This is a genomic window from Niabella sp. CPT15-335-S11 (assembly GCF_058792415.1).
In genome coordinates, this window is record NZ_JBYTEI010000002.1 from 659786 (window position 1) to 717456 (window position 57671).

A 57671-nucleotide genomic window follows, 5' to 3' on the forward strand; every position below is an offset into this window, starting at 1 on the left:
GAGCCTGTACCAGCCCGGTTGTAAGTGACCACCGGCGCCTTACGGGTCATTTTTTCACCGGTAAGTGCTTTGCGGATGGATTCGATGGTGTCTTTTTGCACGGGGTCGGCAGTCTCCCAACGGTCCGGAAAGCTGTTACACATTTTCGAATGGATAGAAGCGCAGCCGAGAACGCGGGACAAATGAGCGTGCAGGACAGTAATATCACTGAATCCAATGATCCATTTAGGCTTTTTTTTGAAACTGTCCCAGTTCAGCCCATCCACAATCCTGACCGAACCATAACCTCCCCGCGCGCACATGATCGCTTTGATCTGCGGATCGTCCAGCATCATCTGAAAATCCTGCAGTCGCTCCGAATCAGTGCCTCCGAATGTGAAATCTTTTTTCCCAATAGTATATCCCACCCGGATCCTGAAACCCCATTGCTGCATCAGCGTGGCCGCCGGTATGATTTCCTCACGCAAAATGTACCCGGCGGGAGCAGTTATGCCGATCATATCACCCGTCTTCAGGTAGGGTGGTATAATGGAACCGGGTTCTGTCTCTTCTCCGGCTGCCATACCCCAAAATGGCCTGAGTAAACCAGCCGAAAAAACACCCGCCGCTGCTATAAATTTCTTACGATCCATGTGCTGAATTAATTGCTTTTGCCAATGACCTCCTTCTGCCCGGTAAGTTTCTATTCTTCAATTTCCCGTTCCGATAATCAAACCAATGCCGGGTCGGTGGAAATTCAGTCAGTGAAAACCGGTTCAGGTTGCCCAAGATAAAAATCTATCGCGTTTTAAACGCTAATTTCATTAAAATATTCAGTTTTTCAACTGATTTTCAGGTGACAGCTTTCTGCCGGGCAGGGTGACCCTGATAATTGCATACACCATAATGACCGCGCTGATCCATTGTATAGAAGATAGCACCCGGTGGTTGACAAGGTAATCGAAAATGACCGCAGAAATAGGATAGAGCAACTCGAGCAGGGAGGAAATCATCGCAGGCACACGCCCGAGACCATAGTAATAGAGGAAGATGGCTCCGGACCCTGTGGTAAAAATGATGATCGTAATGATCAGCCAGTTGTTAGAAGTGATGAGGCCAAAGGAAAAAAAAGTACCCGTGATGAGTGTAATGATCAGCATCATAAAAGTGGTCATGCCATACCGGAAAAAAGTTGCGGCGTGAAATGGTAATTGTTTGGCAATACCCCGACTGAACACCGTGGATCCGCCAAAGGCAACCGCAGCCAAAATGGAAAAGACGGCTGCCAGACCCGTATTACTTCCCGTGTCCAGGTTGGGTTTGTTCCAGCCAAACGTAAGAAAATAACCCGCCACAATAGCCAGAATCGCCCATGGCAGGAAACCTTTTTTCACTTTTTCTTTGAGGATGACCGCAGCCAGGGAGATGGTAAACACCGGTTGCAGCTTCTGCAACAGCACCACAATTGAGAGACTTTGAAAATTAACCAGGAACAGGGCTTTCACAATGGCCAGAGTGCCGAGGACTCCACCAAGGAGAGAAGACATAAACATAAAAAACAGGTCGCGCCTGCTCAGGGTCCGCAGGAGTCTATAATCTCTAGAAAAAACAAAATTCATCAACACAAAAGGAAACAAATGCAAAACAAAAACCACGAACGGCACCGGTAAGTTAAATAAGCGGGGAGTCAGCACTACGCCATCCAAACCCCAAAGTATGGCAGCAATGCTGATGGCCAGGGTTCCGGAAATGAGCAGGGACTTGTTTTCAGTCATGTCCACAAAAATATAGCTTGTTTGTGTTTCTCCGGGGAAAATTGATTGGTTCCGATATGCCCAAAACTTTGACTACTTACCATCTAATCGGAAAAAATCATTACTTTTTCGAAATCAGATTCCTAGATAGTCACATTAAATATGCACAAATCAAAACTTTTTCGGAATTCCAATCCCAAATGGCATCATCGTATATGCAGGAAATGAAACTTACAACTTTAGTGATGGCAGGAAGATCATAACGCCAAAGCAATTGTTCGACCAGTTTTCACATTCAGCATGACTGAGGCTGCTGCCACTGGCTACATGATCCCCGCGGCAACCAAGTCTTTCACGTACTGCTTTGAGCGGTTCCTCCGAATTGGCTAACTTTGCACCTCTCAAATTTAATTATGAAGGACTTTAAAAGAACTCTAATTACAGCAGCACTACCTTACGCGAATGGTCCGCTTCATATCGGCCACCTGGCCGGTTGCTATATACCCGCAGATATTTTCGCCCGTTTCCTGCGGGCAAAGAAGCAGGACGTTAAATTTGTGGGGGGTAGCGATGAACACGGTGTGCCGATTACCATCAGGGCCATGAAAGAGGGCGTGTCTCCCCAGCAAATTGTAGATAAATACCACACACTAATCAAGGATACATTCCGGAAAATAGGCATCTCGTTTGATATCTATTCCCGCACTTCGAATAAGATACACCACGAAACGGCAGCTGGTTTTTTTAAAGAAATGTACGACAAGGGTCTCTTTGAAGAAAAGGTGACTGAGCAGTACTACGATGAAAAAACACGGACTTTCCTGGCCGACCGCTATATCACCGGGGAGTGCCCGTTTTGTCATAACCCAAATGCATTCGGCGATCAGTGCGAACGCTGCGGGAGCTCCCTGTCACCCGAACAACTTATCAACCCCAGAAGCACGCTGAGTGATGCCATTCCGATAAAGAAAAAAACTAAACACTGGTATTTCCCCCTTCAAAACTATGAGCCCTGGCTGAAGCAATGGATTCTGGAAGATCACAGGAACTGGAAGAATAATGTTTATGGCCAATGTAAAAGCTGGCTCGACAATGGCCTTCAACCCAGGGCCATGACACGCGACAGCAACTGGGGCGTAAAAGTTCCCCTGCCGGATGCTGAAGGAAAAGTCCTGTATGTATGGTTTGACGCTCCCATTGGCTATATTTCAGCAACCAAAGAACTGACCGAAAACTGGGCTGATTACTGGTGCCGGGAAGACACCAGGCTGATCCATTTTATTGGAAAGGATAATATTGTATTCCATTGTATCATATTCCCGGCGATGTTGAAAGCACACGGCGGGTTTGTCTTGCCGGACAACGTGCCCGCCAACGAATTTTTGAATATTGAAGGCGAAAAGGTATCCACCAGCCGTAACTGGGCAGTGTGGGTACACGAATATTTGAAGGATTTCGAAGGCTGCGAAGATGTGATGCGTTACGTGCTTTGCGCCAACGCTCCCGAGACCAAAGACAATGATTTCACCTGGAAGGATTTCCAGGAGCGGAACAACAGCGAACTCGTATCTATTTTTGGAAATTTTGTGAACCGCACCTGGGTGCTGATGCATAAGCTCTGTGGCGGGAAAGTTCCGCAACTGCATACCGACTTGCTGGACCAGACAGATCATTCAATCATCGAAGAAATCCGGCTGGCCGCAGAAAAAACAGGCGCCGCACTCGAGAATTTCCGCTTTAGAGACGCACTTTACGAAGTGATGGATCTGGCCAGAAAGGGTAATAAGTACATGCAGGAAAAAGAACCCTGGATCCTCGCACGCAACTTGGAATCTAATCCCGAAAATCAGAAAATAATTGACAACTGCCTGCACCTGTGCCTGCAACTCACGGCCAACCTCGCCATTCTCGCTAACCCCTTCATCCCTGGCACTTCGCGTAAAATGCTGCACATGATGAAAGTGGTGGAACGGATGCTTGAATGGGAAAATGCGGGTAAGATTCACCTCCTGCGCGTTGGCTATACCATGCGTGCTCCGGAATTGCTGTTCCGGAAAATTGAAGACAGTGAAATTGAAGCACAGTTGGAGAAACTAAGAAAAGGCAGCGAAACCGCTACCAGCCAACACATCAACGCCCCTGCTGAGCCGACCGCTGCAGAGCAGGAAAACAAAACCATAACAGCAGCTTCCGAACCGCTGAAGGACCAGATCACTTATGATGATTTTGCAAAGCTTGATCTTCGTACAGGTGTCATCCTGGAAGCTTCTAAAGTTGAAAAAGCTGATAAATTACTGAAACTCCTGATCGACATCGGATTTGAAAAAAGGACCATCGTCTCCGGGATTTCCCAGCACTTTGAACCTGAAGACATCATCGGGAGAAAAGTGGTGGTGGTAGCAAACCTTGCACCCCGGAAGATGAGGGGCATCGAAAGCAACGGAATGATCCTCATGGCCGAAGACAGTCAGGAAAGGCTCCTGTTTATCCAGACGGATGGCGAGACCGAAAACGGCTCCACAGTCAGATGATACTTTAACTATACCCAAATCGCAAAGGCCGGAATCCAGTGAGTTCGGCCTTTTTTGATATCTTTAATGATAAATTCAACCGGTTAAGGTACCGGCATAAAGAACCGGTTGATCAACGACCCATTCCTTGGAAAAGAAAATTCTAACAAAAAGACTTCAGCAAACAACAAGCTGGCTGAAACAGCGGCGGTACCGCAGGGCGCTGATCATTTCCGGCGTGTCGATCGCTGTCTTGTTAGGTTTGAATTTCTGGCTGATTGAACATACAGAGGAAGCATTTGAAAAACTAGTCAGCATACAATCCCAGGGCAAGGTAAAACTAACGGTCAAAAAACTCAAATTCAACTGGTTCAAAAACCGGATAGAATTAAACCGTGCAGTTTTTACATCCGCGGATCAAATGCACGATGCAAACACCATTTATGAACTCCGGTCAGAAAAAATCTCAATTGAACCCAGAAATTTCTTCCCCTTTCTTTTTGGTAACCAGTTTTTGATTGATTCTATTCACCTCCAGACTCCGGCTGTCCTGTTTACTCGCATTAGAAAGAAGTCGAAACCGGAATCCGGCAACCCGAAAACTGACAGCACAGGAGTCAGTTCTGAACCTGAATTTTCAGTAGCCAGGGAAATGGGGCGCATGTCTAAATCGATCATTGATGCGATCTCCGTGCTTAAAATTGACCGGCTTGTCGTTAACAACGGAAGTTTTGCGCTGGTGGATTATACCCGGCCACATGAAACGCCATTCAGGGTCAGTAGGATCAACATTAAGCTGGACAACCTGCAGGTAGACAGTCTGTCCGCCCGAAGATCCAGGAAAAAGATTCCTTTTGCCGATAATATTGCCGTTCAGACCTCAGACCAGCAGATTACATTTCCGGGAGGCCGGCATTTTCTCAGTTTCAAGAATTTTACAGTCAACCTACTGAAAAAACGCGTGGAATTTGACAGTTGCATGCTCCAAAGTGTCAAAGGCGACAGCTCAAAAACAGCGTTTAGGATCTTTTTCGATAAGCTTCGTTTTACCGATATTGATTTTAATACCCTCTACCAGTCAGAGATGATCAACGCGGATTCGGTTTATTGCACCAATCCAAAAATCCACTTTGATATTGATGCTGACCGCGAATCGGAAACGGGAAATAAGACCGGAACACAACGCATTGACAATTTGATCCAGCAAATGATGGGAGATATCATGCTGAAGAATGTGGTAGTCCATAACGCAGATGTACAAATCACAACGCTCAGAAAAGGCAGGCAGAACCGCTTTTCGGCGGATCACACCAATTTCGAGCTGCAAAACCTGGTTGTGCGCCAGCACCACGAGCGCCCGGTTAGTATTGAGAAGTTCTACATGACCCTGCATAATTATGAGACCACCCTGCAGAACGGAAAATATATGCTGGCGTTTGACAGTATCCATTTTCTGGATAATGCACTAAATCTTAGCAATTTTACTTTTGGAAAATTCAATGGCCGGACGCCGGTCGCCTCACTGAAAATGAAGGGGTTTCAGGTCAGGGGCTTATCCTGGGAGGGATTGTTGTATGACAACGTGTTCCAGGCGCGGGAAGCCCTATTCCGGCAACCTGTTATCCATTACAATCTGGAGAAAAGCAGTTCGGGCAGGTACAAAAGTATTTTTTGGTATCTGGGCGAGCTGGGGAGCGTCATGGATATCGACAAGCTGACCATCAGAGAGGGAGACATCAGCCTGGATCTGGGAAACGGCGCTCTTCTCCGGTTGGAAAACGCAGACATGAGCATACTGCCATACCGGCTGATGACATCCAGAAAAATCCAGAATATCCGCAATTCCTTTACGGAATTGAAATTTGGCAGTGGAACTTACTCCAAAGAATCCACCCTGCTCCAACTCCGGGATGTGAAAATGGATAATACAAAAAAAGGCATCCTGGCGCGCGGTTTGTCCCTCCATGGTGCGGATCTTAATGCCGAAGCAGGAGAAATAAGAATTAATGATATAATGCTGGACAGTATCGACCATGCCCTGATCATGGAGGGGCTGAGTTGGGACAAAGCCGTATTTAGCTTTGATTTCCTGCCGGCCGGAAAGTTGAAAAAGGGCTCGGGCAAAAAAGATCTCTTTCTAACCAACATCAGCGGCAGGAATACGTCCTTTATCTTTCGCCCCGGCAACAAGACGATTACCGGCGACATCGACAATATTACCGTAGACCAGATCGCCTGGAGCCCCAATATCAGACCCGAATTCAATAATCTTCAGTTTCAGGGTAAAAATTTTGTAATGGCAGATACGCTTCAGGCTCTTTCGCTATCCAATCTGACACTTTCCGATAAAAACCCAAGTGTATTAAAAGGGATCGAATACAGGAGATTTTCCCATAAGGATTCTATGGAAATCAGAATACCGGCAGTCTCTTTCACGCCGGACGTCAACCTATATATCCGAAAGGGTCTTTATTTTGAAAACATGTTGATTTCGGATCCTGAGATTACTGCCGTCTTTGGCTTCGAAAATGACCACACAAGAAAACCATCAAAACTATTTTCAAGTATCCATCTCGAAGACGCCCTGCTGGAGCGGCCTGTGATCCGGCTCACCTTGCTTAAACCAAACTTGCCGCCCGATCTTCTTTTCTGGGACGGCGGGAAAGGGAATGGCTTTGTCAGGGTTAAAGGGCTATTGATTTCTCCTGATACCACCATCAGGGTAAGGCAGATGAACATGCATATGTCTGATTTGGATTATTTCCACAGCCGGGGGCTGCCTTCCGCGACAAGGAATAACGAACTAAACCTGGAGCTTCAGGACCTGATGATCCGCCTGGATGAGAATAACCAGCTCAAATGGCGCACCACAGCCAATCTTTTTTCACCGGGAATAATTGGCCTTGGCACACCCGGAAATCCCGGCAGAGTACTACGGTTGGAAAATGGCGAGGTAAGGAATATTCGGCTCAACTCCGGGAATATCCATAATTTACGTGCAATCATTTACGAAAGTCCGCAGCTTTGGATCAGCCGCCTGAACGGCAACCTAAACTCAAAGCGAGATAATATAAATTGGTACGGTCTTAATTTCCGGAATGGAGACCTCCGTATGGACTCTTTCCATTTGACCCCGATTCAAAGCCTGAAAGATTACCAGCGTTCCAAAGCTTTTGATGAAGACTACCTGGAGATCAAAACAGGTGAGGTCCGGGGAAATCCTGTGCAACTAAAAGAAGGTGCCGGAGGCAGCACTCTACAAATCGACAAGCTGGCAATCGACAGCCTGCACCTTTTCAGTTTCAAAGACAAGACACAAACTGCCAACCCTAAAATTAAATCCCTGCCTACAGAACTGGTGGGACGTATTCCGCAAAGACTTTGGATCGATAGCCTTCAGATCAATAATGGAACGGCGGAATACCAGGAACTGGATCAGAAATACGATGGACCCCTGGTAATACCTGTATCAGGAATTAATGGGCTGTTAACGGGCCTGAAAAATTGCGATCTTCAACCGGGCGATAGCCTCCGGATCCTTGCCAGCGGCGATGTATTGAATCAGCTTCCCGTCGTATTATGGGTGAAGGAATCCTATACCGACTCACTACGGGGATTCCTGATGGATCTTCAGGCGGGGCCGACTGAACCTGCGGCTTTTAACCTGGTCATCAGACCACTCACAGGCGTGGAGATACACAACGGACGCCTGGAAAAACTGGACCTGAAGGCCGCCGGTAATAATAATTTTTCGAAAGGTGTTATGAATTTATATTACGACGGACTAAAGATCCGGTTGCTGGACAAAGAGAATCTGCTCTATCGCGGGTTCAAAAATAAACTGGCAACCCTGATCGCAAATACTTTTATTATCCGCAGGAATTCTGACGGAAGAGAATCACCTGTTTATTTTGAACGACAAAAAGAAAGATCAGCTATCCATTTCCTGTACAAAACGGCGCTCAGCGGTATCAAACCCGGTATCATGCGTGTGCGAGGAAAAAGCGAGCAAATGAAAAAAGCCGAAAAAACGTCTAATTAATATTGGGCTTAAATTAAAACAAGACTTCCTTGAGGGCTTCGGCCGCTTTGTGTACGTGTATATTCCAATCGTCAGCAGCGGCACCATCTGCCCCATCCGAGATATACTTCAGGCATAGGAAAGGAATGTTAAACCGTCTGGCAATAAGGGCAAGCGGGTAAGCCTCCATATCCACCACCTGGTAATCTTTAGCCTGATGGTTCATTTCAAAGCTGTCACCTGTCCCGCAAACTGCTTCCCCGATCCCGGCTATTTTCATTCCATAACTCAATGGAACACCGATACCCGAAAGTGGAGTCTCGTATAATTCAAAACCCAAACCGCGAACGTCCATATCTCTTTGCACAAATGAAGTACAACAGACCACCTCACCCCGTTTGAAAGTCCCGCTGCCAGCGGATCCAAGGTTGATAATCATTTGAGGTCTGTTGATCGCCAACGATTCTGTCAGCGAGACTGCTGCGTTCACTTTCCCGATTCCGGTAAACAAACAGGAATAACCATCAAATTCACCGGCGGCTTCTGATTCAAGCGCAAATACGAAAAGACTTCCCTGCACGAGATCGGGACTCAGTTTATCAATATCTCCCATCCTGCAATGTTAGGCCGAAATCATCGGCCATCAAAATTTCTGATCTTCAGCGCCGGTAAATTTCCAATAGCAAAACAACCAGCCTCAACAACAAATTTTCTTATCTTCACAGGAAGCTGTTTGGGGCTAACATTATTTATATATACACCTTACCATGAGTAACAGAATTATTAAACAGGTAGCCGTTCTGGGGAGCGGTATTATGGGCAGCAGCATAGCCTGTCATATTGCGGGCGCAGGCATCCCCGTTTTACTGCTGGATATTCCTGCGACTTCAAGTGACGAGGATAAACCGGGAAAAACCAGGGCAAACAAAAACAAGATCGCTCAAGATGCATTGGCGGCAGCAGTCAGGCGTAGCCCTTCACCGGTTTATACCCGGGATGTCGTTGATAAGATCACCATTGGAAATTTTGAAGATAATTTGAAAGACATCTCCGACTGTGACTGGATTATTGAAGCAGTCGTGGAAAACCTGACCATTAAAAAACAGCTTTTTGACAAGGTAGAGCAATACCGCCGGCCCGGAACGATCATTACCACAAACACTTCGGGTATTCCCATACACCTGTTGGCCGAAGGACGGAGTGACGATTTTAAGCAGCATTTTTGCGGAACGCATTTCTTCAATCCTCCGCGTTACCTCCAGTTATTGGAAATCATTCCAACTGCCGCGACTAAAGAAGAGGTTATCGGTTTTGTTACCCGCTTCGGTGATAAATTCCTGGGAAAAACAACTGTGCTGTGCAAGGACACGCCTGCTTTTATTGCAAACCGCATCGGCGTGTATAGCATTATGCTGATTTTTTCCCTGATGGAAAAATATAAACTTACCGTCGACGAAATCGACCTCCTGACCGGTCGCGCGATCGGCCGCCCTAAATCTGCCACGTTCCGGACTGCAGACCTGGTGGGTATCGATACCCTTGTAAAAGTTTCAAAGGGCGTAGCTGAAAACTGTCCCGGCGATGAAAACCTGCAAATATTTTCTATCCCTGAATGGTTGCAGCGTATGATCGAAAACAACTGGCTGGGAGACAAAACAGGTCAGGGCTTTTATAAGAAAATTAAAAAAACAGTGACGCCCGGGTATCCGGGTGCGCCTGCCAGTACTTCTGAAATATTGACGCTGGATTTATCAACTCTTGAGTACGGACCTCAGAATAAACCGCGGTTTGCCTCGCTGGATGCTGCCAGGACTGTAGAGGATTTGGTTGCCCGAACAAAGCTATTGTACAACAGTCAGGATAAAGCTGGAGATTTCTACAGAAGTTTTCACCACGGATTATTTTCCTATGTCAGCCATCGTGTACCGGAAATCAGCGATGAAATATACCGAATCGATGATGCAATGAAAGCTGGATTTGGCTGGGAAACCGGACCCTTTGAAGCCTGGGACCTACTGGGATTAGCCGATACCGTGAAGAACATGAAAAAAGAAGGACTTACGGTCGCAGGCTGGGTAGATGACATGCTGACTGAAGGACATACGCGTTTTTTCAATATCGATAACGGGAGGAAGCTCGCGTGGTCACCTACAGCCAAAACCTACCTGCCTGTCCCTGGCTCAGACGAATTTATCATCCTTTCCCGTCAGTCCGAAAAACTGATCTGGAAGAATAATAGTTGCTCATTATATGACATCGGCGACGAGGTACTTGCACTTGAGTGGAATACAAAAATGGGAACGATGGGAGGCGAGGTTCTGAATGGTATTCAGATTGCGGTAGAAAAGGCTGAGAAGGACTATAAAGGGCTGGTCATAGCCAATGAAGGCGCGAATTTCTCGGCGGGGGCCAATGTCGGCCTGATCCTGATGCTCGCCGTGGAGCAGGAATACGATGAATTGGAACAGGCGGTGCGTTTGTTTCAGCAGACTACGATGCGGGTCCGGTATTCTTCGGTACCGGTGGTAGTAGCCCCGCATGGACTGACGCTGGGTGGGGGTTGTGAGCTCACACTCCACGCTGATAAAGTATGTGCGGCGGCCGAAACGTATACCGGGCTGGTGGAACTGGGCGTGGGCCTGATCCCGGCCGGGGGAGGCACCAAAGAATTTGTCCTGCGGGCATCGGATGAATTACATCATGGGGAGCCAGAAAACATCCCCCTGCAAAACCGCTTCAGAACTATCGCCATGGCTGCAACATCAACTTCCGCACATGAAGCTTTTGGTCTGGGCATTTACCGGAAGGGACTGGACAGGATCATCATGAACCCGAACCGGCGGATAGCAGAGGCGAAACGATCCGTGACTGACCTCTATGATGCCGGCTACCTGAGGCCTGTGCCCAGAAAAAATATCCGGGTGCTGGGTCGCAGCGCCCTCGGAGGTTTGCTTGCAGGTGTTCACGCGATGAACAAAGGAAATTACGCCACGGAGCACGATGCGCTTGTAGCCAGGAAGCTGGCTTACGTGATGTGCGGGGGGGATCTCAGCCAGCCCACCCTGGTGAGTGAATCCTATCTGCTTGACCTGGAACGGCAGGAGTTTTTATCACTATGTGGTGAGAAAAAAACACTGGAGCGACTTCAGTCAGTGATCAAAACGGGAAAACCCATAAGAAACTGAGAGGCTTCTGCAAGTATTAACATCGCAAACCCGGTTTTCTATTCAGTGAGCTGTGATATCGAATGAATTGTGAGAATATCACCATACGAGGAAAAAATCTTTTAAAAAACAAACATGGGTACCGTTGAATCGCTGTCACCAGGCTTCATCCGCGTTCTGTCTCATATTGTCACCTATGGATCCGCAGCAGATGAGGATGTGACTGAAAGAATGAGGCATGAAATTGAAACCATGTGGAATGAACCAATGGGAACCGTTTTCTATTTGGGCAGGGAATGCCGGGTAGCATTCAGAATTACCGCGGAATGCAGGACAAATATTGATCCACTGGAAATTTTGAGTAATACGGATCCTGCTAATAATTACTTCCGGATAGAAGAATTTGCAACCGGAAATATATCATTCGTAGATGGCCTGGGTAGCAATACCGGCTACTTCAAACTGGAAAACCTGTATGAAGGCTCTACGACGGCCGCACATGAATACGGCCATACACTGGGTTTAGACCATCCGGCAGATCTTGATATCCGTGGGCAGGGACAGCCCGGGATCATGTATCCGCGGGGTACGCTCGTCGATCCGGAATTTCAGTACGACCCGCTGGTTCCGGCCGGAGAAAAAGGAGGCACCATGCATCCAATGTACAGGCGGGTGCGACCGCAGGATATCGCCAGTCTAGAGATCCGGCAACTGGAGATGAACGAAAAACAGGGTGTGCTGGGTGATTTCAGCAGTATCTGGCATCCGGATCACAAACATCTTATTTAAAAAGACATACAATGGCTCATCAGAATTTTGAATTTAAGGCGGAGGTTGACGACATCGCAGCGGCAGAAAAGAAATTACTTGACCTTGAACCCGATTTTATCGGGGAAGATCACCAAAAAGATACTTATTATAACGTCACCAATGGCCGCCTCAAACTGAGAGAAGGAAATATTGAAAACGCCCTGATCTTTTATGAACGGCCTGACACGTTTGACGCCAAAATCTCGAAAGTAATTCTATACCCTCATAAGCCAGATGACAACCTGAAAGACCTGCTGGCCATGGTTCACGGCATAAAGGTGGTCGTTGACAAAGTGAGAAAGATTTATTTTAAAGGAAATGTAAAATTCCATTTTGACGAGGTAAAGGAACTGGGTAGTTTTGTGGAAGTGGAAGCTATCGACAAAGATGGCACGATAGGCGTCGAAAAGCTGGAGGAACAATGCCGCGAATATGCCCGGCTTCTTGATATAAGACCCGAGAATTTTATCGCGGTCTCATACAGTGATCTGCTACTGCTGAACAATTACCGTAATACTTCGGGCGACTGACTCCGGGCCGCAGCAGAGGTCGCGGTATTGAAAATCTCAGATTGCTAAAATAGCGGGTTGACTTTCTGATAAGGCTTGTACAACAGAACCACCAACGCTTTTAGTCAGGCGGCTAAGTCCTGAAGCCTACGAACAGACCAGGCGCACGTGGACATCCCCCAAAAAAAGAAAGCGGCAAGTGCCGCTCTCTGAAATACGATTAGGTCCTCTTATTTGGCCATGGCGTGGCTAAATCCTTTGATCCGGTTCCAGGCTCCCCTTGTAAAATCGGGAATTTCAACGGGCGCACTGTTATTGTCCAAAGAAATAGCTGACAGTTCGGTCAGGCAGCACCATTCGGCGAGATCATAAACATCCATATCCAGCGGCAGTCCATTGCGCAAGCAGTACACAAGCCTGTAGTCCATGATATAATCCATACCACCGTGCCCGCCCACCTTCTTCGCGGTTTCTTCCAGTTCCGCCTGGATAGGGTGTTTGTATTGCTGCATCAGAGCGGCCTTTACGCTATCCGATACAAAATTGTGATAGCTGAGGTTCTCGTAATTTACACCACCTGCTTTATTTTTCTGAGGTCTTAGTGCATATCCTGGGACCGGGTATTTATTTGCAAAGCCATTTGTTCCTGTAAGCTGATACATGCGGCTGTAGGGTCTGGGGCTTACCACATCATGCTGAATCTGTATGGTTTTCCCTTTTTCCGTGCGGATCATGGTCATGGTATGATCGCCGTTTCTGAAATCTTTAGGCTCCTCCCCTTTCAATTCCTTCCAGGCTTCCGGTCCGCCAACCGGTTTGGTATCCATCGACACGAGGTAATTCATTTTGTCACCGCGGTGAATGTTCAGAACCTGGCACAACGGCCCAATGCCATGCGTGGGATACACATCGCCCCGGTGATTTTTATTATAATCCAGCCGCCAGTTGTTCCAATAGCTTTTCCAGTAATCCTCGAGGTTATGGATATAGGCACCCTCGGCATGTAAGACTTCTCCGAAAACGCCTTTCTGAGCCATGTTCAGGGTTGTAAGCTCAAAGAAATCGTACACGCAATTTTCCAGCATCATGCAATGTTTCCGGGTTCTTTCTGATGTATTGATCAGCGCCCAGATATCTTTCATGTTCAGGGCCGATGGTACTTCGATAGCTACGTGTTTACCTTTTTCCATAGCGTACAAAGCCATCGGCACGTGATGTTTCCAGTCGGTAGCGATATAAACCAGGTCGATGTCTTTGCGTTCGCAAAGCTGTTTCCAGGCATCTTCGGTCCCCGAATAACCAGCAGCCCTCGCCACCCCGGCTTTGTCCAGGATCTTTTGAGCCGACTCCACGCGTTCAGGCCGGAGATCACAAAGCGCCACGATCTTCGTCCCCGGAATATGTGTCCAACGTTCCACCGCACCCGGCCCCCGCATACCCAGACCAATAAAGCCAACCCTTACTGTTTCAATTTTAGGGGCAGCATAGGCCAGCATATCTTTTTGACCTGCCGGACGTTTGGGCACTACGGTTTTAATAGGTTTGAAGCCGGCATTTGTCAGCCCGACAGTGGGCTTTTGAGCCTGGCCCGGACTCATGGCAAGAACTGCTATACAGCCAGCCAGTATAAAGCGGATAAACTTGTTCATACAGGTATATTTTATATTATTTGATTACAATCAATTCTTAGCAAAACAAAGCAAGATCGCAGATGTTAATGTCTGCCCTCAATCTATATCTCCTCCACACCTCCACTACCTCAATGGCCTGATAGTATAGCTATACTGATAATGCCCCGGGCGCAGCCAGTATTTCTGCAATGGCATTGATCCCCAGCTATCCATTCCTTGCACACCTAACTGGCGAAGATCCATGTGCATGTAGATCCTGTCCCGCTCCGTCAACTCACCCGAATGATACTGTCCTTTTTCCGGGGCCGGATCCAGGTCGTCAAGGCTATAAGGTAGCGCGGCAGCAGAAAGCAGGCTGTCGCGGAATTCAAAACGCAGTCCCTGTCCTTTCGAATTGGTCAGTGCAATCCACCGTACGTCAGTCTTGTTTCCACTTTCCTGAGGTCTTGCGTACTTGAAATACTGCCGGTCTAAGGATTGCGTATATAGACCCACTTCACTGGCTGTATGTCTGTCCCAATAATTCTCCCAGGGGCCACGGCCATACCACTGCACGCGATTCAGGGCTTTATTCAGTTCCAGGTCATTGCCGATCCGCATAACCGACCTGAGCTTCTCGTCTTTGATGGTATAATCATTATTCACCAGCACTTCGCCATTCCCATATACCGTGAAAGTCTGCACTGTCCTGGCTTTACCATTCGTCAGTTGTTTGCTGAACAGAATCCTGTAAGCTCCGGGTTCTACGGCTTCAGTTTTAAAGTCATCCACATCATTCTGTTCATAGATCTTCCGCCAGTCGCGTAAAGATTTGTTCAGTCCCGCACCAATATCATTATCCGTCGGCGCCCTGTAGAAAGCAGGTTGCGGTCCGTTGGTGATCCATTCCATGTTCCGGTAAGTATAACTGCTAAGTATTCCTTTCCGTTTGTCGAAGCGGACGGTGAAATCTTTTCCCGATATGGTGATATTATCTTCATTTTCTGTTTTCGTGAGTTTACCCACCGCCTTTCCAGCCGGGGTGGGTTGAGGTTCGCCGGCATAGGCAAACTGTTCTGCTGCTATCTCATAATCTTTTTCAAGAAAAGGTTCAGGTGTTTTCAGTCGATAGCTGAGGTTGAGAAAATATTCCTTTCCTGATACCGGTTTGATACGAACAGGCAGCGTGATCGTCCTGCTTTCCCTGGGTTGAATATTGATATCCTGAACGGTTCCCTTTTCTACTTCCTTTCCGTCGGCTACGAGTTGCCACTCGAGTTTCATGTTTCCGATATCCCTGAAGAAATAGGAATTATTAATAGTCAGTCGGTTCCCGTCTCTTGCGGTTTTGATATACTGATGAACTTTTTTCAATTCGATGGCCATCGGCGTCAGCTCCCTGTAAGACGTTACCACACCTTTCACGCAAAAATCATTATCGCTGAGATTCTGATCCACCGGACCTTCCAGCGGGAAATCACCGCCGTAGGCCATAATTCTTTTGCCATTCTTAACAGTGTCAAAAGACTGATCGATCCATTCCCAAACAAATCCGCCCTGCGTGCCTGGTGTAGATTCTATGGCATCCCAATACTCCTTGAAGTTACCCAGGCTATTGCCCATGATATGCGCGTATTCGCTCATGATAAAGGGACGCCCGTCACGCGAACTTCCCTGGCGTGCAACATAGCCGGGGGATGGATACTGCGGACAAACGATATCTGTGTTGTAATCATATTCTGCGCGTTCATACTGAACCGGTCTGGAGTCTTTTTGCTTCAGCCAATCGTAGCCTTCGTACATATTTACACCATTTCCGGCTTCGTTACCCAGCGACCAGGTGATGACTGAAGGGTGATTCTTATCCCGCTCATACATCCGTTTAATCCGTTCCAGGTGCGGCACACGCCATTCTTTTTTGTTGGCGAGTGTATAAGCCAGATCGTAGCCGACTCCGTGGGATTCAATATTTGCTTCATCAATTACATACAACCCGTATTCATCGCAAAGCTCCATCCAGTAGGGATCGGGGGGATAATGGGAGTGTCTGACTGCATTCACACTGAGCTTTTTCATCATCTCCATATCCTTGCGCATATCCTCTTTGGTCAGGGTATGGCCTTTCCTTGCATTATGTTCATGACGATTAACCCCTTTAAAAAATACTCGTTTGCCGTTGACCAGAAAATCCCGTCCTTTAATTTCCAGGCTCCTGAAACCGACCCTAACAGGCACCACCTGCAGCACATCGCCCTGCTTATTCCGAAGGGTCATGTACAATGTATACAGATAAGGTATTTCCGCCGACCAGGTATGCACAGATGGAATGATCCGCTCAAAATTTATAACAGCAGCGTACTGCCCAAGAACAGAATGAATGCCTGTTGTTGTTTCCCTAAACACCTGCTTCCCGGAAGCGTCCACCAGCTCCGCCTCCACAGAAAATGTGTCGGGGCGGGAGTGATAGGTTCTGCTCTCCTGCTTGTAGCTGTTTACTTCCACGCTCAGACCAAAACGGCCATCCCGGTAATCGTTCTGCAGGCCGGACTGAATCTTAAAATCGCGGATATCAAGAAGTGGTGTGGCGTACAGGAACACATCCCTTTCGATACCAGAGATCCGCCACATATCCTGGCATTCCAGGTAGCTGCCATCACTCCAACGATAAACCTGTAATGCTACGAGGTTTTCACCAGGCTTCACATATTTCGTAATATTGAATTCTGCTCCCAGTTTACTGTCCTCGCTATACCCCACCTGTTGACCGTTTACCCAAATGAAAAAAGCCGATTTCACAGCGCCCAGATGAATGAAGATCTCCCGGCCGCTCCAGTTCTCCGGTAAAATAAATTTCTTACGATAGGAACCCACAGGATTGTTATCTGCCGGAATATCAAACGGCGGATTGAGCTGTCCCCCTCTCTTGGCATGACCAGCGAATTCATAGGGCTGATTCACATAGATCGGTAAGCCATAGCCGTTCAGTTCCCAGTTTGCCGGAACCGGAAAATCTACCCAGGCCGCATCATTGAATGAGGTGTTGAAAAAGTCAACCGGCCTCTTCCTGGGGTCTTTCACCCAATTAAATTTCCAAAAGCCGTTTAGGGATAAGAAAAAACCTGATTTCTCCCGGGCTCCCTTTTCCGCCAGGTCCTTACGCTCATATCCGTAGGAAGTGGCACGCATAGGCACTCGGTTGATCTCCACGATTTCAGGCGTCTGCAGTGGTAAAGGCAGTTCCTGAGCCAGTAGGGGTAGTGAAAACAGGAACATCCAAAAAGATAGCGCAATCCTCATAATTTTATTCAGATGAATGAACAGATCATTAATTTACAAAGAAACAAATAAAGGCCTATCAAACGGACTTTTGTGCAAACGGTTGACTAGCTCAAATAAGCGGATAAGCAGAACAAACCCTGATCTGCACGATAAAACCCAGGTTCGTTATTCCGATCAGATCGCTCCCGATCATTCCTCGCTCCGTTTCCGCGTTCACGCAGCCCGAACAAAACTCGAAGAATTCCGGAAGCAACCTGTTTTAAGGGTTTAACCTGTTTCTCAGCAACTGCACCTCGGCCTGGAGATTATCGATCCGTTTAAGCAAATGGCTGATCGCCTCTAGCCCTTCCAGATTGATGTCCAGGTCATAATGCAAATGAATATACTTTTCTATTTCTGCCAACTGGCTATATTGTACGTACCAGGTGTCAGCTTCGCGTTGTATATCTATCAGGCCTGAATCGTTCAGGGATTCTACAAAGGAGGTTTCAATCCGGTAATACCTGCAAAATGCATCGATGGCAATATTCTTATCGCTTTCCATGTATTATTTTTTCCCGGCCTCTGCTGCCAGTTGGTTGAATAATTCTTTTTCTTTTTCGCTCAGGTTTTTGGGAAGCTGCACCTGGTAGGTGATATAGAGGTCTCCCGACTGACCTTCACCTTTATATACCGGAAAGCCCTTTCCTTTCAGCCGGACTTTTGTCCCGTTCTGCGTTTCCGGATGTACGGTTAGTTTTACTTTCCCGTCCAGGGTATTAATGGTCTCCGTCCCGCCCAGCATCGCTTTATACAGATCAATGGTAACGTCCAGGTATAAATCACTACCCTGCCTCCTGAAGGCGGTGTTGTTCACCACCTGAAAAGTGATGTATAAGTCGCCGGCGGGGCCGCCATTATTTCCCGGGCCACCATAACCCCGGATCTTGATCTCCTGTCCGTTTTCAATACCCGCGGGAACAGTGATCCGGATATTCTTCCCATTCACACTAAATGTCTGCTGATGAGTTTTGAAGGCATCTGTCAGGTTCAATTGTGCAGCGGCGTGATAGTCCTGTCCTTTGAATTTAACTTTTTCCCCAAAGCCTCCGCCACCTCCGCCGAAAAGAGAGGAGAAGAAGTCTGAGAACCGGGCACCCTCCTCATCGGTGAAATTATAATATTCGCCGCTTTCTGTCCGGGCACCTGCGGCCTGTTCCTGTGCCTTGCGGGCCTGTTCAAACTGTTCCGCATGTTTCCAGTCAGCGCCATACTGGTCGTATTTCTTCCTTTTCTCTGGGTCACTCAGCACTTCATTGGCTTCATTGATTTGCTGAAAAAATTTAACTGCCTCTTTATCATTTGGGTTTAAATCAGGATGGTGCTTTCGCGCCAGTTTGCGATAGGCTTTTTTAATCTCGGCAGGTGTTGCATTTTTGTTTACACCCAGAATTTTGTAATAATCTATATATTCCATGCTGAAAATAAAGCGACAATTTACTTATTAATTTCGAAATCAGGATCATTACCCTCCTTGCAGACAAAAGTTCATTCAAAAAAATTAAACACAATTTCAAACAGCTTTTTTCTGATCGCCGGGGTTACCTATTTTTACAAAAAAACGGGTATGGATGTAAAAATCGAATCGTCCTGGAAGGAGATGATGAAAGAAGAATTCAGGAAACCTTATTTTGAACAGCTCGTTTCTTTTATCAAAGCGGAAAAACAGTTGGGGCGGATAATTTATCCATCCGGTGCAGATATTTTCAACGCTTTTAATTCAACACCCTTCGACCAGGTGAAGGTTTTGCTGCTTGGTCAGGACCCTTACCACGGCCCCCGGCAGGCGCATGGCTTGTGTTTCTCAGTACAGAAGGGAGTGGCGCAACCTCCTTCGCTGGTGAATATTTTTAAAGAACTCCGGAGCGACATTGGTCTTACTCCCCCTGTACACGGCGATCTCAGTGCCTGGGCACGCAAAGGTGTATTCCTGTTAAATGCTTCGCTAACCGTACGGGCCGGAGAGCCTATGAGTCACTCGAGAATCGGCTGGGCGACTTTCACGGATGCCGTCATTAAAAAACTGTCTGCAAAAAAGGATAAAATGGTTTTTCTGCTGTGGGGAAAATTTGCGGGCGAAAAAGCAAGTCTCATCGATTCCTCCCGTCACCTGATCCTGACTGCAGCACATCCATCGCCATTGTCTGCTCACACAGGTTTCTTCGGATGCAGACATTTTTCAAAAACTAACGAATACCTGGTTCAGCAGGGCATCGCACCTATCGACTGGCATACTGAAGCCTGAGCGGCACATTCGCCTGGTCCGGGCGACTTCCATTCATCGTACAGTGATGAAGTCCGTGATAACTGGGAGCCGTTTTTTGAAGACAGCGGGCACCTTGAGGGGCAAACCTGAAATTAATTACTTTTGTTGACTTTAATTTCAACCATGAACGCTGTTTCACATCCGAAGTACACATGAAAACTAACACATGAAAATTCTAAAAGAAATAACCGGCCGGATCATGGCTTTATGGGGGTTACTGACCTTCATCCTGACTTTCTTACTGATCTACATTCCCTCGATGGCCGCCTACCTGATCCCCGATCCGAAGGGAACCATGTATTTCATTCGCTGGGCCAGAGTCTGGATCAGGATGTGGCTGTTCCTGGCGGGTTGTCCACTGAAGGTCCGTGGCCAGCATTACTTTGAAAAAGGTAAAACATATATTGTTACCTGTAATCATAATTCAATACTTGACCCAACCCTGTCCTGCCCGTTCATACCAGGCCCCAACAAAACCATTGCGAAGGATTTTTATGCCAAAATACCCATCTTCGGCTGGTATTACGCGAGGGGATCAGTGCTGATTAACCGGAAAGATGAGCAAAGCCGGAAAAAAGGTTATGACAAGATGAAAGAAGTTCTCAGCAAGCATATGCATATGAGTATCTATCCCGAAGGAACCAGGAACCGCACAGATCAGCCGCTCAAAAAATTCTATAGTGGCGCGTTTCATTTGGCCGAGGACTCAGGAAATGATATTATTCCTGCCGTGCTCATCAATACCAAGAAAGCTTTACCCTTCGGAAAACCTTTCTATTTCCAGCCTTGCACTCTTGAGATCCATTTCCTGCCGCCGGTTCCAGTATCAGGGAAATCCGCTTCAGAGATCAAAGACGAGGTCTATGGAAAAATGCACGATTATATTATTCAGCATCACTGACTGCTGAAGGACCGGGTCCGGTTGATCTTCAGATCCTGGAGGATACCCGCCTTCGGACTGATGGTGAAATTAAAGAAACGGTAAAGTCCTATCGGTGAAACATTTAATGCCATTTGCCAGCAATGGAGATCGCGTGCAATAGCCACGGAAAGGGTCTGCATCTTCATCGTGTTGAAATCATAAGCTGTGCTTGCACTCAGGTTCCATTTGGGTGTGAGGTTAAAACTTCCGTTGAGGTTGACGGCCGAAGAAATCTGACCCTTGTTCCGCAAGGTATTCCGATCAAACATATTTACATAAGACAGATATGAGCTCAGAGAAAGGGACCACTGCGTATTGAAATCCACAAATTCAGCGGGGTTCTGCCGCATATACTCTAAAAGCCGGTGCTGATCCTGCTGCAGCATCGGATCGTTCAGGTTTTGGTTAATGGCCTCCTGCCTTCTCTTTTCTTTCTCCGGATCTTTTGGCTTGCTCTGGAAGCTGGTACTCAGTGAAATATTAGCATTGGTCAGCCTCCCGGGTGTGATCCTTCCGTTCGACCAGGCATAATGCTTCGATGGATTTCCCAGGCTATCATATAGGTAGGGCACCAGCGTACCACTCACAGTAATATTGATCTTCTCCAGCAGGTTGGTCCTGAAAAACAGACTGAAAGGAGACAACTTCATAGAATCCGCGAACAGATTATACGAACCCGAGAAACCAAATCCTTCGACCAGCCTGATTTTTTTAAACCCACCCTGATCATTCGCGGTGGTGTCTTTCCCTTTCGAACGCTTCTTCATTTCCAGCGTATTATCGAGTCCAAAATTGATACCGCCAAATTCGCGACTCACAAACTGATCCATACCCCGGCTGCCTGCGTACAGACCTTCGAGCTCATTGAACCAGGCTTTGTAACCTTCTTTGTTGATCTGTATATATCGCATGAATTTCTTGTTCAGATCCGGCGAATAACTAAATCCAAATGTGGGTCTTACCACATGCCGGAGCGATGAGTTCCTAAACTTGAATGTCCCGTACAGTGCCGTGTTGAAGCCCAGTCCGAATGAAGCTTGTTGCTTGATATAAAATCCTTTCGTAGGCACTACTACCAGGGTATCGAGACCACTGTCCCATCTGCGGGCAACTTTCCGGTCCACCCATTCCTGCGAATAGGAAACCGAAGGTGCAACCATCAGCGCACCTCCCAATATGGGCGGAAGTGAAAGCGTGATGGGAATGCTATGTCGCGCACTCCATTCCAGGGTATCCAGCATGTGCTGGAAAACGGAATGACCCAGGACTTGCTTGTATTTGATCGTATCATTAAAGGAGACTGCATTCCTGAAACTCCCCTGATAACCGATACCCAACTGCTCATACCATTTCCTGGAGCCAGCCGCTTCTTTCTTTTGGAACGGGTACAGTGTACTCACCGTAAATCCGAGGTCAGGCAGGTTGATGCTTACCATACCCGACTGGTTATTTTGGTTATGGTTTGCACTGGCTGTCAGGTTGAAAGGTTTATCCTGCCAGGTTTTGGCGTAAGTGATGGATGATCCCAACACGTTTTGGAAGTTCATCTGCGGGCTGTTGGGAATATTCTTGTTGTACCTGGTGGAGCTCATGTTTACACCTGCGGTGAAACTGGTCCCTGGACGCGAGCGCATATCTGAGGCGTGCGACCACCGCAGCGAATACGTCTTTATATTTGAGTAATCCGGATCTCCTTTGAATGCCCTGCGTGTATTTCGCAGCCCGAAATCCATAGAGCCCCGGTATTTATAGATCTTATTGTAAGTGGGGCTGACATTTACGCTCCAGGTACCCAGCGAGTAGATGTCACCCGTAAGCTTCACGTCCCAGTGTTCGTTGACCACTTTATAATAGCCCATGTTTGAGAGACCAAGGCCTTCCAGATCATTGGTCTCAAATTGCGGCGCTATAAAGCCGGAATGCCTGCCCTGGTAAAGCGGAAAATAACCAAAGGGGAGGTAGATAGGTACAGGTACAGAATCAAACTCAGGTCTGATAGCTCCCGTCACCGCCACCTTCTTATTCACAATTTTGGCTTTTCTGGCCCGGAAGCCAAAATGCGGATGATCCAGGTTACAGGTGGTGAAGAATGTTCCGCGGCTGTACATCGTATGCTCATCTACTTTTTTAACGATATCGGAGTGCACAAACATTTCACCCTGCTGCGTAATCGTACCCTTTGTAAGACCTTTTTTGGATTTGAAATCGTATTCCATGCCCTCCGACTTGAACTGATTATCGCCCTGTTTCATTTCGGCGTATTCGGAAATATCACCGATGCTGTCTTTTCCTGAGTGAGCAATGACCAGGTTTTTTCCCTGGTTGAGTTGAATATAAGGTGCGTTTAAGGTAAGATCCTGGTAATCAACCTTGGCTTTGTTATATAGGGTGATCAGTTTTTTATCCATCACACCTACGACGGAATCCTGGGCCGTGTATTGAACCGGTGCATCGAGTGTGTCTTTGGATAACTTCAACGTAAATGTATCGACTGATCTTCTACGGAGCGAGTCGTTAAGCAGGCTGTCCCTACCATGAAGCAAACTGTCCTTTCCCCGAAGCAGGCTGTCCGTCACAGGTAGGGTATCTTTTACCGGAACGGTATCCTTTGAAAAAAGAATGCCCGGTAATCCCGATTTTTTTTTGTTATCGTCTGCCTTTATTGATTCACCTGAAACTGTTTTGTTTTGGTAACTTGCAACTCCAAGTACCCTGACACTGGCAATAACTGCCACAGTCATTGTAGCAGTGAGTACGGTTACGAAAAAAAAAAGTTTAAATTTGCCCATTAATCAGGTTCAAAGAAAGCAAAAGTATATATAACATCGTAAAGAATTTGTGAACATTAGCACATGACACCGAATAAACTGGTCCCCAACAATCGCATGGCTATCAGCATCGCTGGTTTTCTGATTCCATTCTGCATACTAGCCGGTTCAATATCTGTAACTGCCCAAACTGCCGGGCGAAATATAAAAACGATCATTGTCGATGCCGGACACGGGGGAAGCGACGTTGGCGCCAGAGGGTTGGTCACGACGGAAGCTGCAATCAACCTGTCGGTAAGCGTGAAACTGGCAAAAGCATTGCGTGAAGCGTTTCCCGATCGCAGGATCATGGAAACCCGGACTACCTGGGCGCTTCCGGGCAATAACACGAACTCAGTTGCCGCAAACCGGTACCGGGCAGATTTCGCCAACCGCGTGGGTGGAGATCTTTTTATTTCCCTGCACTGCAACGCTGCGGGGCGTCGCCCCGGCGGCTGGTATACGAAAAGGGTCATTGGTTCAGAACCAAGAACCAAATACGTGAAGAAAGGTAGAAAGAGAGTTAAGCACACCTATTACGTCCACAAGTACGAAGACGTATGGGTAGAAAATACTACACAGGGCACAGAAACCTATATCTGGGCTGTTGGCAAAAATGAACAAAAAGTCTCTTCGGTGAAAAACAATGAAGATTACTACAACGAGGAAACCGATCCCAATGAAGAACTGAAACTGCCGGATCCCAATGACCCCGCAGAAAAAGCGAGGATGCTGATCTATGCGCAACATTATTTCAGGAAAAGTTATTTACTGGCTAACCTTGTGGAGAAGGAATTTATCTCAGATGGAAGGAACAGCAGGGGCGTACAACAAAGGAACCATAAAGGTATCTGGGTCCTGCAGGCTACGGGAATGCCCAGTGTATTGATAGAGATGGGCTTTATCAGTAACAAAGAAGAAGAAGCCTACCTGATGAGCGAAAATGGCCAGCAGGCCATCGTCAACGGGATTGTAAGGGCAGTAAAATTATATATCGATAAAAATGCTAATCCCAGCAGCGCGATGGTCCCATTCCCGGTTACGAAGAATTGAATGTATCCGAAGTCTAAAAAATTTCACAATTCCGTGGCGCTGACCGATATATCGGAATTATTGAGTATTTTGCCCGCGTAAAAATGAACCTGCGGCAAAAGATTTCCGACTGATCCGATGAACCACGGAATTCCTGATATTTCCCTTATTCTGTTCCCCCGTTTATGAGAATTTAATTCAACTGTATGAAAATATCTAAAGAACTTAAAGTTGGCATGTTGGCCCTGGTGGCACTTATTGCACTGATTTTAGGTTTCAAGTTCTTAAAAGGTAAGGATGTCCTTAACCGGAGTCCGAAAATATACGCCATTTTCAAATCGGTTGGGGGATTAGAAAAGTCCAATTTCGTAAAACTAAAGGGCCTTACAGTCGGTACCGTTTATCAAATCGAGCCTGCAGATGAGAATGTGAACGATATCAAGGTAACCCTCAGTCTTACGCAGCCGGTGAACATCCCAAATAATTCTGTAGCCTATATTTCCTCCAGCCTCCTCGGCGCCTCAAATATTGTGATTGAAAAAGGGAATTCGACCAAGTTTCTGAAAAGCGGCGACCGGATTCCCACAAGGGTTGAGGAAGGACTGCTGACGGATCTGAGCTCAGAGGCCAAACCCCTGATGGGAAAAGTCAGGAATGTTGCCGATTCGCTGAATTTGTTACTGACAAATGTCAACAATACGCTGGACGACGCCACAAAACGTAACCTGCAACACACGATCGCAAACCTCAATCAATCTACCGCTGCGCTGAATGCCCTCCTGGCATCCATACAGGGACCACTTGCAGGCACCCTGAGCAACCTGAATGCCGTTTCCGAAAACCTGAAAAATCAGAACAGCCAGATCGAAGGTGTCCTGCACAACGCAAATTCATTTTCCGAAGACCTTGCCGGTCTCAAACTTCAACGAACGGTTGATTCACTCAATCTGACCCTTTCTGAATTGAGACAGGTCGTTCATAAAATGTCGAGCCCCAATGGTAGTCTGGGTGCATTGATGAACGACCGCCATCTCTATAAAAAAATGAATGACGTGATGCTGAGTGCAGAGATACTCATGGATGATATCCGCGTTCATCCTAAAAGATACGTAAATATATCGGTATTCGGAAAAAAGAATAAATCCGGCGAACTGACAGCGCCAGCTAAAAAAGATACAACGGCGAAGTGAAAGCGAATCTGCGGCATCATATTATTTCGCTCCGGAAACTCCTGATTGGATTCCTGGTGATCTGTGCGCTGTTTAACAAGGCAGCGGCACAGGGCGTTGACACCGTCATCGTACAGCATGCTGATGTAACAACAATGCAAAAGGGCAAGGACAGTGTGGTCCTTTTCATCCTGGAAGGAAACGTGATCCTCAAGCAGGGTAAGACCATTTTTAAATGCGACAGGTGCGTGAAGAATGATGCGGCAAAAACTTTTGAAGCCTGGGGCAAAGTGCATATCAACGATTCCGATACGACAAACATTTATTCCGACCACCTCAGGTATCTGACAGACCGCCAGATAGCATTTCTGGACGGGAATGTAAAGCTGACGGATGGCAAGGCAGTCCTGACCACACCCAGCCTGGAGTACAATATGGGCAGAAAAATTGCCACCTATGATAAGGGTGGAAAGCTGGTCAATAAGAAAACGGTGATCACCAGTAAGGAAGGATTTTACTATAGCGATATCAAGGATGCTTATTTCAAGCGGGACGTAGTTGTGGAGGACCCCGCGTATCATATAACGGCGGATTCACTGATGTACAATACCGATCGGCAGATAGCCAGCTTCATCTCCCCCACGAACATCCGGGACAGTGCTAACCGTACCATTAAGACACGCGAAGGTTTTTACAACCTGAGAACAGGGGATGCTGAATTCTCGCAGCGACCCTTTATCAATGACAACAATAAGACAACACTTTTCGCTGACAATGTAAAGCTGACCACCGATATAGCGAGAGCTGAAGGAAATGCGATCGTGGTGGATTCCACGAGAGGCACTATTGTCATTGGGAACCTAATTTACCAGGACCGGCACTCCGAGGCTTTGCTGGCAACACAAAAGCCGGTCATGATCATCAAGCAGGATAATGACTCTATTTATGTGAGTGCGGATACCCTTTTCAGTGCTAAGCTTACAGACCTTTATGTACCGCAGCCAGTACATAAGTCCGACTCACTTTCTAATGCGTTCAATTCCGATAGCCTTGGCACCCAGGCCCACGGAAAAAGCGCAGGTAATGACAGCCTTTTGGCGGCTGCCAAACTGAAACCGGAACCGGGCGACAGCCTGCTGGCGAAGAAGCCGGCGATGGCTATGCCTGACAGTACGGTCAGGAAACCTGCCGTGCCTAAGCAGGCGCCACAAACTGAAAACCGCGAGGTCGTCAGGGCCGGCAGAAAACCTGCAGAGCCCAAGCAAGCACCGCAACCTGATAACCGGAAGGTCGTCCGGACCGGCAGGAAACCTGCGCTAATTACGCCTCCTGCAGAAAAAGCCGGCGAATCGCGGGCTGCCCCCGTTGACTCCCTCCCTCTTGTTGGGAAAACTGCTGCGGAGACAAAACCTGAAAAAACAGCTGATAATGACAGCACCAACCGTTATTTTGAGGCTTTTCACCATGTGAAGATCTATTCAGATTCTGTACAGGCTGTATCGGACAGTCTGTTCTATTCGTTCAAAGACTCGGTGTTCCGGTTCTTTCACAATCCGGTTGTCTGGGGAAAAGAGAGTCAGATCACCGGTGACACACTTTATTTGCATACCAGCAATAAGCAACCAAAATGGTTTGAAGCCATTAATAATGCGATGATGGTTAATCACCTTGAAAAAGAGGCGTATAACCAGATCAAATCCAGTCGTATGGACGGCTACTTTACCAACGGTTCCCTGGATTCAGTCAGGGCAAAGGGATCCGCAGAAAGTATTTACTTTTTGCAGGATGAAGACAGCGCTTATTCCGGTATCAATCAATCGACTTCCGATATCATTGACGCCTATATCCACGACCGTGCGCTGAAAAAAGTGATCTTCAGAAGTAATGTAAAGGGGACCATTTATCCAATCCGGAAAAAGAGACCCGCCGAAATGCGATTGGAAGGGTTTAAATGGCTTGAGGCCCTTCGACCTAAATCCAAATTTGATATTTTTGAATGAGCCGGAACTGCTGCGGTGAGCAGGCGCTGACAAAACGCCACCACAGGGTAGCGCTTCACATTTGCCAGTTTCTGCAATAAAAAGTTATCCACATTTGCGAAATTTTTCAGCTTTTTGCAGGTTTCTGCGAGTTTTGCTTTTATCTTTAGGAATAGATTAACAAAACCAGCGACCCTTGCTAAAGAAAGAACGACAAGCAATTATTCTTCACAGCCTTAATCTTCACAACAAAGTATTAAGTAATGATCTATGTGCGGAAATAGGTGTTTCGGAGGACACGATCCGGCGGGATCTGCAGGAATTAGCCGATGCCGGCAAACTCATTAAGGTGCACGGCGGCGCCTTATCCACTTCTTTCAATGATGTACAATTTTCTCCTGTCAATGTGTATTCCCAGCCATTCAAAAAAGAAATAGCGCGAAAAGCGATTCATTTGATCAAAGATGATATGTTCTTAATGACCACGGGGGGTACCACTATTCTTGAAATTGTGCGTTCTATCCCCCTGCGCAGAAAAGCAACGCTGATCACCGGTAGTATCCCGATTTTGAATGCCTGCCTGGTACATCCTAACCTGAATGTGGTGGTTATTGGTGACAGGCTATCAAAAGATTCAAAAATAACGGTCGGGGCGGAGGCCATTGAAAAAATACACCGTGTGAACGCCGACTTGTGTTTGCTGGGCACCAATGCCATCGATATTACACATGGTCTGACTGATAACGATCTGGACGTAGTGCAGGTCAAAAAGGCCATGGTGGAATCCGCCACGAAAGTTGCCTGTGTAGCTATTTCGGAAAAGCTGCAGACTTACCAGCCGTTGCAGGTATGTGCGTTAAAAAAGATTGATTACCTGGTCACAGAACTAGATCCTGATCACCCAAAACTCCGGCCTTTTGCGGACGCGGGTGTCCAGATTATATAGTCCCAAATAAAAATTAAAAAGATGAAAAGATTGATGTTATTACGATTGTTTACTGTCGCAATCACAACACTCTGGTCGATCCACCTGGTTGCACAAACCTACCAGATTCACGGGTCAGTCGCGTCTGAAGACGGATTGTCCCTCGCGGGTGTTACGGTTTCAGTTAAAGGAACCCAACGGGCGGTTATGACCGGGAATGACGGTAGTTTCACTATTCAGGCCTCGGTTGGAGAAACCCTGGAGATCAGTTATGTGGGATACATAACCCAATCGCTGCCAGTTGTCAACAACAGGAATATTACTATTACTCTGGTGAGATCTATGGAGAAATCACAGCTTGACGAAGTGGTCGTCGTGGGCTATGGTACACAAAGAAGAGGGAATCTGACTGGAGCCGTTTCAACGGTGGACGTAAAGAAAGCGCTTACCGGAAGGCCCATAGCCGACGTGGGGCGCGGGCTGCAGGGTGCAGCATCCGGTCTGAGCGTAACCATCCCAAGCGGTGAGGTTGGATCAGATCCCATCCTGAAGATCAGGGGACAAATGGGCTCCTTCAGAGGCGGCGCTGCCCCGCTGATCCTGCTGGACAACGTTGAAATTCCCAGTATTCAGGTCGTAAATCCCAATGATGTTGCATCCATCACCGTGCTTAAAGACGCAGCCGCTTCATCTATCTATGGGGCAAAAGCTTCGTTTGGTGTTTTGCTGATTACGACAAAAAAGGGATCTACTACGGGAAAGGCCCAGATTACCTACTCAAACAATTTTTCCTGGCAAAATGTATGGAAAGATTTGCATATGGCTGATGTGAACGCTCTCAGGTATTCTGTAGACGCGGCCGAACGCGTCGGTCAATTTTCACCAACGGGTGCATTTTATTATGCCGACAGGAACAGTTACCTGAAAGCCGTGGAGTGGAAAAAGAAATACGGCGGAACCATCGGTCCCAATGACCCTACGGTATTCGGAAGAGACTGGTATGTACAGGGCGCTAACAACCAAAAAATGGGTGTCAGGACCTATGACCCCTTTGACTATATGGTAAAAGAATGGGCGCCAACGCAACAGCACGATCTGTCAATCGGACAGACTGTAGGAAAAACATCCTTTAATATTGGCCTCGGCTACCTGGATCAAAGCGGCATGATGAAACCGGCAAAAAAAGATCAGTTCACCCGCTATAACGCTTCGCTAAAAGCTACCAGCGAAATCAGTAAATTAGTTACCGTAAGGGGCGGCGCCATATTTTCCAGAAGAAATAAAGAATATCCGTATGTAACAGCCTCCTCAACCGCTGACCCCTGGCTATACCTGTACCGGTGGTCGCCGGTCTACCCTTTTGGTCTTGATCAAAACGGAGATCCGATCCGCAGCCCCTGGAGTGAAGCTGCTGCTGCAAATACAGCCAACATCCTTCAGAACTATCTGAACATCAGCCTGGGAACTACGCTTAATTTCACGAAAGACTGGAAACTGGATTTTGATTATACATTCTCCAACCAGGAAGAAATGTGGAAACGGCCCGGTACAAGATATACGGCCAGGAACTCCTGGGTTGCCCCAAAAGCCCGGTTTGATGCCAGTGGCCAGCCTGTTTACGTCGACAGCACCGGAGCCGTTGTGGCCAGTACCGCACCCGGCGCAATTCGCGCGTTTGATCTTTCATATGATACGTACACATCTCTGGGTTCTAACCCGGATCATATATACCGGCGCGTGTCTAACTTTTATAGCAGCACCATCAACGCGTATACAACCTACAACCTGAATTTGGATGACAACAATCACTTCAAATTTATGCTGGGGATCAACCGGGTTGCCGCTACCACGGAATGGCAATCGCAACAGGTAAATCAGCTAACGGATATCACGAATCCTCAATTCAATTTTGCAGTTGGCGCGCCACCATCTGTAGACGGCGACAAATACTGGGAAGCTCAGTTGGGTTATTTCGGTCGGGTTAACTACGCGTATAAGAACAAATATCTCCTCGAAGGGAACTTACGCTATGACGGTTCATCCAAATTTCCATCCAACCTTTGGTGGAGATGGTATCCCTCATTCTCGGCCGGATGGGTACTTACTGAAGAACCATTCATGGATGCAACTAAAAATGTGATCAGTTTCCTTAAACTAAGAGGTTCCTGGGGATCCATCGGGGACCAGACCGTCCCAAATTCCCTCTACCTGCCTGTGATGGGAAGCGGACTGTCAACCTGGATTGGAGCTAACGGACAGAAAGTGCCTTATGTGGGTACCCCCTCAGCCATTGAGAGGAATATAACCTGGCAGGATATCCAAACGACCAACTTTGGACTTGACCTGGGACTGTTGAAAAACAGCCTGAACATTTCTGTTGACGTCTTCAAGAGAAACACCAATAACATGATCGTTCCCCTGGAAGGTATCCCGCTGACTTTCGGCGTGGGAGCGCCACAGGGCAATTTTGGTTCGTTGGAGACCAAGGGATGGGAACTGACCATTGATTATAACCACCGGTTTGAAAACGGGCTGGGTATCAACTTTAAAGGCAACCTTTCCGATGCAACAACCCGCATAAATAAATACGGAAGTTCCCAGCTTGTGAATGCCAACTATAACGGCAAGGATATTGGCGAAATCTGGGGTTACCGCACCGATCGGCTTTACCAGATGGGAGACTTCGAGCTGGATGGCAACGGTAAGCCACAGTTGATCACACTGACGGCCGCAGACCTTCCTGATAATTCTAGCAAATACGCGGGTAAGAAAGCATACAAACTGAAATCTGTAAACGGGCAGAAACCCGTGTACCAGGTTTTTCTGCAGAATTACTCCACATTCTTCTTCGGCCCTGGTGATGTCAAATTTAAAGACGTAAACGGTGATGGCGTGATCGATAACGGGGACGCATCACTTTCCAATCATGGTGACCTGGAAGTGATTGGCAATTCCACACCCAGATACGAATACGGCGCCCGGCTGGGGGCCGATTACAAGGGTTTTGATTTCAGCGTGTTCTTTCAGGGCGTAGGCAAAAGGCAGTTATGGGGCAACGGATCCCTGGCAATTCCTGGATATAATGCCGCCGATGGCGCTATGCCTTCAACCTTCGCCGATGATTACTGGCGGCCCGATAACACCAACGCTTTTTATCCGGCAGCTTACAGTAACGGGGGCAGTAATGCTGCCAACAATTTGCAGGTGCAAGACCGATACCTGTTGAATATGGCTTACTTAAGACTAAAGAACCTGACCGTAGGTTATACGCTTCCCGGTTCTGTTATGAATAAGGTGAAACTTACATCGCTGAGGGTTTATGGCGCACTCGAAAACTTCCTGACCTGGGATCATCTCCGGGGTCTCCCAATTGATCCTGAAAGCATCAGTGGTTACTCCATGTGGAACTCAAGTAACTATAACCTGGGGCGGACCGGTGCAGGGATCCCTGCTTTTAAAGCCATCTCCGTTGGCCTTCAATTAACCTTTTAAAAGTATATCAAATGAAACGTCTAATATGTATAAGTGGTCTTGGAATAGCCTGCCTGATTTTCGTTTCCTGTAATAAGAATCTGCTGGACAGGCCTCCACAAACGGACTACATCGACAATGGCTCAAAATTCTGGAGAAATGAAGATGATATCCGGATGTTTGCCAATGGTTTCTACACCAACTATTTCGTGGGTTACAATTCTTCCTGGGGAACTGATTATACTCCGGTTAGGGGATACACATTCAGCGATGATATCACCAGCAGGAACGTCCAGGCAAACTTTGAAAGCAACATTCCTTCCTCCCGGGGGTCCACTTCTGAGACGGCGGCCTGGTTGCAGCAATATTCTGGGCCCACTTGGGATTTTGCCTGGGTTCGAAAAGCAAATATTTTCCTGAACCGGCTGGACAGCGTTGCAAAACCAAAAATATCTGCCGATGCATATAAACACTGGACCGCTGTGGCCAGGTTCTTCAGAGGCTTTGAATATTCGCGACTGGTTAGTGTATTTGGAGATGTTCCCTATTTCGGACGTGTGGTTAAGGAAAATGAACTGGATACTCTATACAAGGACCGGGACCCAAGAGGTGTTGTGATGGACAAAGTTTATGATGATTTTAAATATGTACTGGCGAATATTCGCGAGAGTGATGGGCCGCAATATCTGAATAAATATATTGCTGCTGCTTTCATTTCAAGCTTTATGTTATTCGAAGGCACGTTCGAGCATTATCACAACCTGGATGCGGCGCGCGCTAAGAAATACCTGGAGTTTGCCGTTGAGGCGGCGGGAATTGTGATAAATAGTAACAAATATAGTTTTAAGAGCGACTTCAAAGCCCTCTTTTCATCAGAAAACCTTGCAGGAAATCCTGAAGTGCTGATGTACCGGGCCTATGACGCTGCACAGTCCGTGACCCATCATATCGGATCCTATTCAAATGGAACTGAAGAACAGAATGGCGCCAACCTGGATCTGATTAAATCCTTTATTTTGAACGATGGAAAAACCTGGCAAAAATCTGCCTTACCAAATGCCGGCAGCTTCACCATTGCCGATCTGGTTAAAACCCGGGACCCCAGGTTTGAAGCCAGTTTTATAGATTTCACCCGCGCGACCTCGTCAACTTTGCTTTATTCATTCAAACACGCGTCCCGTGAGGCTATCACTTATATCGGCAAAACTTATCCCGCAGCCTGGGGAAGTAATACTAACACCAGTGACGCACCGGTTATGAGGCTGGCAGAAGTCGTGCTGAACTGGATTGAGGCAAAAGCTGAATTGGAAAATTATTACAGCGGCCCCGCCATAACGCAAGCTGATCTTGATAAGTCGATCAATGCTATTCGCAGTCGCCCCCTTGATGCAGCAGCCGCAGCAAAAGGCGTTAAGAAGAGTGCACCGCTGATGCTCGGCGCGCTCCCCGAAGATCCGGACAGGGACGCTGATGTACCTGCAATCATCTGGGAAATCCGGCGCGAGAGGAGAATGGAGTTTTTCTACGAGCACACCAGGCTGCTCGATCTGAAGCGTTGGAAAAAACTTTATTATATGGACTTCAGCCGGAAGCCGGATTATGTAATGGGGCCCTGGGTAGATATGCCGAACGAAATTCCCAGCTACCTGACAGCTTCCATGAAAAACAAAATACGGGTTAAAACTGCCGACGGCACCATTGTTACCTGGAATGGCTCGAATCAAAATGCGATGGTCGGTTATTGGATGGTAGAATCCGCCGCCAACCGGCAGTCGTTCAGTGACAAGAATTATCTGGCACCGGTTGGAACGCAGCAGATTAATGAATATAAGGAGAGGGGTTATACGCTGACGCAGACAAAAGGCTGGTAATTTTATTTTGAAACGTTTTAAAACAGCTGCCTCCCCGGAGGCGGCTGTTTTTAGAAAGAGCAGTAAAATGTTATGAAACAAATGCTTGCGATAGATCTGGGTGGTACCAAAATTTCCTGGGCTGTCATCAGTGAAGAAGGTATCCTCCGTACTCCTAAGAAGAAATTACTGCAGGGGCCCGGGAACCCGAACGCTGGAACGCTCCTGAGAAATTTGGTTGCAGAAGAAATCGAAACGGCAGCACAGGAAAATTACAAGCTGGAAGCCATTGAATTACAAATTACGAATTACGAATGAAATATATCGCTTTTGTCAATAATTCATAAATTTCAACCTTTGCTTAGTATTTGTAAACTTTAACAACGGACCTATACAGATATTAAATAATAAAATATATCTAACATTTAATATCTAGTGTCTGATATCTCTTCTTCAGTATTCCAACAACTTCACATCTTCCAGTCCATCATCAAACAGCGTGAATGTAGCCGGATAGCCGGGTTTAATAAATCCGATTTCGTCTTGCATACCTATAGCCCGGGCTACGCGGCTGCTGGCCATTTCAACGGCTTCCTGCAAGGAAATATTCAAGTGCTCTTTCGCATTTTTTACTGCTTCGGGAATGGATATGGCAGCTCCCGCAAGTTGTCCTTCCCTGTTCCGATAATATCCGTTTACCATTTCAATATCGAGTCCCTCCCAATTGAACCGGGGCTTTCGACGGCCAAGGAATGATGAGTCGGTCAACAAAATGAGCTTATCAGTCTTCTGCCGATAAGCTACCCGGGCCGCGGCATAGTGACAATGTCCGCCGTCCAGAATAATTGGCGCATACACAGCATCGTTGTCAAAAATTGCACCAGTCATCCCGCATTCCCGGTGACCCATCGGTGTCATCGCATTATATAAATGGGTGATCAGTCTCACACCCTTTGAAAATGCCTCCTGCGCTTCGTCATAATTCATCATACTGTGCCCCGCGGAAACGACCATACCGCTTTCCAACAACCAATTCAACTGTTGCTCACTCAGACATTCAGGTGCTACGGTTATCATTTTTATGACTCCCCTACCCTTCTCAATAATCTCAAGCAACTCTTCATCCTTTGGGTTCCTGATCACCGCACGGCTATGGGCGCCATGCTTATCCCGATTGATGAATGGCCCCTCGAGGTGCATCCCCAGAATACCCGGATGATCTTTCATAAATTCTCTGGTTGCCTCAATAGCCCTTAAGATCGTCTCATGTGGAGAAGAAATGAGCGTAACCAGGAAATAAGGTGTGGCAAAGTCCCGGCATGCCGTGTAGATATCCTGCAATGAGGATACGTCGGGAGTATGCGAGAAATAATGTTCATACCCTCCGTTTATCTGAATGTCAATCCATCCCGGTGAAATATTCATGCCATTAATATCCACTTGATGGGCATCGGGAAATGTTTCCCTGGTCACCCCGACTATCTTGCCGTTCTCCACCAGGATATTTCCGGATGTAATAATTTCCTCGCCCGTAAATATTTTTCCATTTGTAATAACTGTTCGCATCTGCCTTATTTATCCTGCAAATCTAAAAATAATAATCCTTGGAAAGCAAATTCTGCAGAAGTCTGTTCATTCTGGTCGTCACCCACATTGGGTTATGACAGAAACAGGCGGCTCCATTTACCGGTCATCACTATTTTTTTTGGGATGTTTTTTTTTTGACGGAATAGCTATAACTTTAGGTGAATTCCATGCCTTGTTCATTGAAAAGTCATAACAGGTTGCAGAATCCATTAACATCAGGTTCAAATTAATTAAAACAAAAAGTATGCGAAAACTAGTTTGCTTCACTCTCGCGCTACTCGTGTTTTCTATGCTCAGCATGACTGCAAAGGCACAGACCAGAACGATCTCGGGCACCGTAAAGAATAGGCTCGGTGAGATAATTCCCAATGCTACCATTCAGCAGGTAGGAACCCAAAACATAACCGAAGCCACAGACAACGGAGCATTTACGATCACAGTAACCGGCAACGCCGCCAGGCTCAGCATCTCGGCGGTTGGCTACAAAACCACAGACATAGCCGTAACCAGTAACACCCTGGACATCATCCTGGAATCCGGGACGGGAGAGACCATGAGCGAGGTGGTAGTCACGGCGCTGGGTATTAGGAAAGAGCGAAAGGCTTTGGGTTATTCGGTGTCTGATTTGAGTGCGCAGGAATTGATGAAAAACAAAAACACCAATGTAGTAAATTCTCTTGCCGGTAAGGTTCCGGGAGTGAATATTACACAATTCAGCGGAGCTGCCGGCGCGGGGGCGTCGATCACAATCCGCGGGGGAAATTCTACATCAGATGGACGACAAAATCAGCCATTATTTGTTGTAGACGGCGTTATTTACGATAACTCAACTACCGTTACCGGGAATACCGGAACTGATGGATTGTCGCGCAGCAATACAAGCTATTCAAATCGTATTATGGACATCAACCCGGAAGACATTGAGAGCCTTTCTGTCCTGAAAGGCGCCGCTGCAGCGGCTTTGTATGGATCGCGGGCCGCTGACGGTGTCGTGATTATTACCACAAAAAAAGGTGCTGCGGGAACGGTAAGGGTTGACGTGAACAGCAGGACAAGTACGTCATGGGCCAACAAACTGCCCCAGGTTCAGAGAGTATTTGGCCCGGGGTCTTACGCCACCAACGGCGTCTTCAACGATATAACCTACAGCTCGTGGGGCAAGGAAATTACATCCGCAGATACTTTATACGATAATATCGGAACCTTCTTTCAACAAGGCATGGTGTATGATAACAATGTAAACGTATCCGGCGGGACAAAAAACAGTACCTTTTATTTATCCGGATCGAACTATGACCAAAAAGGGATCATTCCAAATACCGGATACGACAAAACCACTTTCCGGTTTAATGGTCAACAGAAATACGGGCATCTGACACTGGACGCAAATGTTGCATACTCGATTGCCAAAACCAACAAAACACTGACAACTGCCGGCTTGTGGGGCGGCGGAGGCAACGGAGCTATGGCTGCAGTTTATGCGTGGCCCCAGACATTCGATATGAGGAAATACATCAACCTGGATGGAACACAGTACCGCAAATTCGGCGGCACTATTCCGTTGGAAAATGATATAGACAATCCTTACTGGATCATTAATCAAAACAAGCTAACTTCAGAGACCAGGCGTATTACCGGAGGTCTGGCCGGCAATTATCGGGTAACCAATTGGTGGGATATTACCGCCCGGTTGGGATATGACCAATACAGCACAAACGATTACACCTTTATCTCGCCGGGATCGGCTGTCAGCATCATGTACCAAAATGGAAGGCTAAGTAAAGACCTATATGATTATACTTATATCACAACTACGGTGATGACTAATTTTCACAAGGCCTTTGGCGATTTTGATACGCACTTGATGCTGGGGACCACCTCAGAGGATACAAAATCAATCAATCAAAACCATTGGGGGTACAACTTTGTAACAGCAGGCACGATCAGCTTTAGCAACATAGCACCAGGGAACCAGTTTTTTAAAGATGGGACAACGAAAAAACGTTTGGTTGGTTCCTATGGAGAATTAGGCGTGTCCTATAAAAACATCGCTTATCTTACTGCTACAGGCCGCAATGACTGGTCGTCTACGCTGCCCATAGAGAACAATTCCTATTTTTATCCATCCATAAGTGGTTCTTTTGTATTCACCGAATTATTACCTAAGAACGACATCCTTTCCTTTGGTAAGATCCGGTCAAGCTGGGCGCAGGTGGGTAAAGACGCAAACGCTTACGCCACGCTTACTTATGTGAATAGCCCTATTGTCATAGGCCCTTTTACCGGAATCGGCAATCAGTACACGAGTGGTAATGCCAGCCTGAAACCCGAGATTCAAAACTCCTGGGAGATCGGGGGAGAATTCAGGTTCCTGAAAGGTCGCCTCGGCCTGGATTACACGTACTATCATACGCAAACGCAAAACCAGATAGCGCAGCCACGTTTGTCAAACGCAAGTGGTTATATATTCACTTCAATCAACTCAGGATCTGTGATCAACAAAGGAATGGAAATAGCGCTTTCCGGCAAACCAATTGTACAAAGCGACTTCAGTTGGGACGTACTGGTGAACTTTTCATATAACAGAGGCAGGCTGGGAGATTTTCTCCGCGGTGTGGCCTATTTTTATCCTACGGACGCCCAATTCGGCACCGTGAAGGCGGCATCTATACCGAATGGCGGTTACTTTCTGGGCATGACTGGAACCCGCTATGCGCGCGAGCTGGATGCCGACAAGAAAGAAATACCAAATGGCCGCTACCAGGTTGATCCCAATACAGGATTATATAAATTCTTTACAGGAACTAATGCAGCTATTGTCGGCAATCGCGAACCCGATTTCATTGGAGGTATTAACAATACCCTGCGGTATAAAAAATTCCTGTTGTCATTTCTTCTCGACGTACGGAAAGGCGGCGATGTATACAACGGTACAGAGTATTCAATGGTCGTCAACGGGCTAAGCAACAGAACCTTGCTGAACAACCGGCAATCAGTTACGGTTACGGGTGTAAACAGTCTGACGGGGGCAGATTTTAATCAAACGTACAACGCAAATGAGACCTACACCATTAAAGGCGTAAATTATTCCGGCAGGAATCTGATCCAGCAGTATTGGGCAAATTATGCAGCCAATTCCTATAATTTCATCACATCGGTCAATTGGCTGAAGCTTCGTTCCCTGTCCCTTACCTATGACTTTACCGGAATGTTCAGAAGCCATAACGTGATCAAAGGGCTGACGGCAACGGCCATCGGCAACAACTTGTTCACCTGGACAAACTATAAGGGCATGGATCCGGAGGTAAGTGCCGCGGGCGGGACCGGAGGTTCGGGATCTACAGGTATCGACTACCTGGGCGTACCTGCAGTAGCCAGTTTCACATTCGGGATAAACGTAACATTTTAGAACTGTCTTCAACATTTACCCGCAAACGAACGATCTCGCGACAAACAATAAAAATAAAAATAATCACATGAAACATATTAAATATATATTGTTCGGCAGTATTCTTGTATTAAGTTCGGTTTCGTGCAAAAAATGGCTGGATGTAAATACGGATCCTGACAATCCGAACAACGCAAGCGTGCTTGTACAAAACAGGCTCCCGTGGATTCAGCATTTCTATCAATACACATCAGGTGTTGCCAATTTTCGGACCTCACTTGTAGCCGGAGTCCTGTATAGCAATAACGGAAATAATAACGCGTTAAGCACAACCTGGACAGCGACCGGGGGAAATATAACTCCCTATCAAACCTTTTTCATCGAAGTTGCGCCCAATCTGAACGATTTATATAATTCCGCCAAACAGAAAGGTGCTTACCATTATATGGCTGCGGCTGATGTATTCCACGCACTGGGTTTTATGCAAATGCTGGATGTGTATGGTGAAATGCCCTACACAGAAGCTATATCGGGAAAACCCAGCCCGGCTTATGATGACGGGAAGACGATTTACAACGGATGTATCTCCAAACTGAACGAGGCCATCAGTTTGTTTGGCCAGGTGCAGAACGCCCAGGCGCCTGCTTTTACGCTTGGCGATTTATGGGGTAACGGGGACGTTAGTAAATGGGTAAAATTTTGTTATGGCCTCAAAGCCCGATATATGTTGAAATTGTCTAAGAAATCGGATTTGTTTAACGCGGATTCTGTACTTTACTTTTTATCGAAAGGTCCACAGTCAAATGCCGACAATATGATCGGCCCGGGCTACAATAATAGTACGGTGACAGATTATCTGCTGGGCGATCCCGTAGTAACCAATGGCAACTGGAATTATGCGGGCTACGGAAGCAATCAACGTATTTCACAATATTATTATAACTTGCTGACCAACTTGCGGGGATCCGGAGTTACTGACCCACGGATGAGTAAAATTGTACCCGCGGCCATGGTAAATATTCAACTGGATGCAAGTGGAAAGGTGGCATCTTACACATGGAATCGATCCATCGGCGTGGACTCTTATGGGCCCGCGACCAGACTGTTAAAAGGAGGTAGCGGCACATCCATTGCAAACCCTGCTTATGCAGCTACAGATACCAAAATAAAATATACAATCGCCGATGCAACTGACCGCAACAATTTTATCGCTGCGCAAACGCAGGCTGGAAAAATTTTCACTGTGAATGGAAATGACGTTACAGTTACCTACAAAGCCGGCTCCATCTACATTAACAACACGAACTACGTTTTCTCGGGTGATACGGCCTATGTAAATCTGCGCAGTAACTCAATGGCCACGGGCATTACAGGCGTCAATAGCGCCACAGATCTGAACTGGTATATATCCATTCCCGCGGCAACTGCAGGTGTGGTGGCATCAACAGGTTCTTTCCAAATTCGCCCTGTGTCCGACCAGGAAATTCTAACCTATCATGAAATGTGTTTTGTCAAAGCTGAAACTTACCTGAGAAAGGGTGATGCAGGAAATGCGTTCGCAGCTTATCAGGCAGGTATCCAGGCTCATCTGAATATGATGCAGACCAAACTCACACAATGGAAGGCGGGCGGATATAATAATCCTGACATGTGGCCTATGGACCAAACTGCGATAAATGCATATCTTCAAAGCAATGCCGTTTGCCAAAGCGCCGGGGCGTTGACCATGTCTGATATTATGTTACAAAAATATATTGCCATGGGTTGCAGCATTGAAAACTGGAACGACATGCGCCGGCTTAATTTCAGTGCAGGTAATATCGGTAGTTTTGGCGTTGTTTATCCCGGCTTCGACCGCGGACCTTTATTTGCAGGAAACGCGCTGTACACAGGTACTTCCAGAACCGACCCGAGGTATTGGCCGCGCAGGTGGATGCTGCCCGCAACGCTTGAACTGAACTACAACTCCGCCAGCGCGCTGGCTGTCAACCCGCACGCCGCTGATCCCAACATTTGGAGTATGCCGGTTTGGTGGGACTGCGCAACGAATGACGAATATTACGGATATCTGAAGAAATAAATTTTTATTGATCCAGCCACACAAGATTCAAAGTGCGGGGTGGAAAATCGCGACTAATCGCCGGGTAGTGATTACTCGGCGATTATTTTTTTCTGGTACTACGCGGAACTTTCCAGCAAATATTCATAGCGGATACAGATGCTTCCAAAGGGACTTACCACAATAAACCAGTTTGGTGGGATATACCTTAAACAGTTAACCAGCTTAGTGTTTAAATGCGGGAGTGCCCCGCATTTTTTTGTGCACCATCACGCAAAAAACACATAACTCAGGGCAATGGCCGTGACGATACCGGCCAGATCAGCCAGCAACATGGCGCCAACAGAATAGCGGGTATTCTTGATATTGACAGCGCCAAAATACACGGCAATGATATAGAAGGTTGTATCAGCCGCACCGCGGAACACCGATGACAAGTTGCCGACAAATGAATCCGGTCCATTGGCTTTCAATGTATCGATCATCATGGCCCGTGCACCACTGCCGCTGAACGGCTTTAGCAATGCAGTTGGCAGCGCATCAGCAATCCGGGTATCGCCGCCAAAGGCTGCAAAAATCATTTTAACGCCATTCATCACATAATCAAAGGCGCCACTGTTACGCAACAGGCTGATTGCCACCAATAATCCCACCAGGTAGGGAATAATTTTAATCGCCGTTGTAAAACCCTCTTTGGCGCCATCAATAAAATCATCAAAAATGGCCGTCCGCTTATAAATGGCTCCCAAAATAATCGCCAGGAAGATCAGCAAAATCAGCCCATTACTCAGGCTGCTCGAAAACAGCGTGACCCCTTTTGCGTCCAGAGTTCGGACATACAACACGATACCCGAAAATAGCAGGGTGATCCCCAGGATCCAACCCAGGATGACCGGCTGAAAAAGATTAATCTTCTGTTTGATTGAGACGACCGTCAGCGCCGCAATAGTAGCCGCAAAGGTGGCCATCATCAACGGGATAAACACTTCAGTGGGGTATTGCGATTTCAAAGCTACCCGGTCGGCAATAATAGTCGTGGGTATCAGCGTCAGCCCTGAAGCGTGCAGGCACATGAACATCACCTGTGCATTGGTAGCTTTTTCTTTGTTTGGGTTCAGGGTTTGAAGGCTTTCCATCGATTTAATCCCAAAGGGTGTAGCCGCGTTATCGAGGCCGAGTAAATTCGCGGAGAAATTCATCACCATATGCCCCATTGCCGGGTGATCTCTGGGCACTTCCGGAAATATTTTCGAGAAAAATGGGCCGATGATCCTGGATAAAAACCCGATGCCCCCGGCCTTTTCCGCAATATTCATGAACCCCAGGAACAGGGCCATGATCCCAATGAGATTGATGCTCAGGTTCACCGCATCTTTGGTCGTTTCAAAAACGCCGTTGGCTGCCTGTAAGTGGAAGACTTTATATCCGGCCTCTGTCTTTACCAGGGTATTTGCATCCCAGGTAGCCATTTTCTGGCCGGCGATCAACTGCGCATGAATGGCTGCAGGTATTGCTGCCGAATCAACATTTTTCACGAAAGTTGTATCGCCACTTTTCCCGGTGACCATCCGGCTGAACACCTGTTCTTCGCCGGGTTCAAATATAAACTTACCCAATGCAACAAAAGACGCGATCAGAATAAATGCTGCCCAGATCCTGCTTAATACCATATCCTAAAATTATAGATTCGAAAACCTTTCCATTCAAATAATGCCGGGCAAAGTCGCCGGCATCCGGAAAAACCCAGGTTGAAACCAGGAGAGTACTTGACAAAATCGGCTCCCGGGCTTTTCGATGGTGAAAGGTAAAGCAATATTCCAAAACTTAGGGAAGGAAATTGTACCTTTGCAGCTTTTTGGACCCGTTCCCAGGAACCGGGTCTGTATTATTTTACGCAAACTCAGACGTAGGTATGGCATTAAGGGCAGGTATCGTTGGATTACCCAACGTTGGAAAATCAACACTTTTTAACGCAGTGAGCAACAGCGCCAGGGCACAGGCCAGCAATTACAGGTTCTGTACCATTGAGCCCAACGTAGGCCTGGTGGATGTGCCGGATGAAAGGCTGCAGAAACTCTCGGAGCTGGTCAATCCCCAGCGTATCGTTCCCACCCAGATTGAAATTGTAGATATCGCCGGGCTCGTAAAAGGCGCCAGCAAGGGAGAGGGATTAGGAAATAAGTTCCTCGCTAATATCCGCGAGGTGGACGCGATCATCCATGTGGTTCGTTGTTTTGAAGATGAGAATGTGTTGCGCGAAGAAGGCGAGATCAATCCCGTGAGCGACAAGGAGATCATCGATACCGAGTTGCAGTTGAAAGACCTGGATAGCCTGGAAAAACAGTTGGTGAAAAAAGAAAAACAGGCTAAATCAGATCCGAAAATAAAGGCTGAAGTGGATATCCTGCTCCTTTGTAAAGCGCACCTGGAGCAGGGCAAGAGTATTCGCTCCCTGAATCTGACCAAAGAAGAAAAAGAGGTCGTGGCTGATCTTTTTTTACTAACCGATAAGCCCGTTCTTTACGTGGCCAATGTGGACGAACCATCCATGCACACCGGGAACAAGTACTCGGAAGCTTTGCAGGAAGCCATCCGGAATGAGGACGCCCAGATGATTATCATGAATAACTCGATTGAGGCACAGATCAGCGAGATGGAAGATCCCGCTGACAAGGCCATGTTCATGGAAGAATACCATATGAGCGAACCTGCGCTCAACCGGCTGATACGCTCGGCATACAAGTTGCTCGGGCTCCACACTTATTTTACTGCCGGTGTGCAGGAAGTGAGGGCCTGGACTTTTCACGATGGCTGGAAAGCGCCGCAGTGTGCAGGCGTGATCCATACTGATTTTGAAAAAGGATTTATCAAAGCCGAGGTTATTTCTTATGAGGATTACATTACCTATAAATCAGAAGCGGCGGTGAAAGAAGCTGGTAAGCTGCGGATCGAAGGCCGCGAATACCTGGTGAAAGACGGCGATATCATGCATTTTAGGTTTAATGTATAGGGTTAATCAAACTTCGGATTCCCAGAACAGCGATTGTATTTATCAGGCGCAGATCACAACAATTAAAACAGATCTCAGCGCATAAAATTAGAAATCAAAGAGTAATCAATCCTGCCAAATCTACAGGTATTATTATTTAAAGTGGAGGCGAGGAGATTCGAACTCCTGTCCAAACATATTCCCCAAAAGCTTTCTACATGCTTATTCCCTTATTTTTTCCGGAAACCGGATCAGCCGTGAACAGGAAAGGAACAAACCTCTTTCACAACTTAGCTGGATGGCGGGGTTAACCGCCTCTTTTGCCCGGGTCACAGCCTTCCCGGTCAGCATTCTGTATTTGGTTTGATGAGTCGGCGGCGGAGCTTGGTAACAGACCAACCTGGCTCACCCCCACTGAAAGCGGGGGCCACTTACGTGACGCGGCCCTAATGACTGCTAAATCACTGATTAGGCAGCCATGGCAAATTGTGTATTGCCATTTATAGTTTGAGTATTCAGATTAACGGGCTAATTACCCAACGCCCGACATGCTTACACTTTCAAAGACCTATGCTGTCAAAACCAGACGCCCCCATATTTAACCGGTTAAAACCAGGATCTAAAACGGTTTAACCGGGTTTCTTTATCAACAGCGGAATATATAAAAATAATAAAAAATCTTCACATAACCAAATTTTTCGTACCCCTGCAGGTGTTCCGGGCAATCCAGAGATCCATATTTCCCGACGCGCTACCCCCGTCTATCTGAACAACCTGAATATATCCAGTCCCAACGCGTATGCCATCAGTCCCAATAAAAATACCATCCCTATCATCTGCGCATACTCCATGAATTTGTCGCCCGGTTTTCTCCCGGTGATCATCTCATACAACGTAAATAGTGCGTGCCCGCCGTCAAGTGCAGGAATCGGCAATACGTTCATGAAGGCGAGTATGATCGAAAAAAGCCCGGTCATCATCCAGAAACGCTGCCAGTCCCATACCCCGCCAAAAGTTTTACCGATGCTGATCACGCTGCCGAGATTATCATTGACGTCATGCTCTTTGGACGTGAATAACAGCTTGATCCCTTCTACATATTCTCCCAGTTTATTAACGCCAAACTTGACACCGGCTGGTATAGACTCCCAGAAACCATATTGCTTTTTTTCAAAATTCAGGTAGTGCTGGGCGTTGTTGATATAACCCACTTTGCCGTTTTCATCAAGCTTCACCCCCACCTTCGCGGTGTCAGCGCCATTCCTGAGAACGGTAAGTGTAACTTCCTGGTTCTTGTATTTTTTGATCTCCCGGGCGTAATCATTATAGAAAGGAACAGACAGGCTGTCTATCCCGATCACGCGGTCACCCCGCTTCAGCTCGCCGGCTGTATAATGGATCTTTGTGGCATCCACCGAGTCCACAACGTTGGGCAGGCGGACCGACACGAAATTCCTGAGCTGGTTTTTTGTCAGCTCTTTCAAAAATCCCGGTGGAAAATGAATTAGCGTATCTTTCCCTTCCCTATTGACGGTGAGGACTATCTTTTCGTTCAGCAATAATTTCCTGGGCAGATCATCCTGGTATTTGAGGGCTTCGCCATTCACTGCGGTGATCAGATCACCATCCTGGATGCCTACTTTCTTCGCGAGCGAATCTGCGACCAGCCCGTATTTGAGATTTGCCACGGGCAATTTCTCCTCTCCCCAAACATAAAGGATCGCCGAAAAAATAACCAGCGCTAGTACGAAATTGACGATCACACCAGCCAGCATGATGATAAGCCTTTGCCAGGCAGGCTTTGAACGGAATTCCCAGGGTTGCGCAGGTTGATTCAATTGCTCTTTATCCATGCTTTCATCGATCATGCCGGATATTTTCACGTACCCGCCCAGGGGTATCCAACCCAAGCCATACTCTGTGTCTTTGATTTTCTTTTTCCACAGACTGAACCAGGGATTGAAAAACAGGTAAAATTTCTCCACCCGGCATCCAAACCATTTGGCGGTAAGAAAGTGCCCAAGCTCGTGCAGCACGATCAGGATAGAGAATGATAAAATAAACTGGCCGATATTGGCGCCAATAGCTGACCAGTTAACCGCTAATAATGTTATCATGATTTATATTCAGATTCGCTTAAAATGGTTGCAAAGATAGTTTTTTAGGATATAGCTGAGTTCTCCAGGGGACAGTCCGGCCAAACGCCATCTTTGAATTTGCGCACAGGCACTTACGTGTTGAATGTATTATAATTTTATAATATCGGCAGCAAGGGTCCTGGCCTCCCCATCGCTTTCAAAATAATCATTGAGGGTGGGTTTTTCAATAAATGAGACTTTCTCCATCACCCGCTCAATCACTTCGGTCATTTCCAGGAATCCGATCCTGTTCTTCAGAAATGCGTAGACCGCTATTTCGTTTGCCGCGTTCATAATACATGGCAGATTTCCGGCCTCGTGCAGCGCATGAATGGCCAGTCCGAGATTCCTGAACGTTTTAATGTCCGGCTCCTCAAAAGTAAATGCCGATACTTTAGCAAAACTGAAGCGCGGAAATTCATTGGGGATACGATTCGGAAAAGAGAGTGCGTACTGAATGGGAAGCCTCATGTCGGTCACCCCGATCTGGGCTTTAATGCTGCCGTCTTCAAACTGTACCATGCTGTGGATGGCGCTTTGGGGATGCACCAACACTTCAATCTGGTCCGGGTGCAGGTTGAACAGCCATTTTGCCTCGATCATCTCAAGTCCTTTATTCATTAGCGTTGCGGAATCCACAGAAATCTTGGCGCCCATTTCCCAGTTGGGATGCTGTAAGGCGTGTTCTTTTTTTACATTGACCAGAAAATTGGGTTTCCTTCCAATGAAAGGGCCGCCTGACGCAGTGAGGTAGATTTTATCAACTTTGTTTCGGGATTCACCCAGCAGGCACTGGAAGATGGCGGACGGCTCTGAGTCGACCGGAATGATCGGCACCCTGTTCTCCACAGCCATTTCCATAACGATATCTCCGGCAACCACCAGTGTTTCTTTATTGGCCAGCGCCACTGCTTTCCGGCTCTCAATAGCTTTAAGCGTAGGTTTCAGTCCCGCAAAACCCACGATGGCGGCCAGCATCAGGTCGTAACTGTCCATTTCGGCTACTTCCTCCAGGGCTTCTTCACCTCCGAAAACCTTAATATTGGTTTTGGATAATGCATCAGCTACTTTTCTATACTTGCTCTCATCGCTGATCACTACGATGTTCGGCTGGAACTTCAGTGCCTGTTTAATTAAAAGTTCATCGCTCGTGTGAGCCGTTAATACTTCCGCAGAAAATTTATCGGGATGACGTTCGATAACTTCTAATGTTTGTCTGCCAATTGACCCTGTAGACCCAAAAATGGCAATTCTTTTTACCATAATATGTTTATTTAATCCCGGCACGGCGTGCCGCCAGACTCCCGTCGCCCCGAGGGCAGCCGGGCGAATGTAGTTCTTTTACCCTTAAATTAATCTGCTTCCACCCATTTCTGAAGATCTTCAGCAAGTTTCCGGTCGTTGCTCAGCCTGGGCACTTTGTTCTGCCCTCCGAGTTTTCCTACAGACCGCATATAATCAATAAATCCATTCTTTTTTACGGGGGTAATTTGCAGGGGATTCAAAATTCTTCCTGAGATCAGGTCGTCATAATAAGAATTCCGGGAACGCAGGTTGGTGTCGATCCTGGCCGCAAAGGCTGTCAGATCCGATGGCATATTATCAAATTCAATAAACCATTCGTGGAAAGATTTTCCTTCATTTCTGCTCACCATCGGCGCTACAGTAAATTCTGTTATTTGAACATTTTCCGCTTCTGCAGCTTCCAGGAGACTTTTCTCTACTTCATCGCCGATGACATGTTCACCAAACGCTGAAATAAAATGCCGGGTCCGACCGGTCACGATCAAACGATACGGGTCTGTTGATACAAATTTCACCATGTCCCCGATATCATACCCCCACAAACCGGCATTACTATTAATGACAAGGGCATAATTTTCCCCGGTTTTTACATCGTGCAGGGAGATCCTTTTCGGATTTTCTTTTCCGATTTCCTGCTCGGGGATAAACTCGAAGAAGATGCCGCTGTTTGTATTGAGCAGCATCCCGGGTTGACTTTGAGTATCCTGGAACGCAAAAAATCCTTCCGATGCCGGAAAGGTTTCTACCAGGTCGATCTTCCTGCCGATACTTTGAAAGATCTTTGCTTTATAAGGATCAAAATTCACTCCTCCGTATACCATCACTGAAAAATTGGGGAAAATCTCGCCCACCGGTTTTCCCTTTCTGGAAATCAATTCGTCAAAATACATCTGCATCCAAGGTGGGATGCCACTGATCAGGGTCATATTCTGATCGATCGTTTCGTCTACAATCTTGTGCAACTTGGTTTCCCAGTCTTCAATGCAATTTGTTTCAAATTCGGGAAGCTGGTTTTTGCGCAGGTACCGTGGAATATGATGGTTTACAATTCCACTCAGCCTGCCCGTAGGGATACCTCCGATCCTCTCCAGGACGGGCGATCCGCTCAAAAAGATCATTTTGCCATCTGCAAATTTCGTGTTTCCCGTCTCGGCCATATAACAGAGCAGGGCATTGCGGGCGGAATTAATATGATTTCCGATCGAGTCACTGGTAATAGGTATGTACTTTGTACCACTGGTAGTGCCCGATGTTTTGGCAAAATAGATCGGCTGACCTTTCCACAACACATTGTGCTTTCCTTCCTTGATCAGTGAAATATAATGACCCAGACCTTCATAGTCCCGGACCGGCACAGCGCTTTTGAACTCATCATATTGTTGCACCGCATCCAGCTTGTGATCTTTCCCGAACAGAGTTGATTTACCGGATTTTAACAAATTCCTCAAAATCGCTTCCTGGTCGGAGAGAGCCGTAACCATCCCCTTCTTAATGTTCTTTGATACGATTAAAGCAACCGGCTTTGCAAATAGTGACTTGATTTTCATTCTTTTATTACATTATTCCTTGCTGCCCTGGTCCGGCGGAACACAAAATTAATGTTTTGTCCCCACAGACCAGACCGATTTAAAGAATCTTTAAAATATAGGCATGGATATATCAAAGATTATTCCTACCTTTGCCCTCCTAATTTTTAGATCATGATAGCAGTAATTAAGGTAGCTGGTCAGCAATTTACGGTCGAAAAAGACCAGACCCTGTATGTACCCCGAATTCAGGGCAGTGCCGGCGATGCGGTGAACCTGGACGTTTTGTTTGCTGATATAGATGGTACGCTGGCAGTGGGTGCCGGTATAGCAACGAAGGTCAGTGCGGAAATCGTAGATCAGCTGAAGGGCGATCGCGTTATCGCATACAAAACAAAAAGAAGAAAGGGTTTCCAAAAGAAGAAAGGCCACCGTACTGCCTACACTAAAATTAAAGTAACCGATATAGCTTAATTAAAATCTATATCACGTAATAAAAAATATTAAACCATGGCACATAAGAAAGGAGAAGGTAGTGTAAAAAATGGTCGCGACTCTCAGAGCAAGAGATTGGGTGTAAAAATATTTGGCGGCCAGCCTGCAACTGCGGGTAACATTATCGTAAGGCAAAGGGGAACTGTTTATCATCCCGGGAAGAACGTGGGCGTTGGAAAAGATTTTACATTGTTTGCATTATCGGATGGTGTTGTTGAATTCAGAAAAGGTAGAAAAAACAGAACCTTTGTTTCGATCAGCGAAGCCGAAGCTTAATTTGCTTTTCATTGCTGCTTAATATATTGTGGAAAAATAATTTGCAGGTATAGAATTATTATATAATTTTACACCTGATAACCCATTTTACTAATCATTAAATTCACAAGAATGGCAGTTAAAAAAGCAGCTCCTAAAAAAGCGGCAGCAAAAAAAGCAGCTCCTAAGAAAGCAGCAGCAAAGAAAGCGGCTCCTAAAAAAGCAGCAGCAAAAAAAACAGCAGCAAAAAAAGCAGCTCCTAAAAAGGCAGCAGCAAAAAAAGCAGCTCCTAAAAAAGCAGCAGCAAAAAAAACAGCTCCTAAGAAAGCAGCAGCAAAGAAAGGAGCTCCTAAAAAAGCAGCAGCAAAGAAAAAATAGCGAACGCTTTTTAGTAAAACTTATAAAGCCTTCCCTCAGCGGAGGGCTTTTTTTATAGTATGATTTTAGAATCATTTATTTTAGCGCTAATCAATCATATCAATGAATAACGCTACCATCGCCGAACAATTCTCACTTCTGTCCAAACTGATGGACATAAACGGAGAGAACTCATTCAGATCGAAGAGCTACTCAATCGCAGCTTTTCAAATTGAAAAACTGCCGCAGCCCCTTGAACAGACCAGTCGGGAAATGATTTCAGGCATCAAGGGGATTGGTCCTGCGGTCGTTTCAAAAATTATTGAGTTGCTGGATTCGGGGCAGATCGCTGCGTTGCAGGCGTTAATAGAAAGCACGCCTCCGGGTGTTACAGAAATGCTTCAGATCAAAGGCCTCGGACCAAAGAAAATTCACACCATTTGGAAAGAAATGGGTATTGCATCAATCGGTGAACTGGAATACGCGTGCAATGAAAACCGCCTCTCCAGGTACAAAGGCTTTGGCGAAAAAACACAGGCTAATATCCTGGAGTCAATCCACTATTACAACCGGAATAAAGGTCATTTCCTGTATGCACAGGTGGACGCTCTTTACCCAACCATCGAAGGCTACCTGGAAAAATTATTTGGCAAAGTTCGCGTTTTACCGACCGGTAGATATCGGAGGCAATCCATCACCCTTGAAGAACTTGAGTTTGTCATCCGCGCTTCCACTGCAGAAGTCAAACCCCGTTTTGAGTCAGCCTATCCACCGGAATTACTGGAGGAAAATCAAGACAGCCTTCTTTATAAACTGAACAATGGCCTGAAGCTAAGACTCTACTGTAACGAAGAAAATCAGTACTTCCAACAATTTGTAACCTCGGGCTCAGAAGCATTTCTTCAGGCATTTCAAAAAAGATATGCTTCCCAGGTAAACGAAAGAATCCTCTTCAAGAGTGAGCCGGAAATATTTGATCATGCAGGAATTCCATATATCGTCCCGAGCTTGCGAGAGAAAGAAAATATCTTGGACAAGGCCGCATCGGGCGGGTTACCCACGTTAATACAACACAGTGATATCAGAGGTATCATACACAACCACAGCCATTGGTCTGATGGTTTGAATACCCTTGAGGAAATGGCCCTGGCAACCATGCAGCAGAGAATGGAATACCTGGTTATATCCGACCATTCCAAAACAGCCGCTTACGCCAACGGGCTCTCCGAAGAACGAATTGCAGCGCAACATAAAGAAATAGATGCCCTCAATAAAAAACTCCACCCCTTCAAAATTTTCAAAAGTATTGAAAGTGATATTTTAAATGATGGGAGCCTGGACTATTCAGATGAAATTCTTTCTTCATTCGACCTGGTTATTGCTTCAGTACACAGCAATCTTTACATGAAGCAGGACAAGGCTATGTCGAGGCTGATGGCAGCAATTGAGAATCCTTATACGACGATACTCGGGCACCCGACCGGCAGGTTGCTGTTGACGAGGGATGGCTATCCATTGGATCTTAAACTGATCATCGATGCCTGCGCCGCTAACCAGGTTGTTATTGAGATCAATGCAAACCCACACAGGCTGGATCTTGACTGGCACTGGATCGACTATGCTATGGAAAAAAATGTACTGATGTCTATTGACCCTGATGCGCATTCCATCGAGGGTTTAAACGATGTGAAATACGGCGTGCTGGCAGCACAAAAAGGGGGACTGACCGCTGACTTCAACCTCAGCAGTTTTTCACGTTCTTCATTCGAGTCCTTCCTTCAGACCCAAAAAGGCCGACAAACTATCTGATTCAGCCAGCGGTAGTGTAACGATAAAGGTGGTCCCAAAACCGGTTTTTGTTTCGAACCTGATGTCTCCACCGATCTGATCAAGAATCTGTTTACTCATCGCCAGGCCGAGCCCTGTACCTGAGCTCTTCGTTGTAAAATAGGGCGTGAATATACGCGTCCGCATATCCTCGGCAATACCCTGGCCATTATCCGTCACACTGATGGTCACGTTTTTATCATTCACTCGCTCTTCCACCTCAATCCGGCTGCCCGTTTGACCCCGGCAGGCATCAATAGCGTTTACAAACAAATTAGTGAATACGCGATTGATATGCGTCCGGTCGGCCAGCACCATTACCGGGCCCGGAACGGTTTGCATCTCAAAATCAACATCCTCGTTCTTGCTGTACATTTCCTTCAGAGAATGCAGCACTTCATTGAGATCAAACACAACCGGATCAATATTATTGATATTGGCAAACTGCGAAAAATCGGCTGCTATTCTTGACAAATGATCAATTTGTTCCACCAGCGTTCTCGAAACGCTACTGGTCAACTGCCTGGTATTCGGACTATCTTCACGAATCGCTTTCTGCAGATACTGCAGGCTCAGCTTCATAGGTGTTAACGGATTTTTGATCTCATGTGCAACCTGTCGCGCCATTTCCCTCCAGGCGCCTTCCCTTTCAGTCCGGGCCATCTGTCCTGCACTCATCTGCAGTTTATCCACCATCCGGTTATATTCTGAAACAAGCAAGCCTATTTCATCATCGCCCTTCCAGGCAATGTGCTGATTATCCTCTGACAGTGATATTTTTTTCATCTGCTCACCAATGAGCATCAGGGAGCGCGTGATCCTGTTGGTGATGAACAAGGCTATCATTCCGGTGATCAGAAAAATAAATGCGATGAGGTTGATTAACGTAACCAGGAAATTGGAAATTTCCTGATTGAGTTCCTGTTGCGAAGTAAAGTAGGGAATACTGAGATAAGCAAAGAAAGCTCCCTTTTCATCACGAACCGGTGAATAAATACTCCAGTACGAAAGATCGGAAACCCGTTCCTTCTGGATATACTCAATTTTTCGCAAACGAAGCAGGTTAAAATAGGCCCTTGGTCCCATTTGCTTGCTCCAGACTCCTTTTTCATAAATATCGGGCTGGCTACTGGCCAGCAGCTTTCCGCTGTAATCGTAGATATTGACGTCTACCCCGTGAATGGCGGAAAGTCGCTTGATAATGTCCATCAGCGGGGCCTCATCGGCAGAATCCCTGCCCAGCCTCGAATCGTAAATCAGTGATGCCAGCTCCTTATGCGTCTGCATTTCATTCAGCATGATATTCATTGTTCTGCTGAGACGTTCATTGTTGACCGACTCAAATCGACTGACAAAATAGGAAATAGTAGCAACCCCTACAATCAGGAAGGACAAGATGGTAACCAGTGAGAAAGTGCTGTGGATCTGACCACGGATGGAAGTAGCTGCCAGCATCTTCCTATTCAATAAATTTCTGTTTAAGACCCGGCTAAGCACTTGGGACAGGCCCTGTATCAGTGCCACCACTAATAGAAACGAACAAAAGATGTAGGAGAACAGGGTAATCGTTTCCAGCATCACTTCGTTCTTGCGCGCAAGTACGATAACTTTACTGTCGCTGGCCCTGTACCATAACTCGTTAAAATCTTCTCTCTTTCTGACTTCGAATCGATGGGAAGGCAATTGTGCCGGCAACAAAGTGGATGTAAAGGGGTATTTTTTAGACGAAGCGCTCAATAATTTATTTGTGTAAACCGCGTAGTAATAAACAGACGAATTGGCCAGCTCCCATTGCCTGAACTGTTTGAACAACTCCGGGTTAATATTTGTTCCGGAAAATTTTTTGGGGTCAGAAATGATAAACACATTTCCAATAATCTTGTCATCCTCATCCTTAATAACCCGCTGGGTCACGTAAACAAATTTATCGAAGTCCGTTTCATAGAAATACAGATCAGGCACCTGCGTCGGATTAGACTGCCTCGTAATAATATTATTGAATGAGGCCAGAGATAAACTGGTTGGATTGTAAAGCGGATGTCCCAGACTATCGAAAAAATAAATATCCGTGTTATAATTATTTAGGTAACCGATATAATTCCTTTCTTTTACGCTATCTCTGATTTTTTGATTGTCAGATTCGTCGTACAAGCGGTAAAAGTTCTTCCTGAAGAATTTGTTATCCATGTATTTATTCGCGAGGTTTACCAGTCTCTCGCTCGCCGGGTCTGTCTGTGTCGCCAGTTTTTCGGCATAAAGTCTCCTCAGCGTCAGTTCGGATTTCCGGATCTCACTCAGCATTAGAAAAGAAATACTCACGGAAAACATAAAAATCCAGAATATAATGCCAGAGGTATTAAATTTCAGCGTTTTATTAATTCTCTCCTGATTCTCGAAAATGAACGTGTAGATCAGCAGCCACGCCAGGCATGGCAGGTAAAAATTTACAGACTCCCCCGTAGCGAAAAAGGTGATCAGGATCAGTCCGATCACGGCAACCAAAATGTAGACCGTAGGAGTCCTTTTATGATAAATAGCAAAAATATATTTATACAGGATCTGACTAAAGTAGAAAAATCCAAGGGAAAGGCAGGCCAGCACAATGAAACCAATGGAAGTATAGATCAGATCAAGGCTGAAGAAGTTAGTGACATCGAATGAGATCTTGGAATCTGAGATCAGGCTCTTGATGACGTTTGTGATCAGAAAGGTTGTGGATACCAGCAAGACCAGGCTCAGCAGGCCAACCAGCCACTGTCGTTTTTTGGAAATACTCCGCACCCTGAATTTGTGCGCGTGAAGTCGTGTCCAGGCAAAAATAGTGATCCAGCAGAACAGGATACTGTTGATAAGGAGGTCTCCGAGCGATGGCAGAAGGAAACTTGAACCGTACACCGCCGGATCGAAAAGGCCGAACCGTTCAAGATTCAGATATGGCCTGAGTACATACAAAGCAATCCTGAATCCGAGTAAACAACCTGTGAAGCTGAGTATCTCAAACCGGGTCTCCTGTTTACGTATTCGCCGATGGAACAATAAATAAAAGGACAGGAAAATTAAAAACAAGCCAAATACTCGCATCGTTAGAGATAAAGCATTATCATTTTTGATGGATGCATTTGGCTTATACTTGAGATAGAACAGCGTCTTCCCGAACTCAGACTTTACCGGAAAGGGCGTAGGCTCAAGGCTTACATCCACAATATCATCCAGCGCGGTGTTGAAAGGGAATGACTCCCTCAAATAATCGGTCGAAATAAAAAATGCAGATTTAACCAGGATCATGCAATAGGCCCGAATCTCCGGATGCCTGGGTACTGTAGCCCGCATGATATAATAAAAGCCATTGGAAAGATGTACAAAATCCTCAGTCTGATTATCGTTTAACAGGCTGTCCGGCGGAAGTACCAGCGCGGTACTCCAGAATCTGAGAAGCTCCCGATCATCAGAAACATCGTATAAATAAGTATAATATGGTTTATTAAATAAATATTTAACATCTTCGAAACTATTGGTGCCCGTCAGGATCCTGTTGATAAGCATTGTGTCCGTCAGGTTCCTTTTGAAATCTTCGACCCGTTCCTTTATCCCCCTCTCGAAAAACTCCGATTGGTGTTTCAGCGAAATCCGACTCACCACCATTGTCCGTACCAGGAAAGATGCGGCAAAGATTATTACTGCTGTGAGCAGTAACCAATACCCACGAAGGTTCCTATTCCTGCGGACTGAAGCCATTTATGATGACGTAGTTTTAAGTGAATTCCAAATCTGGTCCATCTCCTTCAGCGATAGTTCATGTAAGGTTTTGCCAGAGGCTGTAACGCTTTCTTCCATTCTTGTGAACCGGTCAATAAATTTACGGTTGGTTCTTTCAAGTGCGGCATCCGGATCGATGTGCAAAAATCTCGCGTAGTTCACCAGGGAAAACAATAAATCGCCTAATTCTTCTTCCTGGTTTTTTAGGTCACCGCCCGACACGGCTTCCTGTAGCTCGCTGCTTTCCTCTTCCACTTTTTTCCAGACATCTGCAGTATTCTCCCATTCAAACCCAACCTGCTTCGCCTTTTCCTGCAACCGCATAGCCTTTACAACCGCCGGCAGAGATCGGGGAACACCGCTCAGGACAGATTTTTTACCTTCTTTCAATTTAAGTTTCTCCCAGTTCTGTTTTACATCTTCCTCAGACTTTACTTCGGCGATACCGTCAAGCTTTTTTTCAGGAGGATATACATGTGGATGCCGCTTGATCAGCTTATCAGAGATACCTTCCAGCACATCTGAAATCGAGAACCGGCCCTTTTCCTCCGCGATCTTCGCGTAAAAGACCACATGCAGCATCAGGTCGCCCAATTCCTCGCGAATCGACTCCCATTCTTCATCCAGAATAGCATCTGCCAGTTCGTAAGTCTCCTCAATAGTCATCGCCCTGAGTGTCTGAATCGTTTGCTTGCGATCCCAGGGGCATTTGACCCTCAGGTCATTCATGATGTTTACGAGCTTCTCAAAAGATCTTTGACTATTATTATCCATTACAAATATTAAAATTAATCATAAATTCCGGGGAGAACCCGAATAAATTCCATTGCCCTTATTCAAATCCTTTTCCTTTCAATAACAGTTTCGCCGGGTACCGCGAAATGTTTTTTTACGACAGCGTAGGACGCTGCCGGCCTGCTTCATCAATCTGATTTCACGGCCGACCGGAAAAATTTGCTCATAAACAGCAACTGATACGAAACGGCATTTTCCCAATAGGGCCAGTTGTGCGCACCGGGCCTGGTTATATAATCATGCTGAATATTTCTGTATAATAACTGTTTATGTAATTCCTCATTCACTTTAAAAAAGAAATCCTCCGTACCACAGTCGATGATCAGCCTTAACTTTCCCGGCTCTATCAGATCCAACATATTGACGACCGTGTTCTTTTCCCAACGCTCCGGATACTCGTTGTATTTTCCCAGTCGCTTACTGATTTCCCAGTTCTGAGGAAAGGGCCGGATATCCACCCCACCACTCATACTTCCCGCTGCGCCAAATACATCCGGATGTTTTATGGCCAGATAAAGCGCTCCGTGACCACCCATGCTTAACCCGGTAATTGCCCTTCCCTTCGGATCCTTTACTGTGCTATAATGCTCATCTATCCAGCTCACCAGTTCTTTGGAAATATAGGTCTCATACCGGTATGACGGATCCACGGGGCTATCCCAATACCAGCTACCGAATCCGCCATCGGCGCAAACAAGGAGTACTCCGTATTGATCTGCTGCATTGCGCACAGCCACGGATTTGGACCAATCGGAATAATTACCACTATAACCATGAAGCAAATAAACTACGGATACAGGGACAGACTTGCAATAACGGTCAGGCGTGATCACGACAGCTTTGATTTTCTTTTTCATAGAAAGGCTGTAAGTTTCAACCGTGTCGACGGAGGAAGCCGAAACAAAAGTAGTCGCAAAAAGTAAAAGAATGATTAAATAAAATTTCTGGTCCCGCATTGTTTTTAAGTTATCAAACGAATGTAGTAATTTCCTCAGATTGCATTTCGCGATAAAACAAAAAAATGCTCTTTTACCGATTTTTTGTACCATTTTTCCTTACCTTTAGGGATTAGTCCATTAAAAATACGATGCAGGATAC

The 57671-nt window shown here is 46.5% G+C and carries 38 protein-coding genes and 1 other RNA gene (2 of these 39 running past the window's edge); 22 read left to right on the forward strand and 17 right to left on the reverse strand.

From position 1 onward, the window contains the following. Both AC3WS5_RS09335 and AC3WS5_RS09340 read right to left on the reverse strand, forming a co-directional pair. Positions 1–632, reverse strand: the 5' portion of a protein-coding gene (locus tag AC3WS5_RS09335) for a S66 peptidase family protein (protein WP_492467034.1). Its footprint begins 391 nt before the window's first position; the window shows 632 of its 1023 coding nt (coding positions 1–632); its start codon is at positions 630–632; its stop codon lies off the left edge, out of view. 180 nt (positions 633–812) lie between these two features. Beyond that, entirely contained in the window at positions 813–1754 is a 942-nt protein-coding gene (locus AC3WS5_RS09340; protein WP_492467035.1) for a DMT family transporter, read from the reverse strand. Between the two features lie 392 nt (positions 1755–2146). Between AC3WS5_RS09340 and metG the strand changes: the two genes are divergently transcribed. After that, complete coding sequence (gene metG / locus AC3WS5_RS09345) at positions 2147–4264, forward strand: methionine--tRNA ligase (RefSeq protein ID WP_492467036.1); 2118 nt, start codon at positions 2147–2149, stop codon at positions 4262–4264. A 127-nt stretch (positions 4265–4391) separates the two neighbouring features. Beyond that, positions 4392–8285, forward strand: coding sequence for a hypothetical protein (locus tag AC3WS5_RS09350; protein ID WP_492467037.1), 3894 nt, complete (start codon positions 4392–4394; stop codon positions 8283–8285). A 13-nt stretch (positions 8286–8298) separates the two neighbouring features. Here the strand turns inward: AC3WS5_RS09350 and AC3WS5_RS09355 are convergent, their stop codons facing one another. Continuing rightward, positions 8299–8877 (reverse strand): phosphorylase family protein, encoded by a 579-nt coding sequence (locus AC3WS5_RS09355; RefSeq protein WP_492467038.1) that lies wholly within the window; start codon positions 8875–8877, stop codon positions 8299–8301. 154 nt (positions 8878–9031) lie between these two features. On the opposite strand from AC3WS5_RS09355, the gene AC3WS5_RS09360 reads away from it, so the two are divergent. The 3 genes from AC3WS5_RS09360 (at position 9032) to AC3WS5_RS09370 (ending at position 12768) form a co-directional block, all read left to right on the forward strand. Then, complete coding sequence (locus AC3WS5_RS09360; protein WP_492467039.1) at positions 9032–11449, forward strand: 3-hydroxyacyl-CoA dehydrogenase/enoyl-CoA hydratase family protein; 2418 nt, start codon at positions 9032–9034, stop codon at positions 11447–11449. 114 nt (positions 11450–11563) lie between these two features. Beyond that, a complete protein-coding gene (locus AC3WS5_RS09365) occupies positions 11564–12217 on the forward strand; it encodes a peptidase M10 (protein WP_492467040.1) in 654 nt (217 codons plus the stop codon). 11 nt (positions 12218–12228) lie between these two features. Next, positions 12229–12768 (forward strand): class IV adenylate cyclase, encoded by a 540-nt coding sequence (locus AC3WS5_RS09370; protein WP_492467041.1) that lies wholly within the window; start codon positions 12229–12231, stop codon positions 12766–12768. 209 nt (positions 12769–12977) lie between these two features. Here AC3WS5_RS09370 and AC3WS5_RS09375 read toward each other — a convergent pair whose 3' ends face one another. From AC3WS5_RS09375 to AC3WS5_RS09390, 4 genes are all read right to left on the reverse strand, one after another. Continuing rightward, the gene (locus AC3WS5_RS09375) at positions 12978–14396 is read right to left on the reverse strand and encodes a Gfo/Idh/MocA family protein (RefSeq protein WP_492467042.1); all 1419 of its coding nucleotides are present in this window, start codon (positions 14394–14396) and stop codon (positions 12978–12980) included. 105 nt (positions 14397–14501) lie between these two features. Then, positions 14502–17654, reverse strand: coding sequence for a glycoside hydrolase family 2 TIM barrel-domain containing protein (locus AC3WS5_RS09380; protein ID WP_492467043.1), 3153 nt, complete (start codon positions 17652–17654; stop codon positions 14502–14504). 241 nt (positions 17655–17895) lie between these two features. Beyond that, on the reverse strand, positions 17896–18180 hold the full coding sequence (locus tag AC3WS5_RS09385) for a chaperone modulator CbpM (protein ID WP_492467044.1): 285 nt from the start codon (positions 18178–18180) through the stop codon (positions 17896–17898). Positions 18181–18183: 3 nt separating this feature from the next. Beyond that, positions 18184–19092: a DnaJ C-terminal domain-containing protein gene (locus AC3WS5_RS09390; RefSeq protein WP_492467045.1), complete on the reverse strand. Its 909-nt coding sequence runs from the start codon at positions 19090–19092 to the stop codon at positions 18184–18186. Between the two features lie 150 nt (positions 19093–19242). On the opposite strand from AC3WS5_RS09390, the gene ung reads away from it, so the two are divergent. Further along, complete coding sequence (gene ung / locus AC3WS5_RS09395) at positions 19243–19920, forward strand: uracil-DNA glycosylase (protein ID WP_492467046.1); 678 nt, start codon at positions 19243–19245, stop codon at positions 19918–19920. Positions 19921–20107: 187 nt separating this feature from the next. Beyond that, complete coding sequence (locus AC3WS5_RS09400) at positions 20108–20842, forward strand: lysophospholipid acyltransferase family protein (RefSeq protein ID WP_492467047.1); 735 nt, start codon at positions 20108–20110, stop codon at positions 20840–20842. Here AC3WS5_RS09400 and AC3WS5_RS09405 read toward each other — a convergent pair. After that, positions 20836–23652, reverse strand: a complete 2817-nt coding sequence (locus tag AC3WS5_RS09405; RefSeq protein ID WP_492467048.1) for a putative LPS assembly protein LptD — start codon at positions 23650–23652, stop codon at positions 20836–20838. The genes AC3WS5_RS09400 and AC3WS5_RS09405 overlap by 7 nt on opposite strands. A 63-nt stretch (positions 23653–23715) precedes the next feature. On the opposite strand from AC3WS5_RS09405, the gene AC3WS5_RS09410 reads away from it, so the two are divergent. The 7 genes from AC3WS5_RS09410 (at position 23716) to AC3WS5_RS09440 (ending at position 34414) form a co-directional block, all read left to right on the forward strand. Continuing rightward, positions 23716–24723, forward strand: a complete 1008-nt coding sequence (locus AC3WS5_RS09410) for an N-acetylmuramoyl-L-alanine amidase family protein (RefSeq protein WP_492467049.1) — start codon at positions 23716–23718, stop codon at positions 24721–24723. Between the two features lie 185 nt (positions 24724–24908). Beyond that, positions 24909–25892, forward strand: coding sequence for an MlaD family protein (locus AC3WS5_RS09415; protein ID WP_492467050.1), 984 nt, complete (start codon positions 24909–24911; stop codon positions 25890–25892). Then, on the forward strand, positions 25889–27871 hold the full coding sequence (locus AC3WS5_RS09420) for an OstA-like protein (RefSeq protein WP_492467051.1): 1983 nt from the start codon (positions 25889–25891) through the stop codon (positions 27869–27871). The genes AC3WS5_RS09415 and AC3WS5_RS09420 overlap by 4 nt, the downstream gene beginning before the upstream one ends. A 175-nt stretch (positions 27872–28046) precedes the next feature. After that, a complete protein-coding gene (locus AC3WS5_RS09425) occupies positions 28047–28796 on the forward strand; it encodes a DeoR/GlpR family DNA-binding transcription regulator (RefSeq protein WP_492467052.1) in 750 nt (249 codons plus the stop codon). A 21-nt stretch (positions 28797–28817) separates the two neighbouring features. After that, positions 28818–32267: a SusC/RagA family TonB-linked outer membrane protein gene (locus AC3WS5_RS09430; protein WP_492467053.1), complete on the forward strand. Its 3450-nt coding sequence runs from the start codon at positions 28818–28820 to the stop codon at positions 32265–32267. 11 nt (positions 32268–32278) lie between these two features. Beyond that, the gene (locus AC3WS5_RS09435) at positions 32279–34117 is read left to right on the forward strand and encodes a RagB/SusD family nutrient uptake outer membrane protein (protein WP_492467054.1); all 1839 of its coding nucleotides are present in this window, start codon (positions 32279–32281) and stop codon (positions 34115–34117) included. Between the two features lie 72 nt (positions 34118–34189). Further along, a complete protein-coding gene (locus AC3WS5_RS09440; protein WP_492467055.1) occupies positions 34190–34414 on the forward strand; it encodes a hypothetical protein in 225 nt (74 codons plus the stop codon). A gap of 135 nt (positions 34415–34549) precedes the next feature. Here the strand turns inward: AC3WS5_RS09440 and nagA are convergent, their stop codons facing one another. Next, entirely contained in the window at positions 34550–35662 is a 1113-nt protein-coding gene (nagA, locus tag AC3WS5_RS09445; protein WP_492467056.1) for an N-acetylglucosamine-6-phosphate deacetylase, read from the reverse strand. Positions 35663–35927: 265 nt separating this feature from the next. Here nagA and AC3WS5_RS09450 point away from each other — a divergent pair, with 265 nt between their 5' ends. Beyond that, on the forward strand, positions 35928–39092 hold the full coding sequence (locus AC3WS5_RS09450; RefSeq protein WP_492467057.1) for a SusC/RagA family TonB-linked outer membrane protein: 3165 nt from the start codon (positions 35928–35930) through the stop codon (positions 39090–39092). A gap of 67 nt (positions 39093–39159) precedes the next feature. Next, positions 39160–41151 (forward strand): SusD/RagB family nutrient-binding outer membrane lipoprotein, encoded by a 1992-nt coding sequence (locus tag AC3WS5_RS09455; RefSeq protein ID WP_492467058.1) that lies wholly within the window; start codon positions 39160–39162, stop codon positions 41149–41151. A 248-nt stretch (positions 41152–41399) separates the two neighbouring features. Here the strand turns inward: AC3WS5_RS09455 and AC3WS5_RS09460 are convergent, their stop codons facing one another. Beyond that, positions 41400–42800 carry a nucleoside recognition domain-containing protein gene (locus AC3WS5_RS09460; RefSeq protein WP_492467059.1) on the reverse strand — a complete coding sequence of 467 codons (1401 nt, stop codon included), beginning with the start codon at positions 42798–42800 and terminating at the stop codon, positions 41400–41402. Between the two features lie 242 nt (positions 42801–43042). Between AC3WS5_RS09460 and ychF the strand changes: the two genes are divergently transcribed. Next, entirely contained in the window at positions 43043–44140 is a 1098-nt protein-coding gene (gene ychF, locus AC3WS5_RS09465) for a redox-regulated ATPase YchF (RefSeq protein ID WP_492467060.1), read from the forward strand. A gap of 139 nt (positions 44141–44279) precedes the next feature. Here the strand turns inward: ychF and ssrA are convergent. The 4 genes from ssrA to AC3WS5_RS09485 all read right to left on the reverse strand — a co-directional run bounded on the left by ssrA (position 44280) and on the right by AC3WS5_RS09485 (position 49109). Continuing rightward, positions 44280–44713: a transfer-messenger RNA gene (gene ssrA / locus AC3WS5_RS09470) on the reverse strand. Positions 44714–44880: 167 nt separating this feature from the next. Further along, positions 44881–46236, reverse strand: a complete 1356-nt coding sequence (gene rseP / locus AC3WS5_RS09475; RefSeq protein WP_492467062.1) for an RIP metalloprotease RseP — start codon at positions 46234–46236, stop codon at positions 44881–44883. Positions 46237–46365: 129 nt separating this feature from the next. Next, positions 46366–47520, reverse strand: coding sequence for a 1-deoxy-D-xylulose-5-phosphate reductoisomerase (locus AC3WS5_RS09480; protein WP_492467063.1), 1155 nt, complete (start codon positions 47518–47520; stop codon positions 46366–46368). A gap of 89 nt (positions 47521–47609) precedes the next feature. Then, entirely contained in the window at positions 47610–49109 is a 1500-nt protein-coding gene (locus AC3WS5_RS09485; protein ID WP_492467064.1) for a GH3 family acyl-acid amido synthetase, read from the reverse strand. A 153-nt stretch (positions 49110–49262) separates the two neighbouring features. Here AC3WS5_RS09485 and rplU point away from each other — a divergent pair, with 153 nt between their 5' ends. From rplU to AC3WS5_RS09505, 4 genes are all read left to right on the forward strand, one after another. Next, complete coding sequence (gene rplU / locus AC3WS5_RS09490) at positions 49263–49562, forward strand: 50S ribosomal protein L21 (protein WP_492467066.1); 300 nt, start codon at positions 49263–49265, stop codon at positions 49560–49562. Positions 49563–49598: 36 nt separating this feature from the next. Beyond that, positions 49599–49859, forward strand: a complete 261-nt coding sequence (gene rpmA, locus AC3WS5_RS09495) for a 50S ribosomal protein L27 (protein ID WP_492467067.1) — start codon at positions 49599–49601, stop codon at positions 49857–49859. A 111-nt stretch (positions 49860–49970) separates the two neighbouring features. Further along, complete coding sequence (locus tag AC3WS5_RS09500; protein WP_492467068.1) at positions 49971–50216, forward strand: hypothetical protein; 246 nt, start codon at positions 49971–49973, stop codon at positions 50214–50216. 102 nt (positions 50217–50318) lie between these two features. Next, positions 50319–52004, forward strand: a complete 1686-nt coding sequence (locus AC3WS5_RS09505) for a helix-hairpin-helix domain-containing protein (protein WP_492467069.1) — start codon at positions 50319–50321, stop codon at positions 52002–52004. Here the strand turns inward: AC3WS5_RS09505 and AC3WS5_RS09510 are convergent. The 3 genes from AC3WS5_RS09510 to AC3WS5_RS09520 form a co-directional block, all read right to left on the reverse strand. After that, positions 51957–55757, reverse strand: a complete 3801-nt coding sequence (locus AC3WS5_RS09510) for a sensor histidine kinase (protein WP_492467070.1) — start codon at positions 55755–55757, stop codon at positions 51957–51959. The two genes, AC3WS5_RS09505 and AC3WS5_RS09510, sit on opposite strands and share 48 nt — an antisense overlap. Beyond that, the gene (gene mazG, locus AC3WS5_RS09515; protein ID WP_492467071.1) at positions 55758–56552 is read right to left on the reverse strand and encodes a nucleoside triphosphate pyrophosphohydrolase; all 795 of its coding nucleotides are present in this window, start codon (positions 56550–56552) and stop codon (positions 55758–55760) included. A gap of 149 nt (positions 56553–56701) precedes the next feature. Further along, complete coding sequence (locus AC3WS5_RS09520) at positions 56702–57430, reverse strand: alpha/beta hydrolase (RefSeq protein ID WP_492467073.1); 729 nt, start codon at positions 57428–57430, stop codon at positions 56702–56704. A gap of 230 nt (positions 57431–57660) precedes the next feature. On the opposite strand from AC3WS5_RS09520, the gene AC3WS5_RS09525 reads away from it, so the two are divergent. Then, positions 57661–57671: the start of an AraC family transcriptional regulator gene (locus AC3WS5_RS09525; RefSeq protein ID WP_492467075.1), read on the forward strand. 892 nt of this gene lie beyond the right edge of the window; 11 of the gene's 903 nt are visible here — the first part of the coding sequence; the start codon lies at positions 57661–57663; the stop codon falls past the right edge of the window.

What these genes read in the sequence shown, in the direction of transcription:
- nagA (WP_492467056.1), bottom strand. Translation starts at nt 35,662, where the DNA reads ATGCGAACAGTTATTACAAATGGAAAAATATTTACGGGCGAGGAAATT.
- AC3WS5_RS09410 (WP_492467049.1), top strand. Translation starts at nt 23,716, where the DNA reads ATGACACCGAATAAACTGGTCCCCAACAATCGCATGGCTATCAGCATC.
- AC3WS5_RS09400 (WP_492467047.1), top strand. Translation starts at nt 20,108, where the DNA reads ATGAAAATTCTAAAAGAAATAACCGGCCGGATCATGGCTTTATGGGGG.
- AC3WS5_RS09435 (WP_492467054.1), top strand. Translation starts at nt 32,279, where the DNA reads ATGAAACGTCTAATATGTATAAGTGGTCTTGGAATAGCCTGCCTGATT.
- AC3WS5_RS09510 (WP_492467070.1), bottom strand. Translation starts at nt 55,757, where the DNA reads ATGGCTTCAGTCCGCAGGAATAGGAACCTTCGTGGGTATTGGTTACTG.
- AC3WS5_RS09405 (WP_492467048.1), bottom strand. Translation starts at nt 23,652, where the DNA reads ATGGGCAAATTTAAACTTTTTTTTTTCGTAACCGTACTCACTGCTACA.
- AC3WS5_RS09380 (WP_492467043.1), bottom strand. Translation starts at nt 17,654, where the DNA reads ATGAGGATTGCGCTATCTTTTTGGATGTTCCTGTTTTCACTACCCCTA.
- AC3WS5_RS09390 (WP_492467045.1), bottom strand. Translation starts at nt 19,092, where the DNA reads ATGGAATATATAGATTATTACAAAATTCTGGGTGTAAACAAAAATGCA.
- AC3WS5_RS09430 (WP_492467053.1), top strand. Translation starts at nt 28,818, where the DNA reads ATGAAAAGATTGATGTTATTACGATTGTTTACTGTCGCAATCACAACA.
- AC3WS5_RS09370 (WP_492467041.1), top strand. Translation starts at nt 12,229, where the DNA reads ATGGCTCATCAGAATTTTGAATTTAAGGCGGAGGTTGACGACATCGCA.
- AC3WS5_RS09365 (WP_492467040.1), top strand. Translation starts at nt 11,564, where the DNA reads ATGGGTACCGTTGAATCGCTGTCACCAGGCTTCATCCGCGTTCTGTCT.
- rseP (WP_492467062.1), bottom strand. Translation starts at nt 46,236, where the DNA reads ATGATAACATTATTAGCGGTTAACTGGTCAGCTATTGGCGCCAATATC.
- AC3WS5_RS09340 (WP_492467035.1), bottom strand. Translation starts at nt 1,754, where the DNA reads ATGACTGAAAACAAGTCCCTGCTCATTTCCGGAACCCTGGCCATCAGC.
- AC3WS5_RS09385 (WP_492467044.1), bottom strand. Translation starts at nt 18,180, where the DNA reads ATGGAAAGCGATAAGAATATTGCCATCGATGCATTTTGCAGGTATTAC.
- AC3WS5_RS09355 (WP_492467038.1), bottom strand. Translation starts at nt 8,877, where the DNA reads ATGGGAGATATTGATAAACTGAGTCCCGATCTCGTGCAGGGAAGTCTT.
- AC3WS5_RS09455 (WP_492467058.1), top strand. Translation starts at nt 39,160, where the DNA reads ATGAAACATATTAAATATATATTGTTCGGCAGTATTCTTGTATTAAGT.
- mazG (WP_492467071.1), bottom strand. Translation starts at nt 56,552, where the DNA reads ATGGATAATAATAGTCAAAGATCTTTTGAGAAGCTCGTAAACATCATG.
- AC3WS5_RS09485 (WP_492467064.1), bottom strand. Translation starts at nt 49,109, where the DNA reads ATGAAAATCAAGTCACTATTTGCAAAGCCGGTTGCTTTAATCGTATCA.
- AC3WS5_RS09375 (WP_492467042.1), bottom strand. Translation starts at nt 14,396, where the DNA reads ATGAACAAGTTTATCCGCTTTATACTGGCTGGCTGTATAGCAGTTCTT.
- rpmA (WP_492467067.1), top strand. Translation starts at nt 49,599, where the DNA reads ATGGCACATAAGAAAGGAGAAGGTAGTGTAAAAAATGGTCGCGACTCT.
- ung (WP_492467046.1), top strand. Translation starts at nt 19,243, where the DNA reads ATGGATGTAAAAATCGAATCGTCCTGGAAGGAGATGATGAAAGAAGAA.
- AC3WS5_RS09440 (WP_492467055.1), top strand. Translation starts at nt 34,190, where the DNA reads ATGAAACAAATGCTTGCGATAGATCTGGGTGGTACCAAAATTTCCTGG.
- AC3WS5_RS09415 (WP_492467050.1), top strand. Translation starts at nt 24,909, where the DNA reads ATGAAAATATCTAAAGAACTTAAAGTTGGCATGTTGGCCCTGGTGGCA.
- AC3WS5_RS09520 (WP_492467073.1), bottom strand. Translation starts at nt 57,430, where the DNA reads ATGAAAAAGAAAATCAAAGCTGTCGTGATCACGCCTGACCGTTATTGC.
- AC3WS5_RS09450 (WP_492467057.1), top strand. Translation starts at nt 35,928, where the DNA reads ATGCGAAAACTAGTTTGCTTCACTCTCGCGCTACTCGTGTTTTCTATG.
- AC3WS5_RS09505 (WP_492467069.1), top strand. Translation starts at nt 50,319, where the DNA reads ATGAATAACGCTACCATCGCCGAACAATTCTCACTTCTGTCCAAACTG.
- AC3WS5_RS09360 (WP_492467039.1), top strand. Translation starts at nt 9,032, where the DNA reads ATGAGTAACAGAATTATTAAACAGGTAGCCGTTCTGGGGAGCGGTATT.
- AC3WS5_RS09460 (WP_492467059.1), bottom strand. Translation starts at nt 42,800, where the DNA reads ATGGTATTAAGCAGGATCTGGGCAGCATTTATTCTGATCGCGTCTTTT.
- ychF (WP_492467060.1), top strand. Translation starts at nt 43,043, where the DNA reads ATGGCATTAAGGGCAGGTATCGTTGGATTACCCAACGTTGGAAAATCA.
- metG (WP_492467036.1), top strand. Translation starts at nt 2,147, where the DNA reads ATGAAGGACTTTAAAAGAACTCTAATTACAGCAGCACTACCTTACGCG.
- rplU (WP_492467066.1), top strand. Translation starts at nt 49,263, where the DNA reads ATGATAGCAGTAATTAAGGTAGCTGGTCAGCAATTTACGGTCGAAAAA.
- AC3WS5_RS09500 (WP_492467068.1), top strand. Translation starts at nt 49,971, where the DNA reads ATGGCAGTTAAAAAAGCAGCTCCTAAAAAAGCGGCAGCAAAAAAAGCA.
- AC3WS5_RS09480 (WP_492467063.1), bottom strand. Translation starts at nt 47,520, where the DNA reads ATGGTAAAAAGAATTGCCATTTTTGGGTCTACAGGGTCAATTGGCAGA.